We start from the raw sequence: 55,499 nt of genomic DNA, 5'->3' as shown, positions 1-55,499 counted from the left end.
GGCGTTCGGATTCTTCTTCAGCAGATGGTTGCCCACCGCATGCATCAGGTGGGTCTTGCCCAAACCCACGCCACCATAAAGGAAGAGCGGGTTGTAACCATGCTTCGGATTGTCCGCCACCTGCCAGGCGGCAGCCCGCGCCAGCTGGTTGGACTTGCCTTCGACGAAATTCTCGAAGGTGAAGGTGCGGTTCAGATAACTGGTGTGCTTGAGGCCACCTTCGACCTGCACGGTACGCTCGGTACGCGGCGGCTCCGGCTCCGGTGTCTCGGCAACCAGCGGCTCGAAGCGGGGGGCCTGCTGTTGTACCGCCGCAGCGGGCGCGGCCGACTCGGCTGCGGCTGGCTGCGGCTGGGCACGCGCAGCGGCGGCGGCAGAGGGCAGGGCGGCGGCGGAGGTGCGCTTGCTACCTATAAGAAGGGAGAGTGCCGGTGCCAGTCCGGTCGAGCGCTCGGACAGCAGCTCAAGCAGGCGCGACAGGTACTTCTCGTTGACCCAGTCGAGCACGAAACGGTTGGGGGCATAGACGCGCAGCTCATCGCCGTCGCCTTCGACCTGCAGAGGACGAATCCATGTGTTGAATTGCTGAGCAGGCAGTTCATCGCGCAAAAGCTCAACACACTGCTGCCAAAGTTCCACCGACACGGAAGCTCCTATCGACTCTGTCGAGGTAAGAAGGCGGCCATTGTAGCCGTGCGCAGGCCGGTTATCCACAAGAACCCGACCCATGCCACTGCGAATCCGCGGCGTCCAGCACAATGAAAAGCTGCTCGGCAAGCTTGTTGATAACATTGCCTGAGAGCGGTGTTTAAGGCTGTGGGAAACCTCCGGACGATCCCATCTGTGGATATGTCGAAGTTTAATCCCAAGGCTTCACAGAGCCTTCCCACCAGAGCCACACCGCTTTTCCACCTGTTTCAATAACGCTGAACGTCATGAACGGCGAGGCTTTCAGAAAGGTATCCACAGAAAATCGAGCACACATACATAAGCATTACATCTTAAGAGCTTATATTTCTTTTCTTTCTTATCTATTTTTCAGCTCGATGGAACTGGTTGGAAATTGACCTGGCCGGACAGCTTCTCTACAATCGCCGGTCTCTTAAAAGGGGGCCATTCCGGCCCGCAATGGATCACCAGGTAACCGCACCATGAAACGCACTTTCCAACCCAGCACCATCAAGCGCGCTCGTACCCATGGCTTCCGTGCCCGCATGGCCACCAAGAACGGCCGTCAAGTTCTGTCCCGCCGTCGCGCCAAAGGCCGTAAGCGTTTGACAGTCTGATATCGGAACAGGTAGTGAGTCGGGGCTTCGGCCGGGAAAAGCGTCTGCTGACTCCCCGCCAATTCAAGGCAGTCTTCGACTCCCCTTCCGGTAAGGTGCCTGGCAGGAACGTCCTGCTGCTGGCACGCGAGAACGATCTGCAACACCCCCGCCTAGGGCTGGTGATCGGCAAGAAAAGCGTCAAGCTTTCGGTGGAACGTAACCGCATCAAGCGGCAGATTCGGGAAACCTTTCGCCATCATCAGCTGGAACTGGCGGGCTGGGACATCGTGATCATCGCCCGCAAGGGATTGGCTGATCTGGACAATCCCGAACTGGCGAAGCAGTTCGCCAAGCTCTGGAAGCGACTGTCACGCAACCCAGCCAAGACCGCTGCCGAACCTGGAGCTGCCAACAATACCCATGCGTAAATTGGCCATCGCTTCGATCCGGGTCTACCAGTACGCCATCAGTCCCATGATGGCCAGTCACTGCCGTTTCTATCCAAGCTGCTCCTGCTACGCGCTCGAGGCCATCGAAACCCATGGTCTGCTGCGTGGCGGTTGGCTGAGTCTGCGCAGACTGGGGCGCTGCCACCCGTGGAACCCCGGTGGCTACGACCCCGTGCCTACACACAACACTTCCAATTCATCTCCGATGGCCGAGTAACCATGGATATCAAACGCTCGATACTGCTCGTAGCACTAGCAGTCGTTGCCTACCTGATGGTTCTTCAATGGAATCAGGACTACGGTCAGGCAGCCCTGCCGACCGAAACCGCGCAAGGCCAGCCAGCCGCTCCGGCGCTGCCGGACAGCCCGAGCGCAACGACCGAGGGCAATGCCAACGACGTTCCGGCGGTTGCCGGTCAGCAGCAGGCCAGCGCCCTGCCGACCAGCGCACCGAGCAGCCAGTTGATCCGCGTCCGTACCGACGTGCTCGACCTGGCCATCGATCCACGTGGTGGCGACATCGTCGAACTGCATTTGCCGCAGTATCCGCGCCGTCAGGATCGCCCCGATGTGCCGTTCCAGCTGTTCGAGCGCAGCAGCGAGCGTACCTATGAGGCGCAGAGCGGCCTGATCGGCGACGGCCCGGACAAGGCCAGCGGCCGTCCGCAGTACAGCAGCGAGAAGACCGAGTATCAGCTGGCCGAAGGGCAGGATGCGCTGGTCGTCGACCTGAACTACAGCGCCGATGGCGTCAACTACATCAAGCGTTTCACCCTGGAGCGCGGCAACTATGCGCTGAAGGTGAACTACCTGATCGATAACCAGAGCCAGCAGCCCTGGACCGGTTATCTGTTCGGCCAGCTCAAGCGCGACAAGAGCGGCGACCCATCGTCCAGCACCGCTACCGGCACCGCGACCTATCTGGGGGCGGCGTTGTGGACCAAGGACGAGCCGTATCGCAAGGTGTCCATGAGCAACATGGACGACAAGAACCTGCGCGAAACCGTACAGGGTGGCTGGATCGCCTGGCTGCAGCACTATTTCGTTACCGCCTGGATTCCCCAAGCCGGCGACACCAATCAGGTGCAGACCCGCAAGGACAGCCAGGGCAACTACATCATCGGTTTCACCGGCCCGGCCGTTACCGTGCCCGCCGGCGCCCAGGGCGAGACCGGCGCCACGCTGTATGCCGGTCCGAAGAGCCAGGACAAGCTGGAAGAGCTGTCGCCGGGCCTGCGTCTGACGGTCGACTACGGCATTCTCTGGTTCATCGCCCAGCCGATCTTCTGGCTGCTGCAGAATATCCACGCCCTGCTCGGCAACTGGGGCTGGTCGATCATCGTCCTGACCATCGTCATCAAGCTGGCGTTCTTCCCGCTGTCGGCGGCCAGCTACCGGTCCATGGCGCGCATGCGCGCCGTCTCGCCGAAGATGCAGGCGCTGAAGGAACAGTTCGGTGACGATCGCCAGAAGATGTCCCAGGCGATGATGGAGCTGTACAAGAAGGAGAAAATCAATCCGCTGGGTGGCTGCCTGCCGATCCTGGTGCAGATGCCGGTGTTCCTGGCCCTGTACTGGGTGCTGCTGGAAAGCGTGGAGATGCGCCAGGCGCCCTGGATGTTCTGGATCACCGACCTGTCGATCAAGGATCCGTACTTCATCCTGCCGATCATCATGGGCGTGACCATGTTCATTCAGCAGCAGCTCAACCCGACTCCGCCGGACCCCATGCAGGCTCGGGTGATGAAGCTGTTGCCGATCATCTTCACCTTCTTCTTCCTCTGGTTCCCTGCCGGTCTGGTGCTGTACTGGGTGGTCAACAACATCCTGTCCATCGCCCAGCAGTGGTACATTACGCGGCAGATCGAGGCCGGGGCGAAACCCGCCTGACGCCTTGCCCGCCCATGCAGAACGCCCCTTGATTGGGGCGTTTTGCTATCCGTCGCCCAGAAAGGAGGCCGCATGATCCCAGCTCGCGACACCATCGCCGCCGTCGCCACCGCTCCCGGCCGGGGAGGCGTGGGAATCGTCCGTGTATCCGGCCCTCGCGCCAGGGCAATCGCCATCACCCTCAGCGGTCGCGAACCGACGCCGCGTCATGCTCATTACGGCCCATTCCATGCGGACGATGGCGAAGTCATCGACGAGGGGCTGCTGCTGTTTTTCCCCGGCCCTCATTCGTTCACCGGCGAGGATGTGCTGGAACTGCACGGCCATGGCGGCCCGGTGGTGCTGGACATGCTGCTGCAGCGCTGTGTCGAGCTGGGTGTGCGCCTGGCCAGACCTGGCGAATTCAGCGAGCGTGCATTCCTCAACGACAAGCTCGACCTGGCTCAGGCCGAGGCCATTGCCGATCTGATCGAGGCCAGCTCTGCCCAGGCTGCACGCAACGCGGTCCGCTCGCTGCAGGGCGAATTCTCACGGCGCGTGCACCAGCTGACCGAACGGCTGATCCAGCTACGCATCTACGTCGAGGCGGCGATCGATTTTCCGGAGGAGGAGATCGACTTCCTCGCCGACGGTCATGTGCTGGCGCAACTGGACGGGGTCCGCACGGAGTTATCCACAGTATTGCGCGAGGCGGGGCAGGGCGCCCTGTTGCGCGATGGCATGACCGTGGTCATCGCGGGTCGTCCCAACGCTGGCAAATCCAGTCTGCTCAACGCATTGGCGGGGCGCGAGGCGGCCATCGTCACCGATATTGCCGGTACGACCCGTGACGTTCTGCGCGAGCACATTCTCATCGACGGCATGCCGCTGCACGTGGTGGATACCGCCGGCCTGCGCGACACAGAGGATCAGGTCGAACGTATCGGCGTACAACGTGCCCTGAGCGCCATCGGCGAAGCCGATCGCATCCTTCTGGTGGTCGATGCCAGCGCCCCCGAAGCCAGCGATCCTTCGGCGCTGTGGCCGGAATTTCTCGATTTCAGTCCAGAGCCGGGAAAAGTCACGCTGATCCGCAACAAGGCCGACCTGACCGGGGAGGCCATCGTGCTGCGCTGCGATAACGACGGCCAGGCCACGCTCAGCCTGTGCGCGCGCAGTGGGGAAGGGCTGGAACTGCTGCGCGAGCATCTCAAGCACTGCATGGGCTACGAGCAGACGGCCGAAAGCAGCTTCAGCGCGCGTCGTCGGCACCTCGACGCGCTGCGTCTGGCCGACGAGCATCTGCGGCACGGGCATGACCAGCTGACGCTGGCCGGAGCCGGCGAGTTGCTGGCTGAGGACCTGCGTCTGGCCCAGCAGGCGCTTGGCGAAATCACCGGCGCCTTCAGCTCCGACGACCTGCTCGGCCGCATCTTCTCGAGCTTCTGCATAGGCAAGTAACAATTGCACGAGCGTGTGCGGCGCCTCGCCCACACGGTCGCTCCATCGCCTTCGCAACAAACCGCCGGCAGCCGTCTGGCCCGCGGCAGACGGCGCTTGCGCAGCCTTCGCCGGTGCCCTCCCATCGCCCTCCTATCTCTTGGCCTGCGTCTGGCCAGGGGCTTGCCGCTGCGCCTGACATAGCTGGTAACAGCGCCCGACGCATCGTTTGAACTACCTTTGCTATCAAAACACGCGCTACCAGCTCAGCCGTTTCCAGCAATCCACGACAAGAGGATGGCGCCGTGCTTGCTGCACTGCTCGTTTCATTCCTGGGAGCGATCCTCGCCAGGTTCATCGTCAGCCGCACCTATCCCTATGGAGGATGGGTCGCTGCGCTGCTGCCGGCCGGCCTGTTCCTCTACTTCCTGGCACTGGGGGCGAACCTCGGCGAGACCGGCGCCATCAGCGAGACCCTTGAATGGGTACCGGCGCTGGGCATTTCGCTGAGCCTCCGCCTGGATGGCTTCGCCCTGCTGTTCGTGCTGCTGATCACCGGCATCGGGACGCTGGTGACGATCTACGCGGGCGCCTATTTTTCGCACTCCTCGCCTGCCGAAGCCGCACGCTTTCTGACGCTGATCCTGCTGTTCATGACGGCCATGCTCGGTACGGTGCTGTCCGACAATCTGGTGGTGATGTTCGTTTTCTGGGAAGCCACCAGCCTGCTGTCGTTCATGCTGATCGGTTTCAATTCCAGCCGGCCGGAGGCGCGCAAGGCCGCCCTGCAGTCACTGGTGGTAACCGGCGGTGGAGGGCTGGCGCTGTTCGCCGGCATCCTGCTGATCGGCATCACCCTGGGCACTTTCTCGCTGTCGGAAGTGGCCGAGCGTGCACCGGAGCTGCTGGCCAGCCCGCTGGCCGTACCGGCGATGATCCTGATCATGCTCGGTGCCTTCACCAAGTCGGCGCAGCTGCCCTTCCATTTCTGGCTACCCCAGGCGATGGAGGCCCCGGCGCCTGCCTCGGCCTTCCTGCACTCGGCGACCATGGTCAAGCTTGGCGTGTATCTGCTGGCGCGCTTCGATCTGGTCTTTGGCGGGATCCCGGCATTCGGCACCACACTGGTCATCGTCGGCAGCCTGACCATGCTGGTGGCGGCGGTGCGAGCACTGTCCACCGATGGCTTCAAGGAAGTCCTGGCGCACTCCACCGTGGGGTCGCTGGGGGTGCTGGTGATGCTGATCGGTCTGGATGGCGACTACTCGGTGACCGCGATGATCGCCTTCATCATTGCGCACGCGCTGTACAAGGCGGCCCTGTTCTTCTGCGCCGGCACCACCATCCATGCCGTGGGCGAGGGGCGCCTTAGCCTGATCGGCGGGCTGGCCCGGCGTCTGCCGATGACCACCCTGGCGGCCGGCATGGCAGCGATCTCCATGGCCGGACTGCCGCCGACGCTGGGCTTCATCACCAAGGAATACCTGTTCGAGAGCCAGCTCAATGCTTCCTTCGGCTGGGTGGTGGTGGCCGTGGCGGTGCTGGTCAATGCGGTGTTCGCGGCGATCGCCGGGGTGGCAGCGATTCGGCCCTATTACCTGGGCAAGGCGCGCAGCGAGGTGCACCATCCGGAGACCCCAGGCCTGTACCTCGGCCCGCTGGTGCTCGGCGGCCTGGGTTTTCTGTTCGGCCTGGCGCCGGATTTCCTGCTCACCGGGCTGATCCAGCCGGCCAACGATGTGCTCGTCGGTCATACGGTAGACCTGTCGTTCTCGCTCTGGCACGGCTTTACGCCGATGCTCGCACTGAGCGCGACCGTGGTCGCCTTCGCCGGCGGTCTGCTCGCCTACTGGCATCGCATCCACTATGCGCTGTCGTTGAACACGGGGCTGAAGCGCAGCCTCGGCGATGCCGGCTACAACGCCGTGTTCACCGGTACCTTGCGCCTGGCCGAACGCTGTACGCGGCTCCTGCAGAACGGCGACCAGCATCGCTACACCGCCACGGTCGCAACGGCCGTCCTGCTGATCATCGGCTACGGCGTGCTGGCCAGCGGCACGCGGCCGGTCTTCAGCCTGAGCGGCGGACGATTCGACCTGCCTACCGCCGTGGTGCTCCTGATGATGTGCCTGGGTGCGCTGGCCGCCACGCGTACACCGTCGTTGCTGCGCGCGATGATCGCGGTCGGTGTGGTGGGCTTCGGCTCGGCGCTGATCTTCCTGCTCAACGGCGCGCCGGACGTGGCACTCACTCAGTTCTCGGTGGAGGTGCTGCTGGTACTGATCCTGGTGGCGCTGCTGCTCCGGGTGCCGGAGCGTACGGCTTCGACCCGCCGGCCGCGGGAGAAACGCCTGGATATCCTGCTCTCGGTGGGTTTTGCGCTGGTGGTGTTCGTCGCCCTGGCTGCCACCGTGGCGCTGCCGCTGGACGGACGCATCTCCGAATTCTATGCCGCCACCAGCTACCTGGAGGCGCACGGTCGCAACGTGGTCAACGTGGTGCTGGTGGACTACCGCGCCATCGATACCCTCGGCGAGGTGGTGGTGGTGGCGTTCGCCGCCATTAGCGTGTGGGGCCTGTTGCGCGCGCTGCCACGGCGGAGGGACTCACGATGAATTCACTGATCTTCGCCGCCTTCTCGCGGATTCTCTTCGGCGTGATGCTGGTGGTCTCGGTCTATGTGCTCTACCGCGGACACAACGAGCCGGGTGGCGGCTTCGTCGGCGGGCTGATCGCCGCCGCCGGCTTCGCCACCCTGGCGCTCGCCCGCGGGGTCGAGGTGGCGCGCGCGACGCTGCGCTTCGAGCCCATGACGGTGATCGGCTTCGGCATCCTCGCCGCGCTGCTCAGCGGCCTGCCGGGGCTGTGGCTGGACGGCTCCTTCCTGACCCACCAGTGGCTGGTCCTTGGCAATTTCCACCTGGGCACCACGCTGCTGTTCGATATAGGCGTGTACCTGGTGGTGCTCGGCGGCATCCTTTCCCTGATCCTGCGCTTCTACGAGGACCTCTGACATGCACCTGCTCTTCGCACTGAGCATTGCCGTGCTCGCCGGCTGCAGCCTCTACCTCATCCTGTCGCGGCACATCGTCCGTGTGCTGCTGGGCGTGACCATGCTCTCGGCGGCGATCAACCTGGTGATCTTCTTCGCCGGCCGCATCGTCACCAACACGCCGGCTGTGATCCGCGCCGGGGAGAGCAGCCTGCCCGCCGATGCGGCCAATCCGCTGCCGCAGGCGCTGGTACTCACGGCCATCGTCATCGGCTTCTCGCTGACTGCTTTCTTCGCCGCCCTGGCGCTGCAGACCTATCGTCGCCTGGGCAGCGTGGACCTGCGGCAGATCGATGCGGCTGAACGGCTGGGTTCGCCCATCTCCGCAGGCAAGGATCGCCCATGACAGGATTTCTGACGCTGCACGCACCACTCTGGCCGGTCCTGCTGCCGATTCTCGGTGCTGGGCTGGCAGCCTGCCTGTGGAAAAGTCGTCGCGCCCAGCGTCTGGTCAGCGCCCTGTGCATAACCCTGCTGCTGGCTGCTTCGCTGCTGTTGCTCGTTGCGGTGTATCGCGAGGGGATTCTGGCGATCCGCTTCGGCGACTGGGCGGCGCCGTTCGGCATAGTCTTCGTCGCCGATGCCCTGGCGGCAGCGATGGTGGCGATCACCGGGATTCTGGCCGCCGCGGTGATGACCTTCGGTCTGGCCGACATCCGCCGTCGCGAGGAGCAGGCCGGCTTCCACCCCCTGCTGCTGGGCATGCTCGCCGGCGTCAACGGGGCCTTCCTCACCGGCGACATCTTCAACCTCTATGTGTGGTTCGAGGTAATGCTGATCACCGCGATGGGCCTCCTGGCGATCGGCCGCAACCGCGCGCAGCTCGATGCGACGGTGCGCTACGCGATCCTCAACCTGTTCTCCACGCTGCTTTTCCTCACCGGTGTGGCACTGCTCTACGGGGCGACCGGCACGCTGAACATGGCGGACCTCGCGCGGGTGCTGCCGCAGACCGAACCCTCGATCAACCTGACCCTGTCGGCCCTGCTGCTGCTCTGCGGCTTCGGCATCAAGGCCGGTTACTTTCCGCTGTTCTTCTGGTTGCCGGCGTCTTACCACACCGCGTCGATCACCGTTTCGGCGATCTTCGCCGGGCTGCTGACCAAGGTAGGGGTGTACGCCTGCCTACGCGTGTTCACCCTGATCTTCAGCGTCGAGGACAGCGGCATCCGCGAGATCGTCGCCGTGCTGGCCGCCGGCACCATGCTGTTCGGCGTGTTCGGCGCGGCGGTGCAGTGGGACGTCAGGCGCATTCTCTCGTTCCACATCGTCAGCCAGATCGGCTACATGCTGCTCGGGCTGGCGATCTCCACCCAGGCGGCCCTGACCGGAGCGATCTTCTACATCCTGCATCACATCATCGTGAAGGCGAACCTGTTCCTCCTTGCCGGAGCGATCCACCGCGCCAGCGGCACCTTCGACCTGCGCAAGAGCGGGGGGCTGATGTACCGCAACCCGCTGCTGGCGGCACTGTTCCTGATCCCGGCCTTGTCGCTGGCCGGCTTGCCGCCGCTGTCGGGGTTCTGGGCCAAGTTCCTGGTGATCGATGCCACCTTCCGCGCTGGCGAGCACTGGCTGGCGGGGCTGGCCCTGTTCGTCGGCCTGCTGACGCTCTATTCGATGACCAAGATCTGGATGGAGGCGTTCTGGAAGAAGCCAGTGCTGCCACGGGTCGAGGCCCGCCGGGTGCCCTTGCCGATGCTGCTGGCGATCGCCGCGCTCGGTACGCTGACCCTGGCGATCGGCTTCATGCCGCAACCGCTGATCCTCTTTTCGCAAACCGCGGCGGCGGCGCTGCTGGAGCCGGCCGCGTACCTGTCGGCAGTGCTGCCGTCCGCGTCGATTCCGGAGGCCCGCCCATGAATACCGGCTTGCTGCGTCGTGTGGTGGATGTCGTCGAATTGCTCGGCATCTATTTCTACGAGCTGATCGTGTCCTCCGTGACGGTGGCCCGCGCGGCCTTCGCTCGGGAGCCGCGCATGCACAGCTCGATCATCGCCGTGCCAATCGCGCTGCGAACCGATATGGGCATCGCCGTGCTGGCCAGCCTGGTCTCGCTGACGCCGGGCAACTGCGCGCTGCACGTCAGTGCCGATCGCCGTCTGCTCTACGTGCACGCCCTGGATGGGCGGACGCCGGAGCAGATCATCGCGTCGATCCAGCAGGTCTTCGAACGCCGCATCGCCCGTATCGAGAGGTGGTGAGCATGGTCGAAACACTGCTGGTTCTCGTCATGCTGCCACTGGGAGTGACGCTCTGGCGGATGATCGTCGCCCGCACATTGGTCGATCGGGTGGTGGCACTGGACATGCTCACCGGCGTGGGCGTGGCCATCGCCGCGCTGGTGGCGGCCATGACCGGGCGCCGTGAGTTTCTCGATGTGGGGTTCGGCCTCGGCCTGATCGGATTCGTCGGCACCTGTGCCTTCGCCGTATTCATCATGCGCAAGGGGAAAAAAGAACAATGATCGACTTTATCGCCGTGATGGTCATGCTCGCCGGCGTGGTCTTCCTGTTCGCTGCCATGCTCGGGCTGCTGCGCTTTGCCGACCCGCTGCAACGCATTCACGCCACCACCAAGTCCGGCACGGTGGGCGCCGGGCTGATTCTGCTCGGCGTGATGATACACATGGGCGACGCACAGGCCGTGTTCATTGGCTCGGCCACATTGATCTTCCTCATGCTGACCATTCCCATCGCCGGCCACCTGCTCGGCCGTGCCGCCTATATGTCGGGCGCGCGGCTCGACGGCCTACACGGGGAAGATGCCCTACATGGCGTGCTTGATCGCAGCCCGGTAACGCTGGATGAGTGGCTTGAAAGAAGCGATCCGCCCAGAGCCGACAAAGAACCCTGAGGTCGATTCACTGTTGCCCACGGACTTCCTAAGGTCTGTTGATAACCCTCCTTCGGCTCGGTAGATAAGCGCGGGGCATACCCTCTGGATAACGTTCCCTGTGCACAGTTCGCTCTGTTATCAACAGCCCGCACACTTGATCCACACCGGTATCGCGCAGGCGGAGCACAGCCTTATCCATCGTTGGAGCCCTTGAGAACAGTGGGCTCTGTATGTTTATCCACAGATAACTGCTTCACCATTAGTAAACATATCTACAAGCTCTTTTATATTTTCTTTTCTTTTTTCTGTTCTATTCGGCTGCCAACCCTCCGTTGATCAAATTTTGCCCAAGGCGCTTCTTTCAGCCTGGGTAAGTCTCTATACTTGGCCGTTTTTCCAGACCAGCCCACAAGGCACGAGGTGCACGTGGATTTCCCATCCCGTTTCGATGTGATCGTGATCGGCGGCGGCCATGCCGGTACCGAAGCGGCACTGGCTGCAGCACGCATGGGAGTCAAGACCCTGCTGCTCACCCACAATGTGGAAACCCTGGGCCAGATGAGCTGCAACCCGGCCATCGGCGGCATCGGCAAGAGTCATCTGGTCAAGGAAATCGATGCCCTGGGTGGCGCCATGGCCGTTGCTACCGACAAGGGCGGCATCCAGTTCCGTGTGCTCAACAGCCGCAAGGGCCCAGCTGTACGGGCAACCCGCGCACAGGCTGATCGCGTGCTTTACAAGGCGGCCATCCGAGAGCTACTGGAAAACCAGCCGAACCTGTGGATATTTCAGCAGGCCGCCGATGACCTGATCGTTGAGCAGAACGAGGTGCGCGGCGTCGTTACCCAGATGGGGCTGCGCTTTCTTGCAACGTCCGTGGTGTTGACCACTGGAACCTTCCTCGGCGGACTTATCCACATCGGGCTGCAGAATTATTCAGGGGGCCGTGCCGGCGATCCGCCTTCGATCGCACTGGCCAAGCGTCTGCGCGAGTTGCCGCTGCGCGTCGGCCGGCTGAAGACCGGCACGCCGCCGCGCATCGACGGCCGTTCGGTGGACTTCTCGCAGATGACCGAGCAGCCCGGCGACACGCCGCTGCCGGTGATGTCCTTTCTCGGCAGCCGAGAGCAGCATCCGCCGCAGGTCAGCTGCTGGATCACCCACACCAACGCGCGCACCCACGAGATCATCGCCGCCAACCTCGATCGCTCGCCGATGTATTCCGGCGTCATCGAAGGCGTGGGGCCTCGCTATTGCCCGTCCATCGAGGACAAGATCCATCGCTTCGCCGACAAGGACAGCCATCAGGTGTTTCTCGAGCCGGAAGGCCTGACCACCCATGAGCTGTACCCCAACGGCATCTCCACCTCGCTGCCGTTCGACGTGCAGTTGCAGATCGTGCAGAGCATCCGTGGCATGGAGAATGCGCACATCGTGCGGCCGGGCTACGCCATCGAATACGACTATTTCGATCCGCGTGATCTCAAGTACAGCCTGGAGACCAAGGTCATTGGCGGGCTGTTCTTTGCCGGGCAGATCAATGGCACCACCGGTTACGAAGAGGCCGGCGCCCAGGGGCTGCTCGCCGGCGCCAACGCCGCCTTGCGCGCGCAGGGCAAGGACAGCTGGTGCCCGCGGCGTGATGAGGCCTACCTCGGCGTGCTGGTCGATGACCTGATCACCCTCGGCACGCAGGAGCCGTATCGCATGTTCACCTCGCGCGCCGAGTACCGGCTGATCCTGCGCGAGGACAATGCCGACCTGCGCCTGACCGAAAAGGGCCGCGAGCTCGGCCTGGTGGACGACGCCCGCTGGGCGGCGTTCTGCGCCAAGCGCGAGGGCATCGAGCGCGAGGAGCAGCGTCTGAAGAACAGCTGGGTGCGCCCGGGTACGCCGCAAGGCGATGCCATCGCCGAGCGCTTCGGCAGCCCGCTGGCCCGCGAGTACAACCTGCTCAATCTGCTCGCTCGTCCCGAAATCGATTATCAGAGCCTGATCGAACTGACCGGGCCGGGCGAACCGGATCCGCAGGTCGCCGAGCAGGTCGAGATCAAGACCAAGTACGCCGGTTACATCGAGCGGCAGCAGGACGAGATCGAGAAGCTGCGTGCCAGCGAGAACGTGGCACTGCCCGCGGACCTCGACTACGCGACGATTTCCGGCCTGTCCAAGGAGATCCAGCACAAGCTCGGCCAGGCGCGCCCGCAGACCCTCGGTCAGGCCTCGCGAATCCCCGGCGTCACGCCGGCGGCCGTGTCCCTGCTGATGATCCACCTGAAGAAGCGCAGCGCCGGTCAGCAGCTGGAGCAGAGCGCCTGATGAGTCTGGTCAGTGAATCCCATGCGGAAGAACTCGTACGCGGGGCCGGGCAGCTCGGCATTCCCCTGGACGACCGCCAGCAACGACTGCTGCTGGCCTACCTGGCGCTGCTGATCAAGTGGAACAAGGCCTATAACCTGACCGCCGTGCGCGATCCGGACGAGATGGTCTCGCGCCATCTGCTCGACAGCCTGAGCGTGGTGCCTTTCGTGGCCGAAGGCGGTCGCAATTGGCTGGACGTCGGCAGCGGCGGCGGCATGCCCGGCGTGCCGCTGGCGATCATGTTTCCCGAACGGGCGTTCACCCTGCTGGACTCGAACGGCAAGAAGACACGTTTCCTCACCCAGGTGAAGCTGGAGCTGAAACTGGCCAATCTTGAGGTGGTGCACGCTCGCGTCGAGCAGTTCCAGCCCTCCATCGCCTTTGACGGCATTACCTCGCGCGCCTTCAGCTCGCTGGAGGACTTCGCCAGCTGGACCCGCCATCTGGGCAATGCCGAAACCCGCTGGCTGGCCATGAAGGGCGTGCAGCCAGATGACGAGTTGCAGCGCCTGCCCGAGGACTTCCGTCTCGATGCCTGTCACGTGCTCAAGGTTCCCGGTTGCCAAGGCCAGCGCCATCTGTTGATACTGCGCCGCACTTCATGACCCGGACAGACACTGACCATGGCTAAAGTCTTCGCCATTGCCAACCAGAAAGGCGGTGTCGCCAAGACCACCACCTGCATCAATCTGGCCGCTTCGCTGGTCGCCACGCGCCGTCGGGTGCTGCTGATCGACCTCGATCCCCAGGGCAATGCCACCACCGGCAGCGGTGTGGACAAGCTCGGCCTGGAATACTCGATCTACGATGTGCTGATCGGCGAATGCAGCCTGGTTGATGCCATGCAGTTCTCCGAGCATGGCGGCTACCAGCTGCTGCCGGCCAACCGCGACCTGACGGCGGCCGAGGTGGCCCTGCTCAATCTGCCGGCGAAGGAAAAGCGCCTGCGCGAAGCGCTGGCCCCGGTACGCGAGAACTACGACTACATTCTCATCGACTGTCCGCCGTCGCTGTCGATGCTGACCATCAACGCGCTGGCGGCCGCCGATGGCGTGATCATCCCCATGCAGTGCGAGTACTACGCGCTCGAGGGTTTGTCCGATCTGGTCAACTCGATCCAGCGCATCGGTCAGGCACTCAATCCGAGTCTGAAGATCGAAGGTCTGCTGCGCACCATGTACGACCCGCGCAGCAGCCTGACCAACGACGTTTCCGAACAGCTCAAGGCGCATTTCGGCGACAAGCTGTACGACACCGTGATTCCGCGCAACGTACGGCTCGCCGAAGCCCCCAGCCACGGCATGCCGGCGCTGGTCTACGACAAGCAATCCAAGGGTGCCCTGGCCTATCTGGCCCTGGCCGGCGAACTGTCGCGACGCCAGCGCCAGTCGGCTCGTGGCGCTCTCGCATAAGGACTACTCATGGCGACCAAGAAAAGAGGTCTAGGACGGGGACTCGATGCCCTGCTCGGCGGCGCCAGTGTCTCGGCGATGCAGGAAGAGGCCGCCAAGGTCGACACCCGCGAACTGCAACAGTTACCGCTGGAGCTGGTTCAGCGCGGCAAGTATCAGCCCCGTCGCGACATGGATCCGCAGGCGCTGGAAGAACTGGCGCAGTCGATCCGCAATCACGGCGTGATGCAGCCCATCGTCGTGCGTCCGGTCGAGGGCGGCCGCTACGAGATCATCGCCGGCGAGCGACGCTGGCGCGCCAGCCAGCAGGCCGGTCTGGAACGTGTGCCGGCGCTGGTTCGCGAGGTTCCGGACGAAGCCGCCATCGCCATGGCGCTGATCGAGAACATCCAGCGCGAGGATCTCAACCCGATCGAAGAAGCGGTGGCCTTGCAGCGGCTGCAGCAGGAATTCCAGCTCACTCAACAGCAGGTGGCCGATGCCGTGGGCAAGTCGCGGGTCTCGGTGAGCAACCTGCTGCGCCTGATCGCCCTACCCGAGGAAATCAAGACGCTGTTGTCCCATGGCGATCTGGAAATGGGGCACGCCCGCGCCTTGCTTGGTTTGCCGGCTGACCAGCAGGTCGAGGGCGCGCGGCATGTTGTCGCACGTGGGCTGACGGTCCGCCAGACCGAAGCCCTGGTACGCCAGTGGCTGAGCAGCAAGGAAAAGCCGAAGGCCGAGGTCAAGGTCGATCCCGATATCAGCCGTCTGGAACAGCGTCTGGCGGAACGCCTGGGCTCGCCGGTGCAGATCAAGCATGGGCAGAAGGGCAAAGGCCAGCTGGTGATTCGCTACAGTTCCCTGGATGAATTGCAGGGCGTTCTGGCGCACATTCGTTGATACAAAATGTTTGTAGTGCCAGTCGGAAATTACTACCTGAGTGTTGAACCCTGGCTGGCCTGCTCCTATACTCGCCGCGCTTTTTTGACTGCGGACAATTATTTACGCAGCCTGCTGCGACGATGGAATTCAGGTGAACATACACAACAGAACACCCTTCCATCGTCTCCCGGCTTTCCGCGTATTGCTGATGCAGGCGATGGTCGTGGTAGCGACCGCTGTGTCATGTGGCCTGGTATTTGGTATGGTCGCCGGCTACTCCGCGCTTTGCGGCGGTCTGATTGCACTGTCGGCGAACGTGTATTTCGCGTACAAGGCCTTTCGTTACTTTGGCGCACGCTCGGCCAGGGCGATCATTCAGTCCTTATGGTCTGGGCAGATGGGGAAACAAATTCTGGCAGCAGCGCTGTTTGCGCTGGTGTTTGTGGGAGTGCGACCGCTGGAGCCGGTTGCCCTGTTCGTCGGTTACGTGCTGGTCCTAGGCACCTCCGCGAGCGCGCTCCTGCTGATGAAAAATAATCCGAAGCATTGAGCATTGAGGCGCGCACATGGCGAGTACCCCGGCGGAATATATTCAGCATCACCTGCAAAACCTGACCTACGGCAAGCTGCCGGCTGGCTACGAACGCGTTGACGGAACCGTGATCGACCAGGCCACCTGGACCATCGCGCAAACTTCGGCTGAAGCACAGGCAATGGGCTTCATGGCCGTCCACCTGGATACCCTGGGCTGGTCGCTGTTCGCGGGCTTTCTGTTCATCGGTATCTTCGCCATGGCTGGCCGCTCGGCTACCGCGGGTGTGCCCGGCAAGTTGCAGAACCTGGTAGAGATGGTCGTCGAGTTCGTCGAAGGCATGGTCAAGGACACCTTCCACGGTCGCAATCCGCTGATCGCGCCGCTGGCTCTGACCATCTTCATGTGGATCCTGCTGATGAACAGCCTGAAATGGATCCCCGTCGACTACATCCCCGGCCTGGCTGGCCTGCTGGGTCTGCCGGCATTCAAGATCGTCCCGACAGCCGATCCGAACGGTACCTTCGGTGTGTCCATCGGCGTGTTCTTCCTGATTCTGTTCTATAGCGTCAAGGTCAAGGGCTTCAGTGGTTTCAGCAAGGAGCTGGCATTCACTCCCTTCAACCACTGGTCGCTGGTGCCTTTCAACCTGTTCCTCGAGATTCTCGGTCTGCTGACCAAGCCGCTGAGCCTTGCGCTGCGTCTGTTCGGCAACATGTATGCAGGTGAGGTGGTGTTCATCCTCATTGCGCTGCTGCCGTTCTACGTACAGTGGACCCTGAATGTGCCGTGGGCGATCTTCCACCTCCTGGTGATCCCGCTGCAGGCCTTCATCTTCATGGTGCTGTCGATCGTGTACCTGAGCGCGGCCCACGAGGACCATTGAGACGCGAAAGCGACCGTAAACCCGTAGCAAACTTGAACTGCAACTCTAACCTCTGAAAACCTAGGAGTAATCATGGAACTCGTAATCATCGCTGCCGCCATCATCATTGGTCTGGGCGCTCTGGCCACCGGTATTGGCTTCTCCCTGCTGGGCGGCAAGCTGCTGGAATCCACTGCTCGTCAACCTGAACTGGCTCCGCAGCTGCAAACCAAGACCTTCATCATGGCTGGTCTGCTCGACGCCGTGCCGATGATCGGCGTTGGTATCGCGATGTACCTGATCTTCGTTGTTGCCCCTGGTATGGCTGCTTAATTCGCTGACCCGTCCGAGCGGCAGGGCGTTGCCCTGCCGGTTAGGCTTCAGCACCCGGGAAACAACGAGATAGCATGAGGTAGATCAGTGAACATTAATCTGACGCTGTTCGGTCAAACGATTGCCTTCGCTATTTTCGTCTGGTTCTGCATGAAGTTTGTTTGGCCGCCTATCACCAGCGCCATGCAAGCTCGCCAGAAGAAAATTGCCGAAGGTCTGGATGCTGCCGGCCGCGCTCAGCGCGATCTGCAACTGGCCCAGGAAAAAGCTTCCCACTCGCTCCGTGAAACCAAAGAGCAGGTTGCCCAGATCCTCGAACAGGCGAATAAGCACGCCAATCTGATTATCGAGGAAGCCAAGCAGCAGGCTCGCACTGAGGGCGAGCGCCTGGTCGCTGGTGCTCGCGCCGAGATCGAACAGGAAGTGAACCGCGCCAGGGACGAACTGCGCACTCAGGTTGCGGCTCTTGCCGTCGCCGGTGCAGAGAAGATCCTGGAGTCCCAGGTGGACGCCAAGGTGCACAACGAGCTGGTCGAAAAACTGGCCTCCCAACTCTAAGCGAGGCAAGCGATGATCAATACCCAGACGCTTGCTCGGCCTTACGCGAAAGCCGCTTTCGAGTTTGCCAGCGCCGCAGGAAAGACCGATACCTGGTCGAAAATGCTGAACCTGGCCGCCATCGCTGTTGAAGTCCCAGAAGTCGCAGCGTTGCTGAACGACCCCCGCCTGTCTAGCGAAAGCAAGCTTCAGGGGCTGGTGCGTCTACTCGGTGACGATGTTGACGAAGCTTTCCGCAACTACGTCCAGACCCTTGGCGAAAACAATCGCCTGTCGGTCCTGCCGACCGTGTGGGAGCTGTACGAGGACATCAAGGCGCAAGCCGAGAAAACGCTCGAGGCAGAAGTTGAAACCGCCTTCGAGCTCAGCAACGCGCAACTCCAAACTTTGGCTGCCGCCCTGTCGAAGCGGCTAGATCGCACCGTCAACCTCCAGCAGGTCGTGAATCCTGCTCTGATCGGCGGCGTGTTGATTCGCGCCGGTGACGTGGTTGTCGACGGTTCGGTCCGCGGCAAACTGAGCCAGTTGGCCGAATCGTTGAAATCCTGATTTGAGGGTCATGGCATGCAGCAACTGAATCCTTCCGAGATTAGTGAAATCATCAAGCAGCGCATCGAGAAATCGAATGTCGCTGCTCAAGCCCGTAACGAGGGCACCGTCGTCAGCGTTTCTGACGGTATCGTACGCATCTACGGTCTGGCCGACGTCATGTACGGCGAGATGATCGAGTTCCCTGGCGGTATCTTCGGCATGGCACTGAACCTGGAGCAAGACTCCGTAGGTGCCGTGGTTCTGGGTAACTACCTGGGCCTGACCGAAGGCATGAGCGCCAAGTGCACCGGCCGTATCCTCGAAGTTCCTGTTGGTCCGGAACTGCTGGGTCGCGTGGTCGATGCGCTGGGCAACCCGATCGATGGCAAGGGCCCGATCAATGCCCAGGCCACCGACGCGGTCGAGAAAGTCGCGCCTGGCGTGATCTGGCGTAAGTCGGTCGACCAGCCGGTGCAGACCGGTTACAAGTCGGTCGACGCGATGATCCCGGTAGGCCGTGGCCAGCGTGAGCTGATCATCGGTGACCGTCAGATCGGTAAGACCGCCCTGGCTATCGACGCCATCATCAACCAGAAGAACAGCGGCATCCGCTGCGTCTACGTGGCTATCGGTCAGAAGCAGTCGACCATCGCCAACGTAGTGCGCAAGCTGGAAGAGCACGGTGCCCTGCAGAACACCATCGTGGTGGCTGCTTCGGCTTCCGAGTCCGCTGCGCTGCAGTACCTGGCTCCGTACGCCGGCTGCACCATGGGCGAATACTTCCGCGACCGCGGCGAAGACGCACTGATCGTCTATGACGATCTGTCCAAGCAGGCCGTGGCCTACCGCCAGATTTCCCTTCTGCTGCGCCGTCCGCCGGGACGTGAAGCCTACCCGGGCGACGTGTTCTATCTCCACAGCCGTCTGCTGGAGCGCGCTTCTCGCGTTTCCGAAGAATACGTCGAGAAGTTCACCAACGGCGCCGTGACTGGCAAGACCGGTTCGCTGACCGCTCTGCCGATCATCGAAACCCAGGCTGGTGACGTTTCCGCGTTCGTTCCGACCAACGTGATCTCCATCACCGACGGTCAGATCTTCCTGGAATCGGCCATGTTCAACGCAGGCATCCGTCCGGCCGTCAACGCCGGTATTTCGGTATCCCGCGTGGGTGGTGCGGCGCAGACCAAGATCGTCAAGAAGCTGTCCGGTGGTATCCGTACCGCACTGGCTCAGTACCGTGAACTGGCTGCATTCGCCCAGTTCGCTTCCGACCTGGACGAAGCGACCCGCAAGCAGCTGGAGCATGGTCAGCGCGTTACCGAGCTGATGAAGCAGAAGCAGTACGCGCCGATGTCCATCGCCGACATGTCCCTGTCCCTGTATGCCGCCGAGCGTGGCTATCTGGCGGACGTGGAAGTGGCCAAGGTTGGCGCCTTCGAGCAGGCCCTGATCGCCTTCTTCAACCGCGAGTTCGCCGACCTGATGGCGAAGATCAACGTGAAGGGCGACTTCAACGACGAAATCGACGCTGGCCTGAAGGCTGGTATCGAGAAGTTCAAGGCCACGCAGAGCTGGTAAGCCGCAGCGGGAGCCGCGAGGCTCCCGCCTGCTAACCCGATAGGTGTCAAATGGCAGGCGCAAAAGAGATTCGCAGCAAGATTGCGAGCATCAAAAGCACGCAGAAGATCACCAGCGCCATGGAAAAGGTGGCGGTCAGCAAGATGCGCAAGGCACAGATGCGCATGGCTGCCAGCCGCCCTTATGCGGAGCGGATCCGGCAGGTAATCGGCCATCTGGCCTACGCCAACCCGGAATACCGTCACCCGTTCATGGTGGAGCGTCCGGTCAAGCGTGTCGGCTATATCGTCGTGTCTACTGATCGTGGTCTGTGCGGTGGCCTGAACATCAACCTGTTCAAGGTCCTGATCAAGAACATGAAGGAGTGGCACGACCAGAAGGTCGAAGTCGACCTCTGCGTGATCGGCAACAAGGGCGCGAGCTTCTTCCGCAGCTTCGGCGGCAACGTCGTAGCAGCGATCGGCAACCTCGGCGAAGAGCCATCGATCAACGATCTGATCGGCAGCGTCAAGGTCATGCTGGACGGCTTCCACGAGGGCCGTATCGATCGCTTGTACCTGGTATCCAACAAGTTCATCAACACCATGACCCAGAAGCCGACGCTCGATCAGCTGCTGCCCCTGGCTGCAGACGACAGTGCCGAGCCGGTGAAGAAAGGTCAGTGGGACTACCTTTACGAGCCGGACGCCCAGCAGCTGCTGGATGCCCTGCTGGTTCGTTTCATCGAGTCCCAGGTCTATCAGGCCGTGGTTGAGAACGGCGCAGCCGAACAGGCCGCGCGGATGATTGCCATGAAGAACGCAACCGACAACGCCGGTGAGCTGATCAGCGACCTGCAACTGGTCTACAACAAGGCCCGTCAGGCTGCGATCACTCAGGAAATTTCGGAAATCGTCGGCGGCGCTGCCGCGGTTTAAGAACGGTTCAAATATTCAGAGGAACCAAACATGAGTAGCGGACGTATCGTTCAAATCATCGGCGCCGTTATCGACGTGGAATTTCCGCGCGATCTGGTACCGAACGTCTATGACGCACTGAAAGTTCAGGGCGCCGAGACCACCCTGGAAGTCCAGCAGCAGCTGGGCGACGGCATTGTCCGTACCATCGCCATGGGTTCGACCGAAGGCCTCAAGCGTGGCCTGGACGTCGTCAACACCGGCACCGGTATCTCCGTACCGGTCGGCAAGCAGACCCTGGGTCGCATCATGGACGTCCTGGGTAACCCCATCGACGAAGCCGGCCCGATCGGCGAAGAAGAGCGCTGGACCATCCACCGCGCTGCGCCGTCCTATTCCGAACAGGCTGGCGGCAACGAGCTGCTGGAAACCGGCATCAAGGTTATCGACCTGGTCTGCCCGTTCGCCAAGGGCGGTAAGGTCGGTCTGTTCGGTGGTGCCGGTGTAGGCAAGACCGTAAACATGATGGAGCTGATCCGTAACATCGCGATGGAGCACAGCGGTTACTCCGTGTTCGCCGGTGTGGGTGAGCGTACTCGTGAAGGTAACGACTTCTATCACGAGATGAAGGACTCCAACGTTCTGGACAAGGTGGCCCTGGTCTACGGCCAGATGAACGAGCCGCCAGGAAACCGTCTGCGCGTTGCGCTGACCGGTCTGACCATGGCCGAGAAGTTCCGTGACGAAGGTCGTGACGTTCTGCTGTTCGTCGACAACATCTACCGTTACACCCTCGCCGGTACCGAAGTATCCGCCCTGCTGGGCCGTATGCCTTCGGCGGTAGGTTATCAGCCGACTCTGGCCGAAGAGATGGGCGTTCTGCAGGAGCGCATCACCTCCACCAAGAACGGCTCGATCACCTCCGTGCAGGCCGTATACGTTCCCGCGGACGACCTGACCGACCCGAGCCCGGCGACCACCTTCGCCCACCTCGACGCTACCGTCGTACTGTCGCGTGACATCGCTTCCCTGGGTATCTACCCGGCGGTCGATCCGCTCGACTCGACTTCCCGTCAGCTGGATCCGCTGGTCATCGGCCAGGAGCACTACGACACCGCTCGCGGCGTCCAGTACGTGCTGCAGCGCTACAAGGAGCTGAAGGACATCATCGCGATCCTGGGTATGGACGAACTGTCCGAGCAGGACAAGCAGCTGGTATCTCGCGCTCGTAAGATCCAGCGCTTCCTGTCCCAGCCGTTCTTCGTGGCCGAAGTCTTCACCGGTTCGCCGGGCAAGTACGTTCCGCTGAAGGAAACCATCCGTGGTTTCTCCGGCATCCTCAATGGCGACTACGACCATCTGCCGGAACAGGCGTTCTACATGGTCGGCAGCATCGACGAAGCCATCGAGAAGGCCAAGAAACTGTAACTGGCGCGCCCGCTTGCGGGCGCCAATCCAGCCTGACCGGCCGCTGCTGGTCGGGCTGATTACCGAGGCATGAACATGGCTATGACAGTCCATTGCGACATCGTCAGTGCGGAAGAAGAGCTGTTCTCGGGGCTGGTGGAAATGGTCATCGCCCACGGAAACCTTGGTGACATCGGCGTCCTGCCGGGTCACGCGCCGCTGCTGACCGATCTCAAGCCCGGTCCGGTGCGGGTGATCAAGCAGGGTGGCGAGGAAGAGATCTTCTACATCTCCGGCGGCTTCATCGAAGTTCAGCCGAACATGGTGAAGGTCCTCGCCGATACCGCTACGCGCGCCAAGGACATCGACGAGGCTGCTGCTCAGGCCGCCGTCAAGGCTGCCGAGAAGGCCCTGCACGAGAAGGGCGCGGATTTCGACTACGGTTCCGCGGCCGCACGTCTGGCCGAGGCCGCAGCTCAGCTGCGTACCATCGAGCAGATGCGCAAGAAGTACGGCCGGCACTGATCGGCTAGCGACTTCATCGCGCACGAGTAAAAGGGTAGCCTTGGCTACCCTTTTTCTTTTTCTGTCATTCGTCGGTAAAGACGCCTTGTACCGCTCGCAACGGGCGAAGCGCGGTCGCACCGATCCCGTTCAGGAATCGCTTCATGTCCCTCGATATCGTCATTCTCGCCGCCGGACAGGGCACCCGCATGCGTTCGGCGCTGCCCAAGGTGCTGCATCCGGTCGCCGGCCAATCCATGCTTGGCCACGTCATCGCCACTGCGCGCGCGCTGCAGCCGCGCAGCATCCAGGTAGTGATCGGCCACGGCGCCGAGCAGGTGCGCCAGCGCCTGGCCGGTGATGATCTCAATTTCGTCGTACAGGCCGAGCAACTGGGCACCGGTCATGCAGTGGCGCAAGCGCTGCCGCACCTCTCGGCCGAGCGCGTGCTGATTCTCTATGGCGATGTGCCGCTGATCGAAGCCGAGACCCTGCAGCGTCTGCTGCAAAAGGTCGGGCCCGAGCAGCTGGCACTGCTGACGGTGACGCTGGACGACCCGACCGGCTACGGCCGGATCGTCCGTGACGGGCGTGGCGAGGTGCAGGCGATCGTCGAGCACAAGGATGCCAGCGCCGACCAGCGCGCCATCCGCGAAGGCAATACCGGCATCCTTGCCGTGCCCGGCAGCCGCATCGGCGAATGGCTGGGGCGTCTGTCGAACAGCAATGCTCAGGGTGAGTACTACCTGACCGACGTGATTGCCATGGCCGTTGCCGATGGCCTGCGGGTGGCTACCGAGCAGCCGGCGGATGCCATGGAAGTGCAGGGCGCCAACGACCGCATCCAGCTCGCCGAGCTGGAACGTCACTACCAGCTGCGTGCCGCGCGCCGCCTGATGGCGCAGGGCGTGACGCTGCGCGACCCGGCGCGCTTCGATCTGCGTGGCGAGGTCAGCGTGGGCCGTGACGTGCTGATCGACGTCAACGTGGTGCTCGAGGGCAGGGTGGTTATCGAGGATGATGTGCAGATCGGCCCTAACTGTGTGATCAAGGACAGTACCCTGCGCCGTGGCGCGGTCGTCAAGGCCAACTCCCATCTCGAAGGGGCCGTGATGGGCGAGGGTGCCGATTGCGGGCCTTTTGCCCGGCTGCGACCCGGCAGTCTGCTGGGCGCCAAGGCGCATGTGGGCAACTTCGTCGAGATGAAGAATGCGAGCCTCGGCGATGGCGCCAAGGCCGGCCACCTGAGTTATCTGGGTGACGCCGAGATCGGCGCGCGGAGCAACATCGGCGCCGGCACCATCACCTGCAATTACGACGGTGCCAACAAGTTCCGCACGGTGATGGGCGAGGACGTCTTCATCGGCTCCAACAGCTCGCTGGTGGCACCGCTGAATCTGGGCGACGGCGCGACTACCGGTGCAGGCTCGACCATTACCGACGACGTGCCGGCGCATACCCTCGCGCTCGGCCGCGGGCGCCAGCGCAATATTGATGGCTGGCAACGGCCGACCAAGAAGTGAAACAGGGCCGGCCCGGCGAGCCGGCTGTCGGATTCGCCGCGGCCACGCAAAGGGCTTGTGACGCCCCGCAGTGGTTCGGCAGAAGGGGAATGGAATGTTCGGTGTGACCGACTACGGCGCTTTCGTGGTGGCCTTCATCATCCTTCTCGCCATTCCCGGGCCGGGCAATCTCGCGCTGATCCTCTCGACCGGCAAGGGTGGCGTTCGCGGCGGGCTGGCCTCCACCTTCGGCATCATCTTCGGCGACCAGGTATTGATGTGGCTTGCGGTCGCCGGTGTTGCCGCGTTGCTCAAGGCCTATCCGACGGCTTTCCATCTGGTGCAGTTGCTGGGAGCCGCCTACCTGATCTGGCTCGGTGCGCGCATGCTGCTGGCCAAGCCGGGCGCCGCACCGACGCTGACCATCCGGCCGCGCCAGTACCTCTGGCAGACGCTGGTGATCACCCTGTTCAATCCCAAGGCCATCGTCTTCTACATGGCATTCTTCCCGCTGTTCATCGATCCCCAGCGCCATCAGGGGTTGGTCACCTTCGCCTTCATGGCGGTCACCATCATGCTGCTGACCTTTCTTTACGGCTTGCTGGTGGTCCTGCTGACCCATCGTCTCGCCGAGCGCATGCGGGCCAATCCGCGAATCGCGCGCGGGCTGGAGAAGCTCGCCGGGCTGTTCCTGGTCGGCTTCGGCGTCAAGCTCACGCTCAACTGAGCGGACGCACCGCTTTTCGCTTCGGCCGATGCCACGCTTGCAGGCAGCGAATGCATATGTTTTGATTCGCACCATTAACTTTCGAATCGAAACATAGCAATGTCGAAGCGCAACACACCGCAACGCCGTCATGCCATCCTCGCCCTGCTCAACGAGCGCGGCGAGGTCAGTGTCGACGAGCTGTCGCGGCGCTTCGAAACTTCGGAAGTCACGATCCGCAAGGACCTCGCCGCTCTGGAAAAGAACGGCCTGCTGCTGCGTCGCTACGGCGGTGCGGTGCCACTGCCCCAGGAGCTGATCGGCGACAGCGTGCAGCCCGTCTCGCCCTACAAGCAGGCCATCGCCCGTGCCGCGGTCGGCTGCATCCGCGAGCACGCGCGGATCATCATCGACAGCGGCACCACTACCGCGGCGATGATTCCCCAACTCGGCCACAAGCACGGGCTGGTGGTAATGACCAACTCGCTGAACGTGGTCAATGCCCTGCGCGAACTGGAGCACGAGCCTGTACTTTTGATGACAGGTGGCACCTGGGACCCGCATTCGGAGTCCTTCCAGGGCCAGGTGGCCGAACAGGTACTGCGTTCCTACGACTTCGATCAGCTGTTCATCGGGGCCGACGGCATCGATCTGGAGCGTGGCACCACCACCTTCAACGAGCTGCTAGGGTTATCCCGGGTCATGGCCGATGTCGCGCGGGAGGTCATCGTGCTCGCCGAGGCCGACAAGATCGGCCGGCGCATCCCCAATCTCGAGCTGCCCTGGAGCAGCGTACACACCCTGATTACCGATGAGCGCCTCAGCGACGAGGCGCGCACCAGCATCCTGGCCCGCGGCGTCAAACTGATCTGCGTGGCCGTCGAACCCCATCCGGAGACCTGAGTATGTGTGGCATCGTTGGCGCTGTCGCCGAACGCAACATCACCGCAATTCTTCTCGAAGGCCTCAAGCGCCTGGAATACCGTGGCTATGACAGCGCCGGTGTCGCCGTGCTGAGCGACAGCGGAAGGCTCGAACGGCTGCGTCGCAACGGCAAGGTGGCCGAACTGGAAACGGCTCAGCAGCAGACCCAGCTGGTCGGTCGCCTGGGTATCGCCCACACCCGCTGGGCGACCCACGGCGCGCCCTGCGAGCGCAACGCCCATCCGCATTTCTCCGGTGACGACCTGGCGGTGGTGCACAACGGCATCATCGAGAACCACGAGGCACTGCGCGCCCGGCTGAAGGCGCTGGGGTACGTGTTCCTCTCCGATACCGACACCGAGGTCATCGTCCACCTGTTGCACCACAAGCTCGATGCGCTGGGCGACCTGACCGCCGCGCTGAAGGAAGCGGTCAAGGAACTGCACGGCGCCTATGGCCTGGCAGTGATCAGCGCCAAACAACCGGATCGCCTGCTCGCTGCGCGCAGCGGCAGCCCGCTGGTGATCGGCCTGGGCCTCGGCGAGAACTTCCTCGCATCCGACCAGCTCGCGTTGCGGCAGGTGACCGACCGTTTCATGTATCTGGAAGAAGGCGATATCGCCGAGATTCGCCGCGACGCCGTGCAGGTCTGGGACGTCAATGGCCAGCCGGTGCAGCGCGAGGCCGTGCAGTATCACGAAGGCGCCGAGGCGGCTGACAAGGGCGAGTATCGCCACTTCATGCTCAAGGAAATCCACGAGCAACCCAAGGTCGTGCAGCGCACCCTGGAAGGCCGTCTGGGCGATCGCCAGGTGCTGGTGGAGGCCTTCGGTCCGCAGGCCGGCGAGCTGTTCGCCAAGGTGCGCAACGTGCAGATCGTCGCCTGCGGCACCAGCTATCACGCCGGCATGGTGGCGCGTTACTGGCTGGAAGAGCTGGCCGGTATCCCTTGCCAGGTGGAGGTCGCCAGCGAGTTCCGCTACCGCAAGGTGGTGGTGCAGCCGGACACGCTGTTCGTCACCATTTCCCAGTCCGGCGAGACGGCCGACACCCTGGCGGCCCTGCGCAATGCCAAGCAGCTGGCCAGTGGAGACGGCGGCTATCTGGCCAGCCTGGCCATCTGCAACGTTGGCATCAGCTCGCTGGTGCGCGAGTCGGACCTGACCCTGCTGACCCAGGCCGGGCCGGAGATCGGCGTCGCCTCGACCAAGGCTTTCACCACTCAGCTGGTCGGGCTGATGCTGCTGACCCTGGCACTGGGGCATGTACGCGGCACACTGAGCGTGGCGCGCGAAGCGGAGCTGGTCGACGAGCTGCGGCGCCTGCCGACGCGCCTGGGCGAGGCGCTGGCCATGGATGCCACGGTGGAGAAGATCGCCGAGCATTTCGCCGAGAAGCACCACACGCTGTTCCTCGGCCGCGGCGCGCAGTATCCGGTGGCGATGGAAGGCGCGCTCAAGCTCAAGGAGATCTCCTACATCCACGCCGAGGCCTATCCGGCCGGTGAGCTCAAGCACGGCCCGCTGGCATTGGTCGACGCCGACATGCCGGTGGTGACCGTGGCGCCGAACAACGAACTGCTGGAAAAGCTCAAGTCCAACCTGCAGGAAGTGCGCGCCCGTGGCGGCGAGCTGATCGTCTTCGCTGATCGCGAGGCGGGTTTCGAAAACGGCGAGGGCATCTTCCTTGTGAACATGCCGCATATCCACGATGCGCTGGCGCCGATTCTCTACACCCTGCCGCTGCAGTTGCTGTCGTACTACGTCGCCGTGCTGCGCGGCACCGACGTCGACCAGCCGCGCAACCTGGCCAAGTCGGTTACCGTGGAGTAAGGCACCAGCAGGCTGCGATAGGTGTGTAGAAAGTAGAAAGGCCCCGCGGGGCCTTTTTGCTTAACCGGGTTCGCAGGCCCGCTCCTGCGTGGCGGCTTCGGCGAACAGGGCGAAGGTGGTCTCTGCCGCCGCCAGCATCGGTTCCCAGGCACAACGGGCGGCGTCACGTTCGAGGCGGGCGAGAAAGCCTGGCCAGAGCACGGCGACATCGCCATGTTCGAGGTAGCGGGTTGGAGCCTGTGGATTCGCCTCACGCAGGCGTCGCGCCAGCACCCGGCCGCCCAGACGCGATCCTTCGAGCACATAGGCGATGCCCCAGCAGGCGGCGTTGTCGGTGGGTTTTGCCAGCGGTGCGGGCGAGGGCAACGCACAGCCGAGTTGAGCGAGGTCCTTGCCCAGGGCGTGACGCCGGACCCGCGCGGGCCAGTCGTCCAGCACATCGCCGATGGCAGCCTGCTCGAGGGCTCGTTCTGCGGCGCAGAGCACTCGATAGTGGGCCCGCAGAAAGCGGCAGTAATCGTCCGGGTCGTGCAGATCGAAGCCCGAGAAGGCGCTGTCGACCCGATCGTGCAGCGGCGCCGTAGCCTGCCGCAGGCGCATGCGCAATTCAGCCATCGGCCAGGCTGCCTTCGCGCAGCGCGAGGTGGATCTTGTTGGCCAGCTGTTCCTCGCGAAACGGCTTCTGGATGATCGAATAGCCGTCCAGGCCAAGCTCGCAGAGCTCGGCATAGCCGGTGACGAAAACCACCGGCAGCTGCGGGCGGCGAACGCGCACCGCGCGGGCCAGTTCACCGCCGTTCATCCCCGGCATGGCGAAATCCGCCAGCAGCAGGTCCACCGCCGCTCCGTCGCGGAGCAGCTGCAGCGCATGGTCGCCGCTTTCCGCCTCGGTGACGGCGAAGCCGAGGTTTTCCAGCATCTGCGCCGTCACCTCGCGCACGCTGTGGTCATCGTCCACCAGCAGGATGCTGTGCTGGCTGTTCTCGTCGTGGCTGCCCGCAATCAGCGCCGTGGCCTGTTCCGGCTGCTCCGGCGCCGCGGTGCGTGGCAGGAACACCTTCACGGTGGTGCCGACCCCCACACGGCTTTCGATGCGCGCGCCGCCACCGGACTGCTTGGCGAAGCCGAACACCTGCGCCAGGCCGAGGCCGGAGCCCTTGCCAACTTCCTTGGTGGTGAAGAAAGGTTCGAACGCCTTGCTCAGCACTTCCTCGCTCATACCGGTACCGGTGTCGGTGACCGAGAGCACCACGTACTCGCCCGGCGCCGGATCTTCAGCCCGCAGCGCCGGCTCGGTGACCACCACGTTGCGCGTACCCAGCGTCAGCCGGCCACCGTCGCCCATGGCATCGCGGGCGTTGATCGCCAGGTTGAGAATGATCATCTCGATCTGGGTCGGGTCGACCAGCGCATGCCAGATGTCCGCCTGGGTATCGGTCTCGATGCTGACGCTGCCGCCGAGCGTGCTCTTCAGCAGGCTGAGCAGGCTGACCAGGGTGTCGTTGAGATCGATGGCGGTGGGTGCCAGCTGCTGGCGGCGGGCGAAGGCAAGCAGCTGGCCGGTGAGGGTGGCGCCGCGTTCGCCGGATTCGCGGATGTACTGCAATCGGCGCAGGCTGCGTTCAAGTGGTGCACCCTGCTCCAGATCGTTCTTCAGGAGGCTGGCACTGGTGAGAATGACGGTGAGCAGGTTGTTGAAATCGTGGGCGACCCCGGCGGTCAGCTGACCCACCGCTTCCAGGCGCTGCATCTGCTGCAGGGTGGCTTCGACCCGCTCGCGCTCCTGAATCTGCGCACGCAGCTCGCGGTTTGCCTCGGCCAGCTTGTCCACCGCGGCGATTTCGCTGGTGATGTCACGCGCCGCCGAATAGATGCGTCCGCCATCGGCCACGGCCGACCACGACAGCCAGCGGTAGCTGCCGTCGCGATGGCGCATGCGGTTGACGAAGCGGTTGGTGACCTTGCCGCGGCCGACATTGGCGTTCTCTTCCAGCGTCGCCTGCAGATCGTCGGGATGCACCAGCTGGGTCAAAGGCCGTTGCATCAGTTCGCTGTATGACCAGCCGAGCGCGTTCTCCCAGAACGGATTGAGCGCCACCGGCAGCATGTCCAGCTCGGTGACGGCGAGCAGGTCGCGGGAGAGCTCCCAGGTCCGGTCGCGTTCGCGGGTGCGCTCCTCGACCCGCTCGCCCAGGGTTTCGTTGATCTGTCGCAGACTCTGGGTAGTCAGCTGCTGCTCGGTGATGTCCATGACCACACCGACGAAGCGCGTGCACTGACCGCTCTCGAAGAAGGCCTGGCCGCGGGTCTCCATCCAGCGAATGCTGCCGTCGCCGAACACCACGCGATAACAGGTACAGAACTCGCCGGCATCCTCGCCGGAGATGGCGCGGATCACTTCGTCGTGAATCCGCTCGCGATCCTCGGGGTGCAGGAGTTGCTCGAACAGCCCCATGCTCACCGGCGCCTCCGTATCCAGGCCGAGCATGCTGCGATAGCGTTCGTCCCAGATCAGGGTGCCGCTCTGCGGCTCGTAGTCCCACATGCCCAGCCGCGCGGCATCGATCGCCAGGCGCGCGCGCACTTCCACCTCGCGCAGCGCCTGTTCGGCCTGCAGGCGCCGGCGGCGCTCGTTGACCTCGCCCAACGCTCGTTCCACGGCCTTGGGCAGAAAGCCGAGGTTCTGCTTTAGCACGTAGTCGACGGCGCCGGAGCGCATCATGTTTACCGCGTGCTCTTCGCCGAATACGCCGGAAAGGAAAATGAAGGGGGTCTGCGGGGCGAGCCTTCGGGCCTCCTGCAGCGCCTGGCTGCCGGAGAAACCGGGCAGGATGAAATCCGCCAGGATCAGATCGAAGCGGCGTCGCTGTAACGCTTCGACCACCCCGGCGTGGTTGTAGACCAGCTCCGTCTGCAAGGTGTAGCCGCTGCGCTCCAGCGCCAGCTGGGCCAGTTCGGCATCATGCCGGCTGTCCTCGATGAACAGGACACTGATGTTCTTTGACGCTGGCATATCCGTCCTGTCGAGGGAGCAGGGATCGTCGATACGGTCCGCCAGGCAAGGCGGACCGTTTCGTTATGAGTTCTTTTCTTCTTTGTTGCGCGCACGCTTGAGCCGCAGGGAACCCGGCGGCGGTTCGTTGAGCACGGCCCAGAAGATGCCGAGATCGGAGATTGCGGCGACAAAATCGTTGAATTCGACCGGTTTGACCACGTAGGCGTTCACCCCGAGCTCGTAAGCCTTCATCAGGTCGGGCTCTTCCCTCGAGGAGGTCAGCATGACCACCGGAATTCTGCGCAGCTCGGTGGTCTCGCGCACGGTCTTGAGCACTTCCAGTCCGTCGACCTTCGGCAGTTTCAGGTCCAGCAGCAGGACGGCCGGGTTTCCATCGGCGCGGTCGGCGTAGGCGCCGGTGCGCTGCAGATAGCTCAGCGCCTCGGCGCCGTCTCGCATCACCACCACGTCGTTGGCCAGCTGGCTGCGCTCCAGGGCGATCAGCGTCAGTTCCAGGTCGTGGGGGTTGTCCTCCACCAGCAGTATCGGTTTCAGCATCAGATGTCTCGGTCCAGGAGGGACGATCTGTAAGTCAGTTTAGGCAGTGCGAAATAGAAGGTGGCGCCCTTGTCCAGCTGGCCCTCGGCCCACACGCGTCCATCGTGGCGCTCGACGATGCGCCGCACGCTGGCCAGGCCGATGCCGGTGCCCTCGAACTCTTCCATGCGATGCAGGCGCTGGAATACGCCGAACAGCTTGCCGGCATACTGCATGTCGAAGCCGACGCCGTTGTCCCGCACGTAGACCACGACCTCGCCCGAGCGCTGTTCTGCGCCGACCTCGATGACCGCGACGTCGCGGGTGCGGCTGTACTTCACCGCGTTGTCGATGAGGTTGCGTAGCACCATGTGAATGAAGGCGGCATCGGCGACGACGATCGGCATCGGCAGCAGGTGCCATTCGATCTGTCGCCCCTCGCAGTCCGGCGCCAGCTCCTCGCGAATCGAGGCGACCAGCGCACCGAGGTCGACGTCCGACAGGCGCAGGGCGGCGCGGCCCATCTGCGAGAAGCTTAGCAGGTTGTCGACCAGTGTGCCGGCGAAACGTGCGGCGTCGGCGATATTGTCGAGAAAGCGCATGCCGCGCTCGCTGAGCTGGCTGCTTTCCATTTCTCCGAGCAGTTCGGTATAGCCGGCGATATGCCGCAGTGGCGCCCGCAGGTCGTGGGACACGCTGTAGGAGAAGGCCTCCAGTTCCTTGTTGCTGGCGCGCAGCTCGCCGGCCAGCTGGGCCATTTCCTCGGCCTTGCGCAGCACGATGCCAAGCACCGAGTTGCGCAACTCCAGCGCGCCTTCGATTTCGACCTGATCCCAGGCATGCGAGTAACCGCGCAGCGTCTCCTGCCAGCGTTCGAAACTGTGGCGGGGGCTGAGCGCACCGCTGATGCGATCGATCTGCTTCTCCGGCTGGCCGGCCCAGTTCACGGTCTTGACCTGCTCGCGGCGGAACCAGATCAGATAATGGGCGTGCAGCCGGGAAATGGAGATGGCCATGACGCCGGCACAATGCTCGGCCAGCGCGGGCAGGTGCGGAATGTCGCGGCTGATGCAGTCGCTCTGGAAGACCAGCTGGTCATGCCGTTGGCCCAGCCAGTGGGCGAGCTGCATGATCAGTTCGCTGTCCGGCGCATCGCCAACGGTCTCGCAGTTGTCAGCGGAAATCACGGCCGCGCCTTCGGCCTTGGCGAAGCCGAGCACCACCTCGGGCGCCTGGCGAAAGCCCTCCACCACGCTGTCGCGGTCGGCCATGGCCGACAGCAGGTGGACGATCTGCTGACGCAGTTGCAGCTTGCGCTGCGCCAGGGTCTCGGTTTCCCTGGCCTGGATCTGCAGGGCAAGGATGCGGCCGAGCAGCTCGCAGGCGGTACGGGTCTGGTAGCTGACCTGCCGTGGCTGGGCATCGTGGCAGGAGATCAATCCCCACAGGCGGTCGCGGATGACGATGGAAATGGACATCGACGCCAGCGTGCCCATGTTGCGCATGTACTGCAGGTGCACCGGAGAGATGCTGCGCAAGGCGGAAAAACTCAGGTCCAGTGGCGTGCCGGAAATCGGGTTCAGGGTCGGCACCAGGGGCGACGGCTGGTAGTTGGCGTCCTGGATCACGCGAATCAGGTTGTCGCGGTATAGGCGCCGGGCCTGCTGCGGAATGTCCGCCGCCGGGAAGCACAGGCCCAGATAGGACGGGTAGCCGGGGTCGGCGACTTCGGCCAGGACCAGGCCGTTGTCTTCGGCATCGAAACGGTATGCCTTGACGCGCCCGAAGCTGGTGATGCGCTTGACCTCTTCGACCGCATGCTGACACAGCGCTTCGAGTTCGCGGGCTTCCTGCAGGCGGGACACGAAGGTGCGCATCAACGGATACAGCGCCTGGTAGGCCTGGCCAGAGTTGCCGGCGCGCTCGAACTCGAGGATCAGCTGGCCCTGGTGCCGGTGCGCCATCAGCGCCAGGAGCAGGTCACCCGCGCCCGGCAGGGTGAGCTGTACGTCGCTCAGGTGGAACGGGTTGTGATCGCCATCCTGCAGCGCCGGCAGGCCGGCCTGGATACGCTCGATCGGCAGCAGGGCCGACAGTGGTTGCCCGAGCAGCTGACGCGCCTCGACGTCCAGCCAGTCGCGCACGTTCTCGCTGGCCTGCTGAATGCGCAAGTCGGGCTCGCTGACCACCAGCAGGAAGCCGTGCGGCTGGATGCTGCCCGGAATATGGATGGGCTCATCGGCACATCGGTCGATCGCCTCGAGCAGGTCCTGGGCTTCGGTAGTGCTCATTGTGTGTGTCCTTGTTCTGGTCTCGTCCGGACCGGAGGTGACGGGCAGGCACCAATGCAAGTTGCTACCTAATGTCGGCGACTATCGGTTGATCGCGCTGAATCAGTGGGAAACGCAAATAGCAGAGCGTATTGCTCGGTCAGGCACTTTAACCCGACAGAACTGGCTCGCCAATCCGGCGGGCTGTATAAACGGAGCCTGGCGCTGGGGCATTACGACAGGAGGTGGAGATGGAAGAGGTCATCGAACAGCTGCGCGAACTCAACGAGCCGGTTCCGGTGCCGCTGGAGCTGCCGGACGACGATCTGCTGGTGGAGATCGAGGAGCAGTTGCTGATCAACCTGCCGTTCGGCCTGCGCGAATTCCTCCTGCAGGTCAGCGATGTCATCTATGGACGCCTGGAGCCGGTCACCGCTACCGACCCGCAGTCGCATACCTATCTGCCGGAAGTCGCCGCCAACGCATGGGACGCCGGCGTGCCGCGCGATCTCATCCCGATCTGCCAGGATGGACGCGACTATTACGTGGTCGATCTGGACGGGCAGGTCACCCTGTGGGATGGCGACGATGGCGAGCTGACCGAGGAGAGCTGGGAATCGGTCTGGCACTGGGCGCGCGATGTCTGGCTGGAAAGCTGACGGATGTTCGACGGCCTCCACAGGGTAGCCGGGCGGCGACCTGCTAAGCTGGGCGCCCGCTGGCCACACGCGCGCACGCCATGCTGACGCTGGGTAATCTGTTCCTGTTCATGTTGCTGGCCGCCGCAGGCGCCTGGCTCTGGCATTCCCATGGCATTCGCGAGCGTGCCCTGCAGGCGGTGCGTCGGCATTGCGACAAGCTGGATGTCGAGCTGCTCGATGGCAACGTCGCCTTTCGCAAGCTGACGCTGCTGCCGGATGCCCGCGGCCGCCGGAGGCTCGCGCGGATCTATGGCTTCGAGTTCACCGTCACCGGCGAGCAGCGCCATCCCGGCAGCATCGTCATGTTCGGGGCACAGGTCGGCCGTATCGAGCTGGCGGCTCATCCGTTCCGGCCGGCCGACGAGCCGGGCCGCGTGATCCAGCTCGATGACTGGCGTCGCTCGCGCGACTGAGCGCCTCAATCGGCGATCCGGCAGGCCTGCAGACCGCGTTCCAGTTCCAGCTGATCCTGCGGTTCGCTGAAGATCAGTTCGAGTCGGGAGTCGCGCCGCCACTCGCTGGGGCGAAACGCCAGTGTCTGACCCTCGATGGCATTGGCCGACTGCCAGCCGTTGCCGCCGTGGATCACCAGCTTGGCGCGCTGCCAGGGCCATTGCGCCAGCCATTGCGCGATACGGTCGAGGTCCAGCCGCTGGCTCGGGTGCCAGCGCCAGCCGATGCTCCAGGCGTGTGGTGTCGCCTGTACCTGGCAGATCGCCTTGCCCGTATCGAGCCAGACCTGGTTCAGCGCAGGCGCCCCATTCGGCAGGCTGATCGGTTGCCCGGATTCGCTGGCGCGTGCACCGATGCCTGGTAGTCGATCGATTGGCAGCTGGCCGTGGGTCGTCCAGTACAGCGGGCGCTCCGGTAGCTGGCGGGCCAGCGCCTGGCGGCTTGGATCGTCGAGCCCCTCGCTCTTGTTCAGCAGCAACAGGCCGGCATCGGGCAGGGCTTGCCGCTGGCTGTCGGGCAGCGTCTCACCGCGATGCAGCGCGGCGGCATCGAGCACCAGTACGCTGGGCTGTACCGCCAGCACGCGCTGCCAGGGTGGTTGACGCAGCTGGCACAGCAGTTCGGCTGGATGGCCCAGTCCGGACGGTTCGATCAGCAGGCGATCCGGCCGGGCCTTGCGCAGCAGGCGCGCCAGGCCGACCTGAAAGGGCAGACCGTTGACACAGCACAGGCAGCCGCCCGGAATTTCCGCCATTGTCACGCCGTCCGTGTCAGGACCGAGCAGCGCAGCGTCCAGGCCGATCTGGCCGAATTCGTTGATCAGCACCGCCCAGCGCTCGTCGGCCGGCTTTTGCGTCAGCAGTTGGTGGATCAGGCTGGTCTTGCCGGCGCCCAGCGGGCCGCCGACCAGATGAGTGGGGATCTGTTCGAGCATGGCGGCTATGGTGCGCATTTTGCGACGCCGCTGAAAGAGGCAGCGTCGCCGCGTGCTAAAGTCGGCGCCGTTTTCCGGAGGATGCCGACATGCGATTACCGATCTTGCTGACCCTGCTGTGCAGCGCTGGCGTTGCGCCGCAAGCCATGGCTGAAGCCTGCGTCATTCGCAGCCATGACGATCGGGTGGCGGTAATGCTCTGCCAGGCCAATGGCAACATACCCACCGAGCTGTTTCGCAGCGGCTTCTGCCAGCCGGAGCTGAAGGGCCAGCAGGTCGAGGTGGAGTTCGTCGAGCAATGCCCGGACGGCGCCTTCGGCATCTGCCGCGACGCTCAGGTGTCAAACATGCCGTACCGGCAGGACATTCACTATTACGGCGTGGCCAGCGATGCGCGCTTTCTGCAACCGGCCTGCGAGGAGAATAGTCAGGGCCGTTGGCAGGCGCAATAAGCGCAGCCCAGCAGGCATGGGGGTTTCACGTGGAACCTCGAGTCAGCGTGCCGGCTTCAGCGTGCCGCAATCATCGGCAATCCAGCGCGCATGGGACTCGATCCGTGAGCTGCCGGTTTCAGTGCCCTGGCGGTATTCGCTGTCCACGGTGCTGACGAACTCCTTGTCGCTGATAAAGCGTGTCTCGCCCTGGCCACGGGCGTCGGGGCATTCGAAACGGAACTTCCAGAGCTTGTCGCCACGCTCGGTGATTTCCTGAGTGCACGCCGGATCGTCCTTGAAGGGCAACTCGTCCGCCTCGACCTGGGCCTTGCTCAGGCAGATCTGCACACCCTTGCCGCCGAGCTTAACTCCCTGGGCGGCGAGCATCTCTTCCATCATCCGCCGCTGGTCCGCCGGCAGGTTCTGCATCTGCTGCAGCATCGCGTCCATACCGGGCATCTGCTGGCCATCGACCTGGATATCGCCACTGCTGAACTCCCACAGGCCGGGGAGGATCTTCGGTTGCGCATGCGCCGGCAGCAGCGTCAGCGACAGGAGAGAGAGGGCGGCCAGGCGCGGCAGGTAGGTCATGGTTCGAGCTCCGATTCGGTGATGCTTTTCAGCCTAGTCGAGCCTGAACCAGACGGTAGCCTGATCCACCTTCGACGGCTGAATGGCGCCGTGCAGCGGTTACCCGTGGATTTGTGTTGTTGAGAAGCGTTAGCATTAACCGCTGCAGCGCTCATGGGAGGCCGCATGGCAACAGAAGGTATGCTTCGGCAGCAGATGCTGCATCGGTTCTACGCTGATCACCACGGCTGGTTGAATGGCTGGCTGCGCCGTCAGCTCGGCTGTAGTCAGCGTGCGGCCGACCTCGCGCAGGACACCTTCGTGCGGGTGCTGAGCAAAGACGACGACATGGCCGCGATCCGCGAGCCCCGGGCCTATCTGCACACCATCGCCAAGGGCCTGTTGATCAACCATTGGCGCCGCCGGCAGATCGAGCAGGCTTATCTGGATGCACTGGCACTGCAACCGGAGCCGGTGGCACCGTCGCCGGAGTCCCAGGCGCTGATCGTCGAAACCCTGCTGCGGATCGATGCCATGCTGGCGCAGCTGCCCACCAGGGTGCGCAGCGCTTTCCTCATGTCGCAGCTGCACGGCATGACCTACGCGGCTATCGCCACCGAACTGGGCGTATCCGAGCGCATGGTGAAGAAGTACATGGCGCAGGCCATGCTGCATTGCCTGATGCTGGTAGCGGAGGACTGATGGGCAGCGACTACCGCGTGTTGCAGCAGGCTGCCGAATGGTTCGCCCTGCTGCAGTCCGGCTCGGTCAGCGCCAGCGAGCGCCGCGCGTGGGCGGCATGGCTGGAGCAGCCGGAACACGCCCAGGCGTGGGCGAAGGTCGAGCGCATCAGCGGCCAGTTTCAGCCGTTGACCAGCGACGCCATCGGCCGAGCCGCCGGGGCCATGCTGCAGCAACGGCAGTCGACCCGGCGGCAGGTGTTGAAGGTGCTCTCTGTGGTCTGCGGCGGAGCAGTCCTGACCGTCGCAGGCGGTGCGCTGCCCTGGCAGCGTTGGGCGGCCGATGAGCGCACCGCCGTCGGTGAGGTTCGTGATCTGCGCCTGGCCGATGGCACCCGGTTATGGCTGAACACCGACTCGGCGCTGGATATCCGCTTCGACGCGAAGGAGCGGAGGCTGTCGCTGCAGCATGGCGAACTGCTGATCGACGCGCCCGCCAGCCGGCGCGGACGACCGTTGGTGTTGAGCAGTCGCGAGGGGCATGTGCGCAGCGAGCAAGCCGCGCGCTTTTCGCTGCGCCAGGAAGAAGGGCGCACGCGTCTCAGCGTGTTCGCTGGCGTCGTGGACATTCAACTCGAGGGTTTCGGCGTGACCAGCGTGCCTGCCGGCCAGCAGGCTGCGTTCGACCGTCGCCATGTCGGGCCGCTGGCTGCTGCGCGCGCCGAGCACCAGGCTTGGGCGACCGGGGTGCTGCTGGCCGACAACCAGCGTCTCGAGGACTTCCTCGCCGAACTGTCGCGCTATCGCCACGGCTACCTCGGTTGCGATCCACGGATCGCCGATCTGCGTGTGGTCGGGGCGTTCCCGCTGGCCGATACCGACCGTGTACTGCAAGCCCTTGCCGCTACGTTGCCTGTGCGCATCGAGCGGCGCATGGCCTGGTGGGTCAGCCTGGAACCGTTGCCCAAGCAGGCAGGTGTCTGAGCCAACGCTTACGCGAATAAAAAATATTCGCATCTGCAGTTCCCTTTCCGGATTCTCGCCGGGCATAGGACGAAACCCGTCATTCGAACAGGACTTCCCATGCGCTCGACCGCCTTGCCCTTCCTTCCCGACCGTTCCCGTGCCCTGGCGCTGGGTATCCGCGCCGCGCTGCTGTGCCTGCCCCTGAGCATCGCTCCCGGCCTGGCCAACGCCCAGTCGACGACCCAGCAGGCGGTGCGCAGCTACGACATCCCCGCTGGCCCGCTGTCCAGCGCACTGAGCCGCTTCGCCGGCGAGGCCGGGGTGCTGCTATCGGTGGACGGCAGCTTGCTGCAAGGCCTGGAAACGAACGGGCTGCGCGGCCAGTACGGCGTCGACGACGGGTTTGCCGCACTGCTGCAGGGCAGCGGCCTGCAAGCCGTGCGCGACGGCCAGGGCAACTACTCGCTGAGCCGCCGTACGGCACAGAGCGATGCCGTCGAGCTGCAATCGATGACCGTCGAAGGCTTCGCTCTGGGCAATGCGCTGGGTTCGATGGAAGGCTACAACGCGACGCATAGCAGCGTGGCGACCAAGACAAGCATGCCGCTGGTAGAGACCTCGCAAACCGTCTCGGTGGTCACCCGCCAGCAGATCGAGGATCAGGGCTCGCGCTCCATCGCTCAGGCGGTGCGCTACACGCCGGGCCTGATGAGCACGCCCTATGGCGCCACCACCCGCTACGACTATGTCGCCATGCGCGGCATCACCGACGGCTCGGTGGACAACCTTTACCTCGACGGCCAGAAGCTGCTGGGCGACAGCGGCACCTACAGCACTCTGCAGGTCGATCCGTACTTCATCGAGCGCATCGACATTCTCAAGGGACCGTCCTCGGTGCTCTATGGCCGTAGCCTGCCGGGTGGCCTGGTGGCGATGACCAGCAAGAAGCCGCAGAAGGAAGCCAGCCGCCAGCTGCAGTTCTCCTACGGCAGCCACGATTACAAGCAGGCTGCGTTCGACTTCACCGGCCCGCTGGACGACGAGCGCATCGCCTATCGCCTGGTGGGCGTGGCCAAGGATGCCGACAACCAGGTCGATGGCATCGAGGAGCAGCGCTATGCGGTGATGCCCTCGGTGAGCATCGACTTCACCGACGACACCCGCCTGACCCTGCTGGCGATGCTGCAACGCGATCCGGAAAGCGGCTACCACGGTGGGTTGCCGGCCGACGGCACGGTGACGTCGCACAACGGTCAGCGCATCTCGCGCAGCTTCTTCGAGGGTGACAGGGATTACGAGAAGTTCGAGCGCGACCAGCAGATGATCGGCTATCAGCTCGAGCATCGTTTCAACGATGTCGTGTCAGCGCGGCAAAACTTCCAGTACCTGGACTCCACCGTGGACTCGGGGCAGGTGTATCAGTACGGCTATGTGGCCCCGGGTTCCGATGAGCTGGTGCGCTACTACACCGGGGCCGACGAAGCGCTGCACGCCTGGACCATCGACAACCAGCTGCAGTTTCTCTTCGATACCGGCGCACTCAGCCACACCCTGGTCACCGGCCTCGACTACCAGCGGCGCAAGGCGAGGGTCAATTACGACGCGGGCGCCGGTTTGCCATCGATCAATCCCTACACGGGTGCCGTTAGCGCTGGCAGCCCGGTGTTCTATTACCAATACGACGAAACGCGCAAGCTGGAGCAGACCGGCCTCTATGTGCAGGACCTGATCAGCCTCGACAACTGGCGCTTCTCGTTGGGCGTGCGCCAGGACTGGGTGGATGTGTCCTTCGATCACACCAACGATGCAACTTACGGCGATCAGTCCGATAGCGCCAAGCTGGAGCAGTTCACCGGTCGCGTCGGCGTGCTCTATGCCTTCGACAACGGCCTGTCGCCCTACGCCAGCTATTCCGAGTCGTTCAACCCCAATGCCACTGCAGCCTACAACGCCAACGGCAGCGGCGGCTTCGACATCACCCTGCTCGAACCTACCGAGGGTGAGCAGTACGAGGTTGGTCTGAAGTACCAGCCGCTGGGTACCGATGATCTCTACACCATCTCCTATTTCGACCTGAAGCAGTCCAACCTGGCGAACAAGGACTCCAACGAGAACTTCTACCGCGCAGTGGGTGAGCTCACCTCGAAGGGCGTGGAAGTCGAAGCGCGCCTGCGGCCCATCGAGCAGGTCAACCTGATCGCCAGCTACACCTACATGGACGTCGAATACTCCAAGGACTTCACCGGCGCTGCTGGCGTCAACAACCGCGGCAACACGCCGAATGCGGTGGCGCGCAACATGGCTTCGCTGTGGACCGACTACACCTTCGATCAGGGGCCGCTGGCCGGTCTTCAGGTGGGCGGTGGGGCGCGCTACTTCGGCAAGAGCTGGGCGGACGCAGAGAACACCCTGCGCATCCCGTCCTACACCTTGTATGACGCGATGCTCGGCTACGACCTGTCCCACGTGGGGCTGCAGGGGGTTGGCGTGCGCCTGAACCTGAACAACCTCACCGACGAAAAATACGTCGCTGCGTGCAACAGCCTGAGCCAGTGCTATTACGGCGAGTCGCGCAATGTCATGGCTACCGTGACCTACGACTTCTGATAACGCTGAGCCGCCGCCGGTCCCCAAAGGCCGGCGGCTTTGTGCTTTCTGAAAGACGGACAACCGACGATGCGTTCGATTCTTGTGCTCCTGCACCGCTACATCGGCCTGGCCACGGCGATCTTCCTGTTTCTCGCCGGCATTACCGGCAGCATCCTGGCCTTCCATCACGAGCTGGATGAATGGCTCAACCCGGAGTTCTACCACACCACCAGTGAGGGGCCGGTGCTGTCGCCGGGGACGCTGGTGGAGCGCGTCGAGCAGGCCAACCCGCGCATGCAGGTCTGGTACATGGAGTTTCCCAGCGAACCCGGCCACGCCGCGCTGATGGCGCTGGTGCCGCGCGACGATCCGGCGACCGGCAAGCCCTATGACGAACGACCCGTGGTGCATTACCTCGATGCGGTGACTGGCGAGCCGGTGGGGACGCGCTATTGGGGCGAGTGCTGCTTCTCGCGCAAGAACTTCGTGCCCTTCATTCTCGAGTTCCATTACAACCTGTCGCTGCCGGGCAACTGGGGGCTGTGGTTGATGGGCATCGTGGCGATCGCCTGGGTAATCGATTGCTTCGTCTCGCTGGTGCTGACCTTCCCTCGCGGCCGGCCGTTCTTTTCCAAGTGGTGGACGGCCTGGAAGATCAAGCGCCAGCGCATGAACCACGACGTGCACCGCGCCGGCGGCCTGTGGCTGTGGCTGCTGCTCACGCCAGTGGCGGTCAGCAGCGTGGCGATGAACCTGCCGGAGCAGGTGTTCAAGCCGGTGGTCTCACTGTTCTCGCCCGTTGAGCCGAGCGTCTATGAGGCCCGCGGGCGGATGCCGGCCGAGCAGTTGGGCACTACCGCCTACGACTTCCACCAGGCGTACGACTACGCCATGCAGCACGCCGCCGAGCTCGGCCTGACCGAAGCGATCACCGAGCTGTACTACAGCTTCGAGTACAACTTCTATGGCGCCGGTTTCGGCGAGCACGACAGCAATCAGGGCAATGCCTGGCTGTTCTTCCACGGCACCGACGGGCGCCTGCTCGGCCAGGAGATTCCTGGCCAGGGCACGCTGGGGCAGCAGTTCCACCTGCTGCAACCGGCGATCCACGGCGGGCGCATTCTCGGCTTGCCGGGTCGCATCCTGATCGCCGTGCTGGGCGTGGCGATCGCGGTGCTGTCGGTGACCGGGGTGGTGATCTGGTGGCGCAAGCGACGCGCACGCATCAGCGCGTCGCTGCGTGAACCACGCAGGGGGAATGCAGCGTCGGCAAATCCGGTCGGTGAGCCATGATGGCCAACAGGCTCGTGTTTCTCACTCCGCCCGGTTGACCAGCTCAGGCAACTGCTCGGCCAGTTTCTGCACCCGCAAGGGCGAACGGATAAAGCCGCGCTGGCGGCCGTCCGGGCCGATCAGGACCAAGTTGCCGCTGTGGTCGACGGTGTAGTTCTCCTTGCTGGTATCCCCCGGAATGAAGGGAATGCCGACGCCGTTGGCCAGAGTCTGGATATCGTCCAGCGGGCCGGTCAGGCCCTGGAAGCCGGCGTTGAAATAGCCGAGGTATTCCTTGAGCTGCGCGGGCGTGTCGCGGTCCGGATCGACACTGACCAGTATGGTGCGCAACTGGCCGCGCACCGTCTCCGGCAGCATGCCGTTGAGCTGGCGCAGCTCGGCCAGCGTGGTGGGGCAGATGTCCGGGCAGAAGGTGTAGCCGAAGAACAGCAGCGTCCATTGCCCCTTCAACGCGTCCAGCTGCACCGCTTCGCCGTCCTGATCCGTCAGGCTCAGCGCCGGCACCGGGCGGCTCTGCGGCAGCAGGACGATGCCGGCGTCCAGCAGCTGGGTGGGATCGAGCTGGCGCTGGCTGTTGAGCACCTTGGAAACCGTCAGCCCGACGACCAGCGCGATCAGCGCAACGAGGATGAAGACGGTTTTCTGGATGCGGGTCATGAACGTCCTTTGGGCGACTGGGTGGCCTGTTTGGTGAGCTCAGTTGGTCAATTTCGGCGCCCATGGCCCCGACACTGCGTTGCTGCTCCTTGCCATAGCTCGCTATGACTCGTCGCAGCGCCTTGTCTCGGAGCCATGTTCATCCGAACTTGCCCCAACCCGCTCACCGCACAGGCCACTAGAAATCGAGTAGCAGATAATGATCAACCAGCAGCGCGATGAACAGCGCGAACAGGTACCAGATGCTGAATTTGAACGTCTTGATTGCCGCATGTGGCCGGCTGTCGCGGTATAGCACGATGGTCCAGTAGAGGAAGCGCGCGCCCAGCAGCACCGCGGCGGCCAGGTATAGCGGGCCGCTCATGTGAATGGCGAAGGGCATGAAGCTGACCGCCAGCAGCATGGCGGTGTAGAGCAGGATGTGCACCTTGGTGTAGTGCACGCCATGGGTCACCGGCAGCATCGGCACGTTGACCTTGGCGTACTCGTCCTTGCGGTGGATCGCCAGGGCCCAGAAGTGCGGCGGCGTCCAGGCGAAGATGATCAGCACCAGCAGCAGCGGTTCGGCGGTGACCTGGCCGGTTACCGCGACCCAGCCGAGCAGGGGCGGCGCGGCGCCGGCCAGGCCGCCGATGACGATGTTCTGCGGCGTGGCACGTTTGAGGAAGCCGGTATAGATCACCGCGTAACCGATCAGCGAGGCCAGCGTCAGCCAGGCGGCGAGGGCGTTGGTGAAGGTCAGCAGCAGGGCCAGCCCGCTGACGCCGAGGACGAAGGCGAAGGTCAGTGCCGCCGCCGGCGAGACCCGGCCTTCGGCCAGGGGCCGCTTGTGGGTGCGGGCCATCACCGAATCGATCTGCCGGTCCACCACATGGTTCACCGCCGCCGCGCCGCCGGCGCACAGGGCGATGCCGAGGTTGCCGAACAGCAGCACCGTCCAGGGCACACCGGCGCGGGTGGCGAGGAACATGCCCACCAGCGAGGTGATGAGCATCAGCAGCACCACCTTCGGCTTGGTCAGCTCCAGGTAGTCGCGCCAGCTGGCCTGGGCGCCGCGTTCGCTGAGTAGAGTCGCCATTGGGGTTCTCCTTGTGGTCATGCGCGGGGCAGATCGAGCTGCCCCGTCGTGTTCGAAATCGATGCAGGCTCGGTTTGCCGGGTGGCATGTGCAGGCTGGCGCAGCCGGTAATTGACCAGTACCAGCACCAGCAGCAGCGCGGCACCGCCGCCGTTGTGCGCGACGGCCACCGCCAGCGGCAGGTTGAAGACCACGTTGCTGATACCCAGGCCGACCTGTAGCGCCAGCGCGGCGATGAGCAGCCCGGCCAGGCGGCCGAGGCCGCGGCGCATGAGCATGGCGGCGAGCAGCAGCAACACCAGCGTCACCAGCAGCGCACCGATGCGGTGGCTGACATGGATCGCCGTGCGCGCCTCGCCGTAGAGCAGGCCGCCCAGGTAGTTGGGGCCGATGTCGTGGTGGGTCAGGTTGAAGGCGTTGGCAAAGTCCATCCGCGGCCACCATTCGCCGTGGCAGGTGGGGAAATCGGTGCAGGCCACCGCCGCATAGTTGCTGCTGACCCAACCGCCCAGGGTGATCTGCGCCACCACCGCGAGCAGGGCGATGCCGGCGAATCTGCGCAGACGACCGTCCACGGCCGGCAAGGGAGCAAGCGCGCCGGACAGTCGCAGGCACAGCAGAAACAGCAGGCTGAGCGTAGTGAACCCCCCGAGCAGGTGCGCGGTGACTACCTGCGGCCAGAGCTGCAGGGTCACCGTCCACATGCCGAAGATCGCCTGGGCGATGACCACCGCGAGCAGCAGCAGCGGCAACTTCAGCGGTTGCCCGGGCTGGCCGCGACGGCGTATCGCCTGTACCGCAAGGGCGAGGATCACCAGCCCGAGGGCGCCGGCGAAATAGCGATGGACCATCTCGTTCCAGCCCTTGCGCACCTCCAGCGGTGCATCGGGAAAGCGCAGCGCGGCAAGGTTCTGCTTGTGTTCGCTCATGGGCACGGCAAGGAAACCGTAGCAGCCGGGCCAGTCCGGGCAGCCGAGGCCGGCGTGGGTCAGCCGCGTGTAGGCACCGAGCAGCACGACCACCACGGCCAGCGCGGTGGCAATCAGGGCGAGGCGGTATCCGGGTCTGGCCATCGGGTTCTCCTTGGGGCGGCCTGTTTGGGACCGCAGCGCAGCGGCGCAGTGCCTCAGCCGATCTGCGAGATCTTCAGCAGGTATTTCAGGTCGTCGAGAATCGCCTTGCCGTCGGCGCCGACGTCGTAGCGCAGCACCAGATTGCCGTGGGGGTCGACGATCCACAGTTGGGGGGTGGCGGGTGCCTCGGGGTTGCGGGCATAGACGGCGGCGTCCAGCGTATGGCGTTGCAGCTGCGGGTATTCGCGACGCAGGCGCTGTTCGTAGGCTTCGTCCAGCGCCGTCGCGCTGGCCAGTGCATGGCCGGCGCGGGCCGCTTCGCGGGCCAGGCCGATATTGATCTGGCGGGCCAGGTAGACCAGTTGCTGGCATTGGGCCTCGCAACCCTGCGGCGCGGTGACCAGCAGCTCCCAGCGGCGCTCGGGCGCTGTAGCGCTGACGCCGATGGCCGCACGGTCCTGGCCGTTGGCGATCAGCACGCCGTCATAGCTGCGGCTTTCCGGCACCCAGAAGCCGAAACGGTACATGGCCGAAGCCAGCAGCATCGGGCCGAGCACCACGCCGATGATCAGCAGCAGTTGCAGCCGACCGCGGCCGCGTTTCCCTTCACCGCTGGAGAGGGTTGGATTCATCGTGCTCACTGCGCTTCCCCCGTGCCTGATGCACACCGAAATAGATGAACAGCGCCAGCAGTGCCGCTGCGAGGGCGAACCACTGCACGGCGTAACCCAGGTGCTGCGACGGGCTCATGCTGGTGATCGCCCAGTCGGCACGATAGGCGCTCGGACCCGGCTCCAGGCGCAGCTCGTGGATCACCCCCTCGCGCCCCGCCTGCTGCCACATCGCCTCGATGTCCACATGGTTGATCAACCGCGGCCAGCCCTCGGCCGCTCGATGGCTGAATACGAACGGCTTGCCCGGCGGAACGTAGACCCAGGCGGCGAGCTTCAACGGCTGCGTCGGCGTGTCGAAGGCCGGCGGCACGCGGCGGTCCGGCCAGGGAATCCAGCCCCGGTTGACCATCACCCAGCGGCCGCTGAGTTCGTCATGGAAGGGTTGCAGCAGTTCGACGCCGACCTGGCCGTCGCGGGTGCGGCTGTCGAGCAGGAAGCTGTGCTCGGCATCGAAGCGACCCTGCAGGAACACCCGGGCGAAGGCCGGATCGTTCAGCTGTTCGATCTCGTGTGGCGCCAGCGGTGCGGCCTGCTGACGGGCTTGCTGGCGCTCCAGCAGCTCGCGCTTGTGCTCACCGCGTTCCAGCTGCCAGAAACCCAGCCACACCAGTACCGGCAGCATGGCCAGTACCAGCAGGGTCGGCAGCAGCCCCGGCCTGAAGCCGCTCATGGCCGGCACCCTGATGCGTCGATACGGCTGGCTATACTCCACCCCCAATACCCCTGTCGTGGAATCGCTCATGCTCAAGGCGGCGATCGTTCTGTTGTTAGTGGCCACGCTGGTCAGTCTGTTCAGTGGGTTGTTCTTCCTGGTCAGGGATGAGGGGCGTACCTCCCGCGTGATCACGGCCCTGTTCATCCGCGTCACCCTCAGCGCGCTGACCGTCGCGCTGATCGGCTGGGGTTTCTATACGGGGCAGCTACGCCCCGCCTTCGGTTTCTGAGAGCTCCCTAGATCACGTAGACGAACACGAACAGCGCGATCCACACCACGTCGACGAAGTGCCAGTACCAGGCCGCCGCCTCGAAACCGAAGTGCTGCTCCGGGCTGAAGTGCCCGCGCAGGATGCGCACCAGCATCACCGTGAGGATGATCGCGCCCATGGTTACGTGGGCGCCGTGAAAGCCGGTGAGCATGAAGAAGGTCGCGCCATAGATGCCCGAGCCCAGCGTCAGCCCGAGTTCGGTGTAGGCGTGCACATACTCCTCGATCTGCAGGATCAGGAATGCCACGCCGAGCAGCACGGTCAGGCCCAGGCCGATCTTCAGGTGCTGGCGATTGTTCTTGCGCAGCGCATGGTGCGCCCAGGTCAGGGTGAAGCTGGAGCTGACCAGCAGGATGGTGTTGATCAGCGGCAGGCCCCAGGCGCTGATGGTGCCCTCCGGCGCCGGGTAGAGCTTCGGGTCGGGGTTGTTCAGCAGCGGCCAGCTGTACTCGAAGCCGGGCCAGAGCATGTTGCTGATGCCCTTGTCGCCCTCGCCGGCGAGCCAGGGGCCGGTCCAGTAGCGGATGTAGAAGAGCGCGCCGAAGAAGGCGAGGAAGAACATCACCTCCGAGAAGATGAACCAGCTCATGCCCCAGCGGAACGAGCGATCCATCTGTGCGCTGTACAGCCCCGCGCGGCTTTCCTTCACCACAGCGCCGAACCAGCCGAACATCATGTAGGCGATCAGCAGCGCGCCGACGAAGAAGATCAGTGGCCCGTTGGACGAATCACGGGCGGCCTTGAGGTCGTTGAACCAGCTGCCCAGGCCATAGAAGGTGACCAGCAGGGCGATGGTGGCAATGATCGGCCATTTGCTCTGATCGGGAACGTAGTACTGCTCGTGGGTGGTCTGTTGGCTCATTGCAGACTCTCCTTGGCCGGGGCCGATGCGGCGTTGACGGCCACCGGCGGCTGGCGGGACGTGATGTCGAACAGCGTGTAGGCGAGGGTCAGGTGATGCACGTCGGCGGGCAGGTCGCGATCGACGATGAAGCGCACCGGCATCTCGATGCGCTCGCCCGGCTGCAACACCTGCTGGGTGAAGCAGAAGCACTCGGTCTTGTGGAAGTAGGCGGCCGCCCGTGACGGCGAGACGCTGGGAATCGCCTGGGCGGTCATCGGCTTGTCGGTGGGGTTGTAGGCGACGAAGCGGATCTCCTGGGTGGCGCCGGGGTGCACGCTGATCTGGTCGGCCTGCGGGCCGAACTGCCACTGCATGCCGGCGGCGTTGGTGGCAAGGAACTGCACCCGCACCGCACGCGCCTCGTCGGCGCTCTGCACGCCGGTGTAGGCGCCAGCCGTCTTGCCGTTGATGCCGAAGGCCTGGCACATCACGTCGTAGATCGGCACCAGCAGGAAGCCGAAGCCGAACATGGCGATCACGACGAACACCAGGCGGCGGACCAGCCGCCGAGTGGACAGGGCCTCGTTCATGGCAGCCTCCCCGATCGAGGGTTGCGGGCGGCCCGGCAACCTCCGGTCACACCCCGATGCATGCTCACGGCGTCAGCTCCCCGCCGGTGCCCTTGCGGTGCTCGTGCACATGGCTCATGTCCGGCGGCACCTGGAAGGTGTGGTAGGGCGCCGGCGAGGGCACGCTCCATTCCAGTCCCTCTGCGCCGTCCCAGGGCTTGGCCGGTGCGGGTGCGCCGCCGCGGATGCACTTGATGACGATGAACAGGAACAGCAGCTGAGTGGCGCCGAACATGAAGGCGCCGACGCTGGAGACCATGTTGAAGTTGGCGAACATCATGTTGTAGTCGGGGATGCGTCGCGGCATGCCGGCCAGGCCAACGAAGTGCATCGGGAAGAACGCCAGGTTCATGCCGATGAAGCTCATCCAGAAATGCAGCTTGGCCAGGGTCTCGTCATACATGTGCCCGGTCCACTTCGGCAGCCAGTAGTAGGCCGAGGCGAAGATGCCGAAGATCGCCCCCGGCACCAGCACGTAGTGGAAGTGCGCCACCACGAAGTAGGTGTCGTGGTACTGGAAGTCCGCCGGGGCGATGGCCAGCATCAGCCCGGAGAAGCCGCCGATGGTGAAGAGGATGACGAAGGCCACGGCGAACAGCATCGGCGCCTCGAAGGTCAGCGAGCCGCGCCACATCGTCGACACCCAGTTGAACACCTTCACCCCGGTGGGCACGGCGATCAGCATGGTGGCGTACATGAAGAACAGCTCGCCGGTCAGCGGGATGCCGACGGTGAACATGTGGTGCGCCCAGACGATGAAGGAGAGGAAGGCGATCGCGCCGGTGGCGTAGACCATCGAGGTGTAGCCGAACAGCGGCTTGCGGCTGAACGCCGGGATGATCGAGCTGACCGCGCCAAAGGCCGGCAGGATCATGATGTACACCTCGGGATGGCCGAAGAACCAGAACACGTGCTGGAACAGCACCGGGTCGCCGCCACCGGCGGCGCTGAAGAAGCTGGTGCCGAAGTGGATGTCCATCAGCATCATGGTCACCACGCCGGCCAGCACCGGCATCACCGCGATCAGGAGGAAGGCGGTGATCAGCCAGGTCCAGACGAACAGCGGCATCTTCATCAGCGTCATGCCTGGCGCGCGCAGGTTGAGGATGGTGGCGATCACGTTGATCGCACCCATGATCGAGCTGATGCCCATCAGGTGGATGGCGAAGATGAAGAAGGTCACCGACTCCGGCGCGTAGGTCGTCGACAGCGGCGCATAGAAGGTCCAGCCGAAGTTCGGCCCGCCGCCTTCCATGAACAGGGTCGAAACCAGCAGGCCGAAGGCCGCCGGCAGCAGCCAGAAACTGAAGTTGTTCATCCGCGGCAGCGCCATGTCCGGTGCGCCGATCATCAGCGGGATCATCCAGTTGGCCAGGCCGACGAAGGCCGGCATTACCGCGCCGAACACCATGATCAGGCCGTGCATGGTGGTCATCTGGTTGAAGAATTCCGGCTGCACGATCTGCAGGCCCGGCTGGAACAGTTCGGCGCGGATCACCATGGCCATCGAGCCGCCGAGCAGGAAGGCGCAGAAGCTGAACCACAGGTACATCGAGCCGATGTCCTTGTGATTGGTGGTCAGCAGCCAGCGCGATAGCCCCTTCGCCGGGCCGTGGTGGTGGTCATGCCCGACATGACCATGGTCGTCGATCACTGCACTCATCACCTGATCCTCTTACTGGGTGGCTTCTTCGGCCTGTTTGAAGTCGAGCACGTCTTTCGGCGTGACCATGTCGCCCGTGTTGTTGCCCCAGGCGTTGCGCTCGTAGGTGATGACGGCAGCCAGATCGACCTCCGACAGCTGCTTGCCGAACGCCGCCATGGCGGTGCCCGGCTTGCCGTTGACGACGATGTCGATGTGCGCCTCGACGTCGCCGGTGGCGATGGCCGAGCCCTTGAGGGCCGGGAACATCGGCGGGATGCCTTCGCCCCCGGCCTGGTGGCACGAGGCGCAGGCGGTCTGGTAGACCTTCTGGCCGCGCTCGGAGAGCTCTTCCAGCGTCCATTCCTTGCTGGTCAGTTCAGCCAGCTTGGCGGCCTCGGCCTTCTTCTCGCCGAGCCAGCTGGCGTAGTCCTCCTGCGACTTGACCTCCACCACCACCGGCATGAAGCCGTGGTCCTTGCCGCAGAGTTCGGTGCACTGGCCGCGGTAGATGCCCGGCTGCTCGACGCGGGTCCAGGATTCATTGATGAAACCGGGAATGGCGTCCTTCTTCACCGCCAGATCCGGTACCCACCAGGAGTGGATCACGTCCGCCGCGGTGATCAGGAAGCGGACCTTGGCACCGGCCGGGATCACCAGCGGCTCGTCGACTTCCAGCAGGTAATGCTCGCCCTTGGGCGACTGGTTGTTGATCTGCTCGCGCGGCGTGGTGAGGTTGCTGAAGAACTCCACGTCCTCGCCCAAATACTTGTAGTGCCACTTCCACTGGTAGCCGGTGATCTGCACATCCACGTCCGATTCGCTGGAGTCGTAGATGTGGATCAGCGTGCGCGTCGCCGGGATCGCCATGCCCACCAGGATCAGCAGCGGGATGACCGTCCAGAGCACCTCGACGCGGGTGTTTTCGTGGAAGTTGGCCGATTGCTGACGCTTGGAGCGGCGGTGCGCGATCATCGAATAGATCATGACGCCGAACACCAGCACGCCGATGACCACGCAGATCCAGAAGATGGTCATGTGCAGATCGAACACCGACCGACTGACGTCAGTGGCGCCGGAGCGCATGTTCACGTCCCAGGCCGCCTGGGCCTGGCCAAATACTGCCGAAAGCCCAAGCCCCATCCAGATGCATGGATGTCGAGACATTGCGGGTTCCCCTTATGATTCTTGTTATCCCGCCGACCGCCATCGCACCGCCGAGAATCGGCTGGCCGGGGAAACCATTCCCGTCATGCCAGCTACGTTCTCGATCAGTCCGATTCTGCCCAGCACGACCACCGGAAGGCCCGGTGGCCGACTGGACGCTTGCACGCGCAGTCGGAACTCAATCAGGTACGCCTACGATTCGGAGTATAGACAGCGATCCCACTCTCGCAATTTAAGCGCGGGGCGTGTCTGGCTCGGGCTGTGCGGGGTCTTCGTTCTTCTTCACGCCGCGAATGTTCATCGCCGCCAGGCAGACCTGCAGGACGATCAGCGCCCAGGCCTCGGCGTGCCAGCCCCAGATCACCCAGAGCAGGTTGCTCAGCAGGAAACAGCAGAAGCCGACGAAGCGCCGGCCGGGTCGCAGCGAGCCGATCAGCCAGGCGGCGATCACCGTGACCGCCATGGCCGGCCATTGCAGCAGATCGATAAAGACGTCCAATTCATCCTCCGCAAGCGCAGGCAGCGCACCGGTTCGCCCGATGCGCTGCCTGCAAGGTGCACATGTTGATGCCTGAAAGATGAGGGCTTGGCCGCCCCGATTAGTTCCCGGCGGCGGCTGCGGCGAGATGTGCGGCCTGTCGACGCCGGCCTTCGACCCGCCGGGTCAGCGCCCGCGCTTCGATGATCAACCGTGCGCCGCTGGCCTGGTTGGCGCGCTGCCATTCCTCCAGCAGCTCCATGCAGGCGTGATCGATGTAGCGCAGGTGCGCCATCGGTACATGCAGCCAGGCATCCTGCGGCACGCCCTGCAGTGCGCGGGCGAGCTGCGGCACGCGAAGAAAGGTCGCCGCACCCTGCATGCGCAGCTCGACCCGGCGGCCGTCGCGCACCACGCCGATCTTCAGTCGCGACGCCTGCCAGGCCAGCTGCGCCAGTGTCAGCGCGAAGCCCAGCAGCACGCCGGTCAGCAGGTCGGTGGCGACGATGGTCAGCGCGGTGGCGACATGGATCAGCATGGCCATGCGGCCGTAACGGCCGAGCTGGCGCAGCGCGTCCAGGTCGATCAGCTTGAGCCCGGTGTAGACCAGCACACCGGCCAGGCTCGCCACCGGAATCTGCTCCAGCAGCGCGGCCAGCAGCACCACCGCGGCCAGCAGCCAGAGCGCATGCAGCATGGCCGACAGCCGCGTACGCGCGCCGGCCTGCACGTTGGCCGAGCTGCGCACGATCACGCCGGTCATCGGCAGCGCGCCGAGCACGCCGCAGAGCATGTTGCCGACGCCCTGCGCGGTGAGCTCGCGGTCGAAATCGGCCCGCGGGCCCTGGTGCATGCGATCGACCGCGGCGGCGGACAGCAGGGTTTCGGCGCTGGCGATAAAGGCCACGGCCAGCGCCGCGACCAGCAGGCCGGGATCGGCGAACGCCAGCAGATCGGCCGGCTGCAGCCAGCTGATGGCGTCGGCAAGGTTGTCGGGCACCTCGACACGGCGCACGTCGAGCCCCAGCCACAGCCCCACCAGCGTCGCCGCCGCGACACCGAGCAGCGCGCCGGGCAGCAGACGCAGACGCTGAGGCCTGAGCCGATCCCATGTCCACATGCAGGCGATGGTCAGCAGGCCGAGGGAGGCGGCGGCCATGCCGTTGCCGCCAGAGAACGGCAGGGCCGCCCACAGCGCTGCGGGAAAGGCGCCGAGATTGTCCAGTCCGGAGGCTTCCGGCTGCGCATCCATCATCACGTGCAACTGCGACAGCACGATGAGGATGCCGATGCCCGCCAGCATGCCGTAGACCACGGCCGGTGCGGTAACGCGGAACCAGCAACCCAGCTTCAGCCGCCCGGCCAGCAGCTGCAGCGCGCCGGCCAGCAGCAGGATCGGGCCGAGCATCGCGGCGCCATATTGCTGCACCAATTCGAAGACCAGCACCGTGAGGCCCGCGGCCGGGCCACTGACCTGCAGCGGCGCGCCGGCCAGCCAGCCCACCACCAGCCCGCCGACGATACCGGTGATGACGCCCTTGGCGGGCGGTAGGCCCGAAGCGATGGCAATGCCCATGCACAGCGGCAGCGCCACCAGGAAGACCACCACGGACGCCATTAGGTCGCGTGGCAATGTTGCTTTGATCGTTTCTGCATTCATTCGAAATCCTCGACAACGCGGCGACGCCCAGCGGCGCCGCCGGGAGTGACAGCCAATGCCTTTTCGGCCGCTGGTTCAGGCTTGCAGGTAGCGCGGTGCGGGCGTTGCCACCGGCAGCGGGCCGTCGCCGTCCAGCGGCGCGAAGCGGCCGGTGCCGGCGTCGTAGGCGAGGATTTCGCTGGTTTCGATGCAGTAGACCCAGCCATGGATCGACAGCTGACCGCCGGCGAGGCGGGCGGCGACCGAAGGGTGGGTGCGCAGGTGATCGAGCTGCGCCACCACGTTCTCCTCGGTAAGCACGCCCAGGGCCTCGCCGGCCGTGCAGCTGCAGTTCTGCTCGACCAGGCTGCGCGCCACCTCGCAATGGCGCAGCCAGGCCTTCACCGTGGGCATGCGCTGCAGCCCGGCCGGGTCGAGCACCGCTTTCATCGCACCGCAGTCGGAATGCCCGCAGACAATGATGTGTTGCACGTCGAGGGCCATCACCGCGTACTCGATGGCGCTGGAAACCCCGCCGTTCATCTGGCCATAGGGTGGCACCACGTTGCCCACGTTGCGGGTGACGAACAGGTCGCCGGGCGAACTCTGGGTGATCAGCTCGGGAACGATCCGCGAGTCCGCGCAGGTGATGAACATCGCGCGCGGCTGCTGGGCCTTGGCCAGACGGGCGAACAGCGCCTGCTGTTCGGGGTAGACCTCGGCACGGAAGCGGCGAAAGCCATCGACCAGGTGGGCGAAGGATTCGTCGGCGCTCTCGTCTCGGGCATGCCGGCCGCCTTGGGCGGATGCTTTGCTGGGCTCGACGCGGGCGGTGAATATTTCACGCATGGGCTTGGGTCTCCTGGGGCAGGGGCAAGGCGTGCCAGCGCCGCGCAGACCGCAGGCGGTCCGCGTGACTGGCTGGTCACATTTGCCTCGAGGCTAGTCAGCGAGACTTAACTGAAACTGAACGAGCCGCTCTAGGACGAGCCTTTGCGACGATTGCCCCGCTAGCGCAATGATGGCACTGGCATCCCGGCGCGGCGAAATCAGAGCAACGGCATCTGCCGTCCCGGCACGACGAAACGGCTGCAATCCAGGCCGTAATTCTGATCCCGCCGATTGAAGCCCAGCCGCTTGCAGGCCAGCTGGAAACGCTGGGCGAGCAGTTGGGCGAACTGGCCCTCGCCGCGCATGCGGCTGCCGAAACGGCTGTCGTAATCCTTGCCGCCGCGCGACTGGCGCACCAGGCTCATGACATGGGCGGCGCGCTGCGCAAAGTGTTCCTCGAGCCAGCCCTCGAACAGCCCGGCCACTTCATGAGGCAGGCGCAGCAGCACGTAGCCGGCCGAACGCGCACCGGCTTCGCGGGCGGCTTCCAGCAGGCGCTCCAGCTCCATGTCGTTGATCATCGGGATCATCGGCGCGCACATCACGCTGACCGGCACGCCGGCCTCGTGCAGTGTGCGCAATACCCGCAGGCGCGCCGAAGGCGAGGCTGCGCGCGGCTCCATGATGCGTTTGAGTTCGTCGTCCAGGGTCGTGAGGCTGACCGACACGCTGACCAGCCGCTGCTCGGCCAGCGGCACCAGCAGGTCCAGGTCGCGCAGCACCAGCGAACCCTTGGTGATGATGTGCACCGGATGCCTGAAGCGCAGCAGGATTTCCAGTGCCTGGCGCGTCAGCCGCTGCTCGCGCTCCAGTGGCTGATAGGCGTCGGTGTTCACCCCCAGGGCGATGGGCTGCGGCACGTAGCCCGGCTTGCTCAGCTCGGCCTCCAGCCGTTCGGCAAGGTTGGTCTTGGCGATCAGCCGGGTCTCGAAATCGATGCCCGGCGAAAGATCCCAGTACGCGTGCGATGGCCGCGCAAAGCAGTAGATGCAGCCATGTTCGCAGCCGCGATAAGGATTGACCGAGCGATCGAAACCGACGTCCGGCGACTGGTTGCGCGTCAGGACCGACTTGGCGATCTCGCGGCGCACCTCGGTGGCGCGGGTCGGCGGGACGTCCTGTTCCCAGCCATCGTCGTAGGCCTCGCTGCGCGTGGGCGCGAAGCGGTTGTCCGGGTTCACCGCCGTACCGCGGCCGCGTGGTGTGGAAATGGGCAGGGTCATGGTCGTGGCCAAATGCTGTTTATATATACAGTAAACAGCTCGTCGACCGCGCGCCAGCCCAACTGATCGATGGCAACCGCTACCGCCCGTCGGTTGCCTCGGGAACATTTGCTTACAGGTCCGGACAAAGGAGGCTGATCGGGTGAGCGCTGTGGTTTCCGCGCTTCCCGAATTGGAGCCGGCCGGCAAACAAACAAAAGGATGATCAGGGCGCCTCCGGCGACCGATCCGGCAGTACCGGCATTGCACTCCCGTGCACTCCAGCTTCCAGCCACTGCCGACAGTCAGGAGCAGACCATGCATCCCACCGGTTCCTTCCACACCCGGGAAACAACTTCGATTTCCTGCGCTTCTTCGCCGCTGCTCTGGTGCTGT

57 protein-coding genes and 1 pseudogene (2 of these 58 cut by a window edge) are annotated in these 55,499 nt (G+C 64.2%); 38 read left to right on the top strand and 20 right to left on the bottom strand.

What is annotated here, in order from left to right:
• Window positions 1-645: the beginning of a chromosomal replication initiator protein DnaA gene (gene dnaA, locus VF716_RS09005; RefSeq protein ID WP_049325719.1), read on the bottom strand. The gene continues 816 nt to the left of window position 1, outside the view; only the first 645 of its 1,461 coding nucleotides appear in the window; its start codon is at window positions 643-645; its stop codon lies off the left edge, out of view.
• A 506-nt stretch (window positions 646-1,151) separates the two neighbouring features.
• Here dnaA and rpmH point away from each other — a divergent pair.
• The 29 genes from rpmH (at window position 1,152) to glmS (ending at window position 27,721) form a co-directional block, all read left to right on the top strand.
• Window positions 1,152-1,286, top strand: a complete 135-nt coding sequence (gene rpmH, locus VF716_RS09000) for a 50S ribosomal protein L34 (RefSeq protein ID WP_003290924.1) — start codon at window positions 1,152-1,154, stop codon at window positions 1,284-1,286.
• Between the two features lie 14 nt (window positions 1,287-1,300).
• The gene (rnpA, locus tag VF716_RS08995; RefSeq protein WP_011915212.1) at window positions 1,301-1,696 is read left to right on the top strand and encodes a ribonuclease P protein component; all 396 of its coding nucleotides are present in this window, start codon (window positions 1,301-1,303) and stop codon (window positions 1,694-1,696) included.
• The gene (gene yidD, locus VF716_RS08990) at window positions 1,689-1,934 is read left to right on the top strand and encodes a membrane protein insertion efficiency factor YidD (RefSeq protein ID WP_011915211.1); all 246 of its coding nucleotides are present in this window, start codon (window positions 1,689-1,691) and stop codon (window positions 1,932-1,934) included. The genes rnpA and yidD overlap by 8 nt, the downstream gene beginning before the upstream one ends.
• Before the next feature lie 2 nt (window positions 1,935-1,936).
• Window positions 1,937-3,607 carry a membrane protein insertase YidC gene (gene yidC / locus VF716_RS08985; protein WP_014598152.1) on the top strand — a complete coding sequence of 557 codons (1,671 nt, stop codon included), beginning with the start codon at window positions 1,937-1,939 and terminating at the stop codon, window positions 3,605-3,607.
• 72 nt (window positions 3,608-3,679) lie between these two features.
• Window positions 3,680-5,047 carry a tRNA uridine-5-carboxymethylaminomethyl(34) synthesis GTPase MnmE gene (mnmE, locus tag VF716_RS08980; RefSeq protein ID WP_017244919.1) on the top strand — a complete coding sequence of 456 codons (1,368 nt, stop codon included), beginning with the start codon at window positions 3,680-3,682 and terminating at the stop codon, window positions 5,045-5,047.
• A gap of 284 nt (window positions 5,048-5,331) precedes the next feature.
• Window positions 5,332-7,641, top strand: a complete 2,310-nt coding sequence (gene mbhE / locus VF716_RS08975) for a hydrogen gas-evolving membrane-bound hydrogenase subunit E (RefSeq protein ID WP_017244920.1) — start codon at window positions 5,332-5,334, stop codon at window positions 7,639-7,641.
• Complete coding sequence (locus tag VF716_RS08970) at window positions 7,638-8,039, top strand: Na(+)/H(+) antiporter subunit B (RefSeq protein ID WP_013984552.1); 402 nt, start codon at window positions 7,638-7,640, stop codon at window positions 8,037-8,039. The genes mbhE and VF716_RS08970 overlap by 4 nt, the downstream gene beginning before the upstream one ends.
• A 1-nt stretch (window position 8,040) precedes the next feature.
• On the top strand, window positions 8,041-8,424 hold the full coding sequence (locus tag VF716_RS08965; protein WP_049325720.1) for a sodium:proton antiporter: 384 nt from the start codon (window positions 8,041-8,043) through the stop codon (window positions 8,422-8,424).
• Complete coding sequence (locus VF716_RS08960; protein ID WP_045633457.1) at window positions 8,421-9,941, top strand: Na+/H+ antiporter subunit D; 1,521 nt, start codon at window positions 8,421-8,423, stop codon at window positions 9,939-9,941. Before VF716_RS08965 ends, VF716_RS08960 begins: the two co-directional genes overlap by 4 nt.
• Window positions 9,938-10,282 carry a Na+/H+ antiporter subunit E gene (locus tag VF716_RS08955; protein WP_011915204.1) on the top strand — a complete coding sequence of 115 codons (345 nt, stop codon included), beginning with the start codon at window positions 9,938-9,940 and terminating at the stop codon, window positions 10,280-10,282. The genes VF716_RS08960 and VF716_RS08955 overlap by 4 nt, the downstream gene beginning before the upstream one ends.
• Before the next feature lie 2 nt (window positions 10,283-10,284).
• Window positions 10,285-10,545 carry a monovalent cation/H+ antiporter complex subunit F gene (locus VF716_RS08950; RefSeq protein ID WP_049325721.1) on the top strand — a complete coding sequence of 87 codons (261 nt, stop codon included), beginning with the start codon at window positions 10,285-10,287 and terminating at the stop codon, window positions 10,543-10,545.
• Window positions 10,542-10,934 (top strand): monovalent cation/H(+) antiporter subunit G, encoded by a 393-nt coding sequence (mnhG, locus tag VF716_RS08945; protein WP_049325722.1) that lies wholly within the window; start codon window positions 10,542-10,544, stop codon window positions 10,932-10,934. The genes VF716_RS08950 and mnhG overlap by 4 nt, the downstream gene beginning before the upstream one ends.
• 408 nt (window positions 10,935-11,342) lie before the next feature.
• Complete coding sequence (gene mnmG / locus VF716_RS08940; RefSeq protein WP_011915201.1) at window positions 11,343-13,235, top strand: tRNA uridine-5-carboxymethylaminomethyl(34) synthesis enzyme MnmG; 1,893 nt, start codon at window positions 11,343-11,345, stop codon at window positions 13,233-13,235.
• Window positions 13,235-13,882: a 16S rRNA (guanine(527)-N(7))-methyltransferase RsmG gene (gene rsmG / locus VF716_RS08935; RefSeq protein ID WP_013984549.1), complete on the top strand. Its 648-nt coding sequence runs from the start codon at window positions 13,235-13,237 to the stop codon at window positions 13,880-13,882. The genes mnmG and rsmG overlap by 1 nt, the downstream gene beginning before the upstream one ends.
• 18 nt (window positions 13,883-13,900) lie before the next feature.
• Window positions 13,901-14,689: a ParA family protein gene (locus VF716_RS08930; RefSeq protein ID WP_011915199.1), complete on the top strand. Its 789-nt coding sequence runs from the start codon at window positions 13,901-13,903 to the stop codon at window positions 14,687-14,689.
• Window positions 14,690-14,698: 9 nt separating this feature from the next.
• On the top strand, window positions 14,699-15,571 hold the full coding sequence (locus VF716_RS08925; RefSeq protein ID WP_011915198.1) for a ParB/RepB/Spo0J family partition protein: 873 nt from the start codon (window positions 14,699-14,701) through the stop codon (window positions 15,569-15,571).
• A 127-nt stretch (window positions 15,572-15,698) separates the two neighbouring features.
• A complete protein-coding gene (locus VF716_RS08920) occupies window positions 15,699-16,103 on the top strand; it encodes a F0F1 ATP synthase subunit I (RefSeq protein WP_419248016.1) in 405 nt (134 codons plus the stop codon).
• Window positions 16,104-16,119: 16 nt separating this feature from the next.
• Complete coding sequence (gene atpB / locus VF716_RS08915; protein ID WP_003284847.1) at window positions 16,120-16,971, top strand: F0F1 ATP synthase subunit A; 852 nt, start codon at window positions 16,120-16,122, stop codon at window positions 16,969-16,971.
• A 72-nt stretch (window positions 16,972-17,043) separates the two neighbouring features.
• Complete coding sequence (gene atpE, locus VF716_RS08910) at window positions 17,044-17,283, top strand: F0F1 ATP synthase subunit C (RefSeq protein ID WP_003284846.1); 240 nt, start codon at window positions 17,044-17,046, stop codon at window positions 17,281-17,283.
• Window positions 17,284-17,370: 87 nt separating this feature from the next.
• On the top strand, window positions 17,371-17,841 hold the full coding sequence (locus VF716_RS08905) for a F0F1 ATP synthase subunit B (RefSeq protein ID WP_003284844.1): 471 nt from the start codon (window positions 17,371-17,373) through the stop codon (window positions 17,839-17,841).
• Window positions 17,842-17,853: 12 nt separating this feature from the next.
• Window positions 17,854-18,390: a F0F1 ATP synthase subunit delta gene (locus VF716_RS08900; protein WP_126527162.1), complete on the top strand. Its 537-nt coding sequence runs from the start codon at window positions 17,854-17,856 to the stop codon at window positions 18,388-18,390.
• A 15-nt stretch (window positions 18,391-18,405) separates the two neighbouring features.
• Window positions 18,406-19,950, top strand: coding sequence for a F0F1 ATP synthase subunit alpha (gene atpA, locus VF716_RS08895; protein WP_019405952.1), 1,545 nt, complete (start codon window positions 18,406-18,408; stop codon window positions 19,948-19,950).
• 50 nt (window positions 19,951-20,000) lie between these two features.
• Window positions 20,001-20,867 (top strand): F0F1 ATP synthase subunit gamma, encoded by an 867-nt coding sequence (gene atpG / locus VF716_RS08890; RefSeq protein WP_011915192.1) that lies wholly within the window; start codon window positions 20,001-20,003, stop codon window positions 20,865-20,867.
• A gap of 30 nt (window positions 20,868-20,897) precedes the next feature.
• Window positions 20,898-22,274 (top strand): F0F1 ATP synthase subunit beta, encoded by a 1,377-nt coding sequence (gene atpD / locus VF716_RS08885; protein ID WP_011915191.1) that lies wholly within the window; start codon window positions 20,898-20,900, stop codon window positions 22,272-22,274.
• 75 nt (window positions 22,275-22,349) lie between these two features.
• Window positions 22,350-22,778, top strand: a complete 429-nt coding sequence (locus tag VF716_RS08880) for a F0F1 ATP synthase subunit epsilon (RefSeq protein ID WP_020308359.1) — start codon at window positions 22,350-22,352, stop codon at window positions 22,776-22,778.
• A 143-nt stretch (window positions 22,779-22,921) separates the two neighbouring features.
• A complete protein-coding gene (gene glmU, locus VF716_RS08875) occupies window positions 22,922-24,280 on the top strand; it encodes a bifunctional UDP-N-acetylglucosamine diphosphorylase/glucosamine-1-phosphate N-acetyltransferase GlmU (RefSeq protein ID WP_011915189.1) in 1,359 nt (452 codons plus the stop codon).
• A 94-nt stretch (window positions 24,281-24,374) separates the two neighbouring features.
• Entirely contained in the window at window positions 24,375-24,986 is a 612-nt protein-coding gene (locus tag VF716_RS08870) for a LysE family transporter (protein ID WP_011915188.1), read from the top strand.
• A gap of 99 nt (window positions 24,987-25,085) precedes the next feature.
• A complete protein-coding gene (locus VF716_RS08865; protein WP_011915187.1) occupies window positions 25,086-25,868 on the top strand; it encodes a DeoR/GlpR family DNA-binding transcription regulator in 783 nt (260 codons plus the stop codon).
• Window positions 25,869-25,870: 2 nt separating this feature from the next.
• Window positions 25,871-27,721: a glutamine--fructose-6-phosphate transaminase (isomerizing) gene (gene glmS, locus VF716_RS08860; RefSeq protein WP_011915186.1), complete on the top strand. Its 1,851-nt coding sequence runs from the start codon at window positions 25,871-25,873 to the stop codon at window positions 27,719-27,721.
• A gap of 60 nt (window positions 27,722-27,781) precedes the next feature.
• Here glmS and VF716_RS08855 read toward each other — a convergent pair whose 3' ends face one another.
• The 4 genes from VF716_RS08855 to VF716_RS08840 form a co-directional block, all read right to left on the bottom strand.
• A complete protein-coding gene (locus VF716_RS08855; protein ID WP_125876597.1) occupies window positions 27,782-28,336 on the bottom strand; it encodes a biliverdin-producing heme oxygenase in 555 nt (184 codons plus the stop codon).
• A complete protein-coding gene (locus VF716_RS08850) occupies window positions 28,329-30,734 on the bottom strand; it encodes a response regulator (protein ID WP_108242480.1) in 2,406 nt (801 codons plus the stop codon). The genes VF716_RS08855 and VF716_RS08850 overlap by 8 nt, the downstream gene beginning before the upstream one ends.
• A gap of 63 nt (window positions 30,735-30,797) precedes the next feature.
• Window positions 30,798-31,274, bottom strand: coding sequence for a response regulator (locus VF716_RS08845; protein ID WP_108242479.1), 477 nt, complete (start codon window positions 31,272-31,274; stop codon window positions 30,798-30,800).
• The gene (locus tag VF716_RS08840; protein WP_108242478.1) at window positions 31,274-33,544 is read right to left on the bottom strand and encodes an ATP-binding protein; all 2,271 of its coding nucleotides are present in this window, start codon (window positions 33,542-33,544) and stop codon (window positions 31,274-31,276) included. The genes VF716_RS08845 and VF716_RS08840 overlap by 1 nt, the downstream gene beginning before the upstream one ends.
• 230 nt (window positions 33,545-33,774) lie before the next feature.
• Here VF716_RS08840 and VF716_RS08835 point away from each other — a divergent pair, with 230 nt between their 5' ends.
• Both VF716_RS08835 and VF716_RS08830 read left to right on the top strand, forming a co-directional pair.
• Window positions 33,775-34,182, top strand: coding sequence for an SMI1/KNR4 family protein (locus VF716_RS08835; protein WP_003291809.1), 408 nt, complete (start codon window positions 33,775-33,777; stop codon window positions 34,180-34,182).
• An 80-nt stretch (window positions 34,183-34,262) separates the two neighbouring features.
• Window positions 34,263-34,637 carry a DUF3301 domain-containing protein gene (locus VF716_RS08830; RefSeq protein WP_011915181.1) on the top strand — a complete coding sequence of 125 codons (375 nt, stop codon included), beginning with the start codon at window positions 34,263-34,265 and terminating at the stop codon, window positions 34,635-34,637.
• 5 nt (window positions 34,638-34,642) lie between these two features.
• Here the strand turns inward: VF716_RS08830 and VF716_RS08825 are convergent, their stop codons facing one another.
• Window positions 34,643-35,629, bottom strand: coding sequence for a CobW family GTP-binding protein (locus tag VF716_RS08825; protein ID WP_108242477.1), 987 nt, complete (start codon window positions 35,627-35,629; stop codon window positions 34,643-34,645).
• Between the two features lie 71 nt (window positions 35,630-35,700).
• Here VF716_RS08825 and VF716_RS08820 point away from each other — a divergent pair, with 71 nt between their 5' ends.
• Window positions 35,701-36,063, top strand: coding sequence for an NADH:ubiquinone oxidoreductase (locus VF716_RS08820; RefSeq protein WP_108242476.1), 363 nt, complete (start codon window positions 35,701-35,703; stop codon window positions 36,061-36,063).
• A gap of 42 nt (window positions 36,064-36,105) precedes the next feature.
• Here VF716_RS08820 and VF716_RS08815 read toward each other — a convergent pair whose 3' ends face one another.
• Window positions 36,106-36,636, bottom strand: a complete 531-nt coding sequence (locus tag VF716_RS08815) for a DUF3617 domain-containing protein (RefSeq protein WP_413970430.1) — start codon at window positions 36,634-36,636, stop codon at window positions 36,106-36,108.
• A gap of 165 nt (window positions 36,637-36,801) precedes the next feature.
• Between VF716_RS08815 and VF716_RS08810 the strand changes: the two genes are divergently transcribed.
• The 4 genes from VF716_RS08810 to VF716_RS08795 all read left to right on the top strand — a co-directional run bounded on the left by VF716_RS08810 (window position 36,802) and on the right by VF716_RS08795 (window position 42,143).
• Window positions 36,802-37,317 carry a sigma-70 family RNA polymerase sigma factor gene (locus VF716_RS08810; RefSeq protein ID WP_011915177.1) on the top strand — a complete coding sequence of 172 codons (516 nt, stop codon included), beginning with the start codon at window positions 36,802-36,804 and terminating at the stop codon, window positions 37,315-37,317.
• Window positions 37,317-38,279 carry a FecR domain-containing protein gene (locus VF716_RS08805; protein WP_068506071.1) on the top strand — a complete coding sequence of 321 codons (963 nt, stop codon included), beginning with the start codon at window positions 37,317-37,319 and terminating at the stop codon, window positions 38,277-38,279. The genes VF716_RS08810 and VF716_RS08805 overlap by 1 nt, the downstream gene beginning before the upstream one ends.
• Window positions 38,280-38,378: 99 nt before the next feature.
• Complete coding sequence (locus VF716_RS08800) at window positions 38,379-40,868, top strand: TonB-dependent siderophore receptor (protein WP_068506072.1); 2,490 nt, start codon at window positions 38,379-38,381, stop codon at window positions 40,866-40,868.
• Window positions 40,869-40,937: 69 nt separating this feature from the next.
• Complete coding sequence (locus VF716_RS08795) at window positions 40,938-42,143, top strand: PepSY-associated TM helix domain-containing protein (RefSeq protein ID WP_068506073.1); 1,206 nt, start codon at window positions 40,938-40,940, stop codon at window positions 42,141-42,143.
• Window positions 42,144-42,164: 21 nt separating this feature from the next.
• Here VF716_RS08795 and VF716_RS08790 read toward each other — a convergent pair whose 3' ends face one another.
• From VF716_RS08790 to VF716_RS08770, 5 genes are all read right to left on the bottom strand, one after another.
• Window positions 42,165-42,800: an SCO family protein gene (locus VF716_RS08790; RefSeq protein WP_011915173.1), complete on the bottom strand. Its 636-nt coding sequence runs from the start codon at window positions 42,798-42,800 to the stop codon at window positions 42,165-42,167.
• 178 nt (window positions 42,801-42,978) lie between these two features.
• A complete protein-coding gene (gene cyoE, locus VF716_RS08785; RefSeq protein WP_068506074.1) occupies window positions 42,979-43,878 on the bottom strand; it encodes a heme o synthase in 900 nt (299 codons plus the stop codon).
• A gap of 17 nt (window positions 43,879-43,895) precedes the next feature.
• A complete protein-coding gene (locus VF716_RS08780; protein WP_013984510.1) occupies window positions 43,896-44,951 on the bottom strand; it encodes a COX15/CtaA family protein in 1,056 nt (351 codons plus the stop codon).
• 53 nt (window positions 44,952-45,004) lie between these two features.
• Window positions 45,005-45,583, bottom strand: a complete 579-nt coding sequence (locus VF716_RS08775; RefSeq protein WP_020308372.1) for a hypothetical protein — start codon at window positions 45,581-45,583, stop codon at window positions 45,005-45,007.
• Complete coding sequence (locus tag VF716_RS08770; protein ID WP_013984508.1) at window positions 45,558-46,295, bottom strand: SURF1 family protein; 738 nt, start codon at window positions 46,293-46,295, stop codon at window positions 45,558-45,560. Before VF716_RS08770 ends, VF716_RS08775 begins: the two co-directional genes overlap by 26 nt.
• 70 nt (window positions 46,296-46,365) lie before the next feature.
• Here VF716_RS08770 and VF716_RS08765 point away from each other — a divergent pair, with 70 nt between their 5' ends.
• Window positions 46,366-46,569, top strand: a complete 204-nt coding sequence (locus VF716_RS08765; protein ID WP_013984507.1) for a twin transmembrane helix small protein — start codon at window positions 46,366-46,368, stop codon at window positions 46,567-46,569.
• A 7-nt stretch (window positions 46,570-46,576) separates the two neighbouring features.
• Here the strand turns inward: VF716_RS08765 and VF716_RS08760 are convergent, their stop codons facing one another.
• The 8 genes from VF716_RS08760 to VF716_RS08725 all read right to left on the bottom strand — a co-directional run bounded on the left by VF716_RS08760 (window position 46,577) and on the right by VF716_RS08725 (window position 55,124).
• Window positions 46,577-47,473 carry a cytochrome c oxidase subunit 3 gene (locus VF716_RS08760; protein ID WP_011915167.1) on the bottom strand — a complete coding sequence of 299 codons (897 nt, stop codon included), beginning with the start codon at window positions 47,471-47,473 and terminating at the stop codon, window positions 46,577-46,579.
• Entirely contained in the window at window positions 47,470-48,045 is a 576-nt protein-coding gene (locus VF716_RS08755) for a cytochrome c oxidase assembly protein (protein ID WP_011915166.1), read from the bottom strand. Before VF716_RS08755 ends, VF716_RS08760 begins: the two co-directional genes overlap by 4 nt.
• Before the next feature lie 64 nt (window positions 48,046-48,109).
• Window positions 48,110-49,747: a cytochrome c oxidase subunit I gene (ctaD, locus tag VF716_RS08750; RefSeq protein ID WP_013984505.1), complete on the bottom strand. Its 1,638-nt coding sequence runs from the start codon at window positions 49,745-49,747 to the stop codon at window positions 48,110-48,112.
• 12 nt (window positions 49,748-49,759) lie between these two features.
• Complete coding sequence (gene coxB, locus VF716_RS08745) at window positions 49,760-50,893, bottom strand: cytochrome c oxidase subunit II (RefSeq protein ID WP_017244940.1); 1,134 nt, start codon at window positions 50,891-50,893, stop codon at window positions 49,760-49,762.
• 232 nt (window positions 50,894-51,125) lie between these two features.
• Complete coding sequence (locus VF716_RS08740; RefSeq protein WP_106442552.1) at window positions 51,126-51,392, bottom strand: hypothetical protein; 267 nt, start codon at window positions 51,390-51,392, stop codon at window positions 51,126-51,128.
• 100 nt (window positions 51,393-51,492) lie between these two features.
• A complete protein-coding gene (locus tag VF716_RS08735; protein WP_017244941.1) occupies window positions 51,493-53,031 on the bottom strand; it encodes a SulP family inorganic anion transporter in 1,539 nt (512 codons plus the stop codon).
• 75 nt (window positions 53,032-53,106) lie between these two features.
• Window positions 53,107-53,859, bottom strand: coding sequence for a carbonic anhydrase (locus VF716_RS08730; RefSeq protein WP_011915161.1), 753 nt, complete (start codon window positions 53,857-53,859; stop codon window positions 53,107-53,109).
• A gap of 200 nt (window positions 53,860-54,059) precedes the next feature.
• A complete protein-coding gene (locus tag VF716_RS08725) occupies window positions 54,060-55,124 on the bottom strand; it encodes a PA0069 family radical SAM protein (RefSeq protein ID WP_026006531.1) in 1,065 nt (354 codons plus the stop codon).
• A gap of 297 nt (window positions 55,125-55,421) precedes the next feature.
• Between VF716_RS08725 and VF716_RS08720 the strand changes: the two are divergent.
• Window positions 55,422-55,499 (top strand): annotated as a pseudogene (locus VF716_RS08720) (acyltransferase family protein) (it continues 992 nt past the right edge of the window).

Origin of the sequence: Stutzerimonas sp. Brlt_14, from assembly GCF_051948915.1 — a bacterium.
Classification (GTDB): Bacteria; Pseudomonadota; Gammaproteobacteria; order Pseudomonadales; family Pseudomonadaceae; genus Stutzerimonas; species Stutzerimonas stutzeri.
Note: the sequence above shows the minus strand (reverse complement) of the source record. Positions and strands in the feature narration are given on the sequence as shown.

Excerpts from the sequence above, each read along its gene's own strand:
- rsmG (WP_013984549.1), top strand. The coding sequence starts at position 13,235 with ATGAGTCTGGTCAGTGAATCCCATGCGGAAGAACTCGTACGCGGGGCC.
- VF716_RS08865 (WP_011915187.1), top strand. The coding sequence starts at position 25,086 with ATGTCGAAGCGCAACACACCGCAACGCCGTCATGCCATCCTCGCCCTG.
- VF716_RS08815 (WP_413970430.1), bottom strand. The coding sequence starts at position 36,636 with ATGACCTACCTGCCGCGCCTGGCCGCCCTCTCTCTCCTGTCGCTGACG.
- VF716_RS08770 (WP_013984508.1), bottom strand. The coding sequence starts at position 46,295 with ATGAGCGGCTTCAGGCCGGGGCTGCTGCCGACCCTGCTGGTACTGGCC.
- VF716_RS08755 (WP_011915166.1), bottom strand. The coding sequence starts at position 48,045 with ATGAACGAGGCCCTGTCCACTCGGCGGCTGGTCCGCCGCCTGGTGTTC.
- VF716_RS08835 (WP_003291809.1), top strand. The coding sequence starts at position 33,775 with ATGGAAGAGGTCATCGAACAGCTGCGCGAACTCAACGAGCCGGTTCCG.
- VF716_RS08765 (WP_013984507.1), top strand. The coding sequence starts at position 46,366 with ATGCTCAAGGCGGCGATCGTTCTGTTGTTAGTGGCCACGCTGGTCAGT.
- VF716_RS08845 (WP_108242479.1), bottom strand. The coding sequence starts at position 31,274 with ATGCTGAAACCGATACTGCTGGTGGAGGACAACCCCCACGACCTGGAA.
- VF716_RS08930 (WP_011915199.1), top strand. The coding sequence starts at position 13,901 with ATGGCTAAAGTCTTCGCCATTGCCAACCAGAAAGGCGGTGTCGCCAAG.
- VF716_RS08955 (WP_011915204.1), top strand. The coding sequence starts at position 9,938 with ATGAATACCGGCTTGCTGCGTCGTGTGGTGGATGTCGTCGAATTGCTC.
- VF716_RS08830 (WP_011915181.1), top strand. The coding sequence starts at position 34,263 with ATGCTGACGCTGGGTAATCTGTTCCTGTTCATGTTGCTGGCCGCCGCA.
- VF716_RS08880 (WP_020308359.1), top strand. The coding sequence starts at position 22,350 with ATGGCTATGACAGTCCATTGCGACATCGTCAGTGCGGAAGAAGAGCTG.
- atpA (WP_019405952.1), top strand. The coding sequence starts at position 18,406 with ATGCAGCAACTGAATCCTTCCGAGATTAGTGAAATCATCAAGCAGCGC.
- glmS (WP_011915186.1), top strand. The coding sequence starts at position 25,871 with ATGTGTGGCATCGTTGGCGCTGTCGCCGAACGCAACATCACCGCAATT.
- VF716_RS08950 (WP_049325721.1), top strand. The coding sequence starts at position 10,285 with ATGGTCGAAACACTGCTGGTTCTCGTCATGCTGCCACTGGGAGTGACG.
- VF716_RS08795 (WP_068506073.1), top strand. The coding sequence starts at position 40,938 with ATGCGTTCGATTCTTGTGCTCCTGCACCGCTACATCGGCCTGGCCACG.
- yidD (WP_011915211.1), top strand. The coding sequence starts at position 1,689 with ATGCGTAAATTGGCCATCGCTTCGATCCGGGTCTACCAGTACGCCATC.
- VF716_RS08725 (WP_026006531.1), bottom strand. The coding sequence starts at position 55,124 with ATGACCCTGCCCATTTCCACACCACGCGGCCGCGGTACGGCGGTGAAC.
- VF716_RS08840 (WP_108242478.1), bottom strand. The coding sequence starts at position 33,544 with ATGAGCACTACCGAAGCCCAGGACCTGCTCGAGGCGATCGACCGATGT.
- VF716_RS08850 (WP_108242480.1), bottom strand. The coding sequence starts at position 30,734 with ATGCCAGCGTCAAAGAACATCAGTGTCCTGTTCATCGAGGACAGCCGG.
- VF716_RS08855 (WP_125876597.1), bottom strand. The coding sequence starts at position 28,336 with ATGGCTGAATTGCGCATGCGCCTGCGGCAGGCTACGGCGCCGCTGCAC.
- mnhG (WP_049325722.1), top strand. The coding sequence starts at position 10,542 with ATGATCGACTTTATCGCCGTGATGGTCATGCTCGCCGGCGTGGTCTTC.
- atpD (WP_011915191.1), top strand. The coding sequence starts at position 20,898 with ATGAGTAGCGGACGTATCGTTCAAATCATCGGCGCCGTTATCGACGTG.
- atpG (WP_011915192.1), top strand. The coding sequence starts at position 20,001 with ATGGCAGGCGCAAAAGAGATTCGCAGCAAGATTGCGAGCATCAAAAGC.
- VF716_RS08805 (WP_068506071.1), top strand. The coding sequence starts at position 37,317 with ATGGGCAGCGACTACCGCGTGTTGCAGCAGGCTGCCGAATGGTTCGCC.
- VF716_RS08800 (WP_068506072.1), top strand. The coding sequence starts at position 38,379 with ATGCGCTCGACCGCCTTGCCCTTCCTTCCCGACCGTTCCCGTGCCCTG.
- VF716_RS08810 (WP_011915177.1), top strand. The coding sequence starts at position 36,802 with ATGGCAACAGAAGGTATGCTTCGGCAGCAGATGCTGCATCGGTTCTAC.
- VF716_RS08790 (WP_011915173.1), bottom strand. The coding sequence starts at position 42,800 with ATGACCCGCATCCAGAAAACCGTCTTCATCCTCGTTGCGCTGATCGCG.
- ctaD (WP_013984505.1), bottom strand. The coding sequence starts at position 49,747 with ATGAGTGCAGTGATCGACGACCATGGTCATGTCGGGCATGACCACCAC.
- yidC (WP_014598152.1), top strand. The coding sequence starts at position 1,937 with ATGGATATCAAACGCTCGATACTGCTCGTAGCACTAGCAGTCGTTGCC.
- mnmE (WP_017244919.1), top strand. The coding sequence starts at position 3,680 with ATGATCCCAGCTCGCGACACCATCGCCGCCGTCGCCACCGCTCCCGGC.
- VF716_RS08965 (WP_049325720.1), top strand. The coding sequence starts at position 8,041 with ATGCACCTGCTCTTCGCACTGAGCATTGCCGTGCTCGCCGGCTGCAGC.
- atpB (WP_003284847.1), top strand. The coding sequence starts at position 16,120 with ATGGCGAGTACCCCGGCGGAATATATTCAGCATCACCTGCAAAACCTG.
- VF716_RS08900 (WP_126527162.1), top strand. The coding sequence starts at position 17,854 with ATGATCAATACCCAGACGCTTGCTCGGCCTTACGCGAAAGCCGCTTTC.
- coxB (WP_017244940.1), bottom strand. The coding sequence starts at position 50,893 with ATGTCTCGACATCCATGCATCTGGATGGGGCTTGGGCTTTCGGCAGTA.
- VF716_RS08760 (WP_011915167.1), bottom strand. The coding sequence starts at position 47,473 with ATGAGCCAACAGACCACCCACGAGCAGTACTACGTTCCCGATCAGAGC.
- VF716_RS08970 (WP_013984552.1), top strand. The coding sequence starts at position 7,638 with ATGAATTCACTGATCTTCGCCGCCTTCTCGCGGATTCTCTTCGGCGTG.
- VF716_RS08730 (WP_011915161.1), bottom strand. The coding sequence starts at position 53,859 with ATGCGTGAAATATTCACCGCCCGCGTCGAGCCCAGCAAAGCATCCGCC.
- VF716_RS08820 (WP_108242476.1), top strand. The coding sequence starts at position 35,701 with ATGCGATTACCGATCTTGCTGACCCTGCTGTGCAGCGCTGGCGTTGCG.
- glmU (WP_011915189.1), top strand. The coding sequence starts at position 22,922 with ATGTCCCTCGATATCGTCATTCTCGCCGCCGGACAGGGCACCCGCATG.
- VF716_RS08825 (WP_108242477.1), bottom strand. The coding sequence starts at position 35,629 with ATGCGCACCATAGCCGCCATGCTCGAACAGATCCCCACTCATCTGGTC.
- VF716_RS08925 (WP_011915198.1), top strand. The coding sequence starts at position 14,699 with ATGGCGACCAAGAAAAGAGGTCTAGGACGGGGACTCGATGCCCTGCTC.
- VF716_RS08775 (WP_020308372.1), bottom strand. The coding sequence starts at position 45,583 with ATGAATCCAACCCTCTCCAGCGGTGAAGGGAAACGCGGCCGCGGTCGG.
- VF716_RS08735 (WP_017244941.1), bottom strand. The coding sequence starts at position 53,031 with ATGAATGCAGAAACGATCAAAGCAACATTGCCACGCGACCTAATGGCG.
- VF716_RS08780 (WP_013984510.1), bottom strand. The coding sequence starts at position 44,951 with ATGGCCAGACCCGGATACCGCCTCGCCCTGATTGCCACCGCGCTGGCC.
- cyoE (WP_068506074.1), bottom strand. The coding sequence starts at position 43,878 with ATGGCGACTCTACTCAGCGAACGCGGCGCCCAGGCCAGCTGGCGCGAC.
- VF716_RS08960 (WP_045633457.1), top strand. The coding sequence starts at position 8,421 with ATGACAGGATTTCTGACGCTGCACGCACCACTCTGGCCGGTCCTGCTG.
- rpmH (WP_003290924.1), top strand. The coding sequence starts at position 1,152 with ATGAAACGCACTTTCCAACCCAGCACCATCAAGCGCGCTCGTACCCAT.
- atpE (WP_003284846.1), top strand. The coding sequence starts at position 17,044 with ATGGAACTCGTAATCATCGCTGCCGCCATCATCATTGGTCTGGGCGCT.
- VF716_RS08870 (WP_011915188.1), top strand. The coding sequence starts at position 24,375 with ATGTTCGGTGTGACCGACTACGGCGCTTTCGTGGTGGCCTTCATCATC.